43 protein-coding genes (2 of these 43 cut by a window edge) are annotated in these 57,671 nt (G+C 41.1%); 6 read left to right on the top strand and 37 right to left on the bottom strand.

The window, feature by feature from the left end; all coding sequences use genetic code 11:
• The 3 genes from Q8W26_RS04175 to Q8W26_RS04185 all read left to right on the top strand — a co-directional run.
• A protein-coding gene (locus Q8W26_RS04175; protein ID WP_101215114.1) for a prolyl oligopeptidase family serine peptidase crosses the window boundary here: on the top strand, window positions 1-1,497 show its 3' portion. 1,275 nt of this gene lie to the left of the window's left edge; the window shows 1,497 of its 2,772 coding nt (coding positions 1,276-2,772); its start codon lies off the left edge, out of view; the stop codon is at window positions 1,495-1,497.
• 168 nt (window positions 1,498-1,665) lie between these two features.
• Window positions 1,666-3,024 carry a M17 family metallopeptidase gene (locus tag Q8W26_RS04180; protein ID WP_101215115.1) on the top strand — a complete coding sequence of 453 codons (1,359 nt, stop codon included), beginning with the start codon at window positions 1,666-1,668 and terminating at the stop codon, window positions 3,022-3,024.
• Between the two features lie 189 nt (window positions 3,025-3,213).
• Window positions 3,214-4,707: a polysaccharide lyase gene (locus tag Q8W26_RS04185; protein ID WP_101215116.1), complete on the top strand. Its 1,494-nt coding sequence runs from the start codon at window positions 3,214-3,216 to the stop codon at window positions 4,705-4,707.
• A gap of 195 nt (window positions 4,708-4,902) precedes the next feature.
• Here the strand turns inward: Q8W26_RS04185 and Q8W26_RS04190 are convergent, their stop codons facing one another.
• Window positions 4,903-5,427, bottom strand: coding sequence for a redoxin domain-containing protein (locus Q8W26_RS04190; protein ID WP_101215117.1), 525 nt, complete (start codon window positions 5,425-5,427; stop codon window positions 4,903-4,905).
• Between the two features lie 11 nt (window positions 5,428-5,438).
• A complete protein-coding gene (gene hrpA, locus Q8W26_RS04195; RefSeq protein ID WP_305472400.1) occupies window positions 5,439-9,341 on the bottom strand; it encodes an ATP-dependent RNA helicase HrpA in 3,903 nt (1,300 codons plus the stop codon).
• 435 nt (window positions 9,342-9,776) lie between these two features.
• On the opposite strand from hrpA, the gene Q8W26_RS04200 reads away from it, so the two are divergent.
• Complete coding sequence (locus Q8W26_RS04200) at window positions 9,777-11,873, top strand: diguanylate cyclase domain-containing protein (protein ID WP_101215118.1); 2,097 nt, start codon at window positions 9,777-9,779, stop codon at window positions 11,871-11,873.
• Between the two features lie 168 nt (window positions 11,874-12,041).
• On the opposite strand, the gene Q8W26_RS04205 is transcribed toward Q8W26_RS04200, so the two are convergent.
• The gene (locus Q8W26_RS04205; RefSeq protein ID WP_370694259.1) at window positions 12,042-13,136 is read right to left on the bottom strand and encodes an isoaspartyl peptidase/L-asparaginase family protein; all 1,095 of its coding nucleotides are present in this window, start codon (window positions 13,134-13,136) and stop codon (window positions 12,042-12,044) included.
• 119 nt (window positions 13,137-13,255) lie between these two features.
• Here Q8W26_RS04205 and fghA point away from each other — a divergent pair, with 119 nt between their 5' ends.
• A complete protein-coding gene (gene fghA, locus Q8W26_RS04210; RefSeq protein ID WP_101215119.1) occupies window positions 13,256-14,107 on the top strand; it encodes an S-formylglutathione hydrolase in 852 nt (283 codons plus the stop codon).
• 94 nt (window positions 14,108-14,201) lie between these two features.
• Here the strand turns inward: fghA and rmf are convergent, their stop codons facing one another.
• From rmf to Q8W26_RS04365, 32 genes are all read right to left on the bottom strand, one after another.
• Complete coding sequence (gene rmf, locus Q8W26_RS04215) at window positions 14,202-14,378, bottom strand: ribosome modulation factor (RefSeq protein WP_101215120.1); 177 nt, start codon at window positions 14,376-14,378, stop codon at window positions 14,202-14,204.
• A gap of 362 nt (window positions 14,379-14,740) precedes the next feature.
• Window positions 14,741-16,612 (bottom strand): DUF3466 family protein, encoded by a 1,872-nt coding sequence (locus tag Q8W26_RS04220; RefSeq protein WP_101215121.1) that lies wholly within the window; start codon window positions 16,610-16,612, stop codon window positions 14,741-14,743.
• A 155-nt stretch (window positions 16,613-16,767) separates the two neighbouring features.
• Window positions 16,768-18,672 carry an ABC transporter ATP-binding protein gene (locus tag Q8W26_RS04225; protein WP_101215122.1) on the bottom strand — a complete coding sequence of 635 codons (1,905 nt, stop codon included), beginning with the start codon at window positions 18,670-18,672 and terminating at the stop codon, window positions 16,768-16,770.
• Window positions 18,673-18,676: 4 nt separating this feature from the next.
• Complete coding sequence (locus tag Q8W26_RS04230; protein ID WP_101215123.1) at window positions 18,677-18,892, bottom strand: glutaredoxin family protein; 216 nt, start codon at window positions 18,890-18,892, stop codon at window positions 18,677-18,679.
• A complete protein-coding gene (gene rlmKL, locus Q8W26_RS04235) occupies window positions 18,889-20,991 on the bottom strand; it encodes a bifunctional 23S rRNA (guanine(2069)-N(7))-methyltransferase RlmK/23S rRNA (guanine(2445)-N(2))-methyltransferase RlmL (protein WP_101215124.1) in 2,103 nt (700 codons plus the stop codon). Before rlmKL ends, Q8W26_RS04230 begins: the two co-directional genes overlap by 4 nt.
• A gap of 251 nt (window positions 20,992-21,242) precedes the next feature.
• Window positions 21,243-21,689: a GNAT family N-acetyltransferase gene (locus Q8W26_RS04240; RefSeq protein WP_101215125.1), complete on the bottom strand. Its 447-nt coding sequence runs from the start codon at window positions 21,687-21,689 to the stop codon at window positions 21,243-21,245.
• A 179-nt stretch (window positions 21,690-21,868) separates the two neighbouring features.
• Window positions 21,869-22,114, bottom strand: coding sequence for a DUF6868 family protein (locus tag Q8W26_RS17895; RefSeq protein ID WP_101215126.1), 246 nt, complete (start codon window positions 22,112-22,114; stop codon window positions 21,869-21,871).
• A 242-nt stretch (window positions 22,115-22,356) separates the two neighbouring features.
• Window positions 22,357-24,081: a Na(+)/H(+) antiporter subunit D gene (locus Q8W26_RS04245; protein WP_101215127.1), complete on the bottom strand. Its 1,725-nt coding sequence runs from the start codon at window positions 24,079-24,081 to the stop codon at window positions 22,357-22,359.
• Window positions 24,071-24,325, bottom strand: coding sequence for a hypothetical protein (locus tag Q8W26_RS04250; protein WP_101215128.1), 255 nt, complete (start codon window positions 24,323-24,325; stop codon window positions 24,071-24,073). The genes Q8W26_RS04245 and Q8W26_RS04250 overlap by 11 nt, the downstream gene beginning before the upstream one ends.
• Entirely contained in the window at window positions 24,326-25,840 is a 1,515-nt protein-coding gene (locus tag Q8W26_RS04255) for a monovalent cation/H+ antiporter subunit D family protein (protein WP_101215129.1), read from the bottom strand.
• Window positions 25,837-27,342, bottom strand: a complete 1,506-nt coding sequence (locus Q8W26_RS04260) for a monovalent cation/H+ antiporter subunit D family protein (RefSeq protein ID WP_101215130.1) — start codon at window positions 27,340-27,342, stop codon at window positions 25,837-25,839. The genes Q8W26_RS04255 and Q8W26_RS04260 overlap by 4 nt, the downstream gene beginning before the upstream one ends.
• A complete protein-coding gene (locus Q8W26_RS04265; protein ID WP_101215131.1) occupies window positions 27,342-27,698 on the bottom strand; it encodes a cation:proton antiporter subunit C in 357 nt (118 codons plus the stop codon). Before Q8W26_RS04265 ends, Q8W26_RS04260 begins: the two co-directional genes overlap by 1 nt.
• Entirely contained in the window at window positions 27,695-28,672 is a 978-nt protein-coding gene (locus Q8W26_RS04270; RefSeq protein WP_101215132.1) for a DUF4040 domain-containing protein, read from the bottom strand. Before Q8W26_RS04270 ends, Q8W26_RS04265 begins: the two co-directional genes overlap by 4 nt.
• Window positions 28,672-28,995: a monovalent cation/H(+) antiporter subunit G gene (gene mnhG / locus Q8W26_RS04275; protein WP_101215133.1), complete on the bottom strand. Its 324-nt coding sequence runs from the start codon at window positions 28,993-28,995 to the stop codon at window positions 28,672-28,674. The genes Q8W26_RS04270 and mnhG overlap by 1 nt, the downstream gene beginning before the upstream one ends.
• Before the next feature lie 5 nt (window positions 28,996-29,000).
• A complete protein-coding gene (locus Q8W26_RS04280) occupies window positions 29,001-29,285 on the bottom strand; it encodes a monovalent cation/H+ antiporter complex subunit F (RefSeq protein ID WP_101215134.1) in 285 nt (94 codons plus the stop codon).
• Entirely contained in the window at window positions 29,282-29,776 is a 495-nt protein-coding gene (locus Q8W26_RS04285) for a Na+/H+ antiporter subunit E (protein ID WP_101215135.1), read from the bottom strand. The genes Q8W26_RS04280 and Q8W26_RS04285 overlap by 4 nt, the downstream gene beginning before the upstream one ends.
• Window positions 29,777-29,837: 61 nt before the next feature.
• Window positions 29,838-30,701: a universal stress protein gene (locus Q8W26_RS04290; protein ID WP_101215136.1), complete on the bottom strand. Its 864-nt coding sequence runs from the start codon at window positions 30,699-30,701 to the stop codon at window positions 29,838-29,840.
• A 594-nt stretch (window positions 30,702-31,295) separates the two neighbouring features.
• Window positions 31,296-31,772, bottom strand: a complete 477-nt coding sequence (locus Q8W26_RS04295) for an energy transducer TonB (protein ID WP_101215137.1) — start codon at window positions 31,770-31,772, stop codon at window positions 31,296-31,298.
• A 551-nt stretch (window positions 31,773-32,323) separates the two neighbouring features.
• A complete protein-coding gene (locus tag Q8W26_RS04300; protein WP_305472384.1) occupies window positions 32,324-32,863 on the bottom strand; it encodes a cell division protein ZapC in 540 nt (179 codons plus the stop codon).
• Between the two features lie 218 nt (window positions 32,864-33,081).
• Window positions 33,082-34,092, bottom strand: coding sequence for a quinone-dependent dihydroorotate dehydrogenase (pyrD, locus tag Q8W26_RS04305; RefSeq protein WP_101215139.1), 1,011 nt, complete (start codon window positions 34,090-34,092; stop codon window positions 33,082-33,084).
• A 110-nt stretch (window positions 34,093-34,202) separates the two neighbouring features.
• Entirely contained in the window at window positions 34,203-39,050 is a 4,848-nt protein-coding gene (locus Q8W26_RS04310; RefSeq protein ID WP_101215140.1) for an NAD-glutamate dehydrogenase, read from the bottom strand.
• 348 nt (window positions 39,051-39,398) lie between these two features.
• Complete coding sequence (locus Q8W26_RS04315; protein ID WP_101215141.1) at window positions 39,399-41,702, bottom strand: RND family transporter; 2,304 nt, start codon at window positions 41,700-41,702, stop codon at window positions 39,399-39,401.
• Window positions 41,703-41,708: 6 nt separating this feature from the next.
• Window positions 41,709-42,746: a YCF48-related protein gene (locus tag Q8W26_RS04320; protein ID WP_101215142.1), complete on the bottom strand. Its 1,038-nt coding sequence runs from the start codon at window positions 42,744-42,746 to the stop codon at window positions 41,709-41,711.
• Between the two features lie 71 nt (window positions 42,747-42,817).
• Window positions 42,818-44,176 (bottom strand): DUF1329 domain-containing protein, encoded by a 1,359-nt coding sequence (locus tag Q8W26_RS04325; RefSeq protein WP_101215143.1) that lies wholly within the window; start codon window positions 44,174-44,176, stop codon window positions 42,818-42,820.
• A gap of 15 nt (window positions 44,177-44,191) precedes the next feature.
• Window positions 44,192-46,252, bottom strand: coding sequence for a DUF1302 domain-containing protein (locus Q8W26_RS04330; RefSeq protein ID WP_101215144.1), 2,061 nt, complete (start codon window positions 46,250-46,252; stop codon window positions 44,192-44,194).
• Between the two features lie 324 nt (window positions 46,253-46,576).
• A complete protein-coding gene (locus Q8W26_RS04335) occupies window positions 46,577-46,801 on the bottom strand; it encodes a DUF2835 domain-containing protein (RefSeq protein WP_101215145.1) in 225 nt (74 codons plus the stop codon).
• Between the two features lie 62 nt (window positions 46,802-46,863).
• Window positions 46,864-49,473: an aminopeptidase N gene (gene pepN, locus Q8W26_RS04340; RefSeq protein WP_101215146.1), complete on the bottom strand. Its 2,610-nt coding sequence runs from the start codon at window positions 49,471-49,473 to the stop codon at window positions 46,864-46,866.
• A gap of 140 nt (window positions 49,474-49,613) precedes the next feature.
• On the bottom strand, window positions 49,614-51,062 hold the full coding sequence (gene nhaC / locus Q8W26_RS04345) for a Na+/H+ antiporter NhaC (RefSeq protein WP_101215147.1): 1,449 nt from the start codon (window positions 51,060-51,062) through the stop codon (window positions 49,614-49,616).
• Window positions 51,063-51,277: 215 nt separating this feature from the next.
• Complete coding sequence (gene prc / locus Q8W26_RS04350) at window positions 51,278-53,305, bottom strand: carboxy terminal-processing peptidase (RefSeq protein WP_370694261.1); 2,028 nt, start codon at window positions 53,303-53,305, stop codon at window positions 51,278-51,280.
• 49 nt (window positions 53,306-53,354) lie between these two features.
• Window positions 53,355-53,990, bottom strand: coding sequence for an RNA chaperone ProQ (gene proQ / locus Q8W26_RS04355; protein WP_101215149.1), 636 nt, complete (start codon window positions 53,988-53,990; stop codon window positions 53,355-53,357).
• Entirely contained in the window at window positions 53,991-54,272 is a 282-nt protein-coding gene (locus Q8W26_RS04360) for a hypothetical protein (RefSeq protein ID WP_101215150.1), read from the bottom strand.
• 57 nt (window positions 54,273-54,329) lie between these two features.
• Entirely contained in the window at window positions 54,330-54,791 is a 462-nt protein-coding gene (locus Q8W26_RS04365) for a GAF domain-containing protein (RefSeq protein WP_305472389.1), read from the bottom strand.
• Window positions 54,792-55,036: 245 nt separating this feature from the next.
• Between Q8W26_RS04365 and rsmF the strand changes: the two genes are divergently transcribed.
• On the top strand, window positions 55,037-56,452 hold the full coding sequence (rsmF, locus tag Q8W26_RS04370) for a 16S rRNA (cytosine(1407)-C(5))-methyltransferase RsmF (RefSeq protein ID WP_305472391.1): 1,416 nt from the start codon (window positions 55,037-55,039) through the stop codon (window positions 56,450-56,452).
• A 161-nt stretch (window positions 56,453-56,613) separates the two neighbouring features.
• Here the strand turns inward: rsmF and Q8W26_RS04375 are convergent, their stop codons facing one another.
• Together Q8W26_RS04375 and Q8W26_RS04380 are read right to left on the bottom strand one after the other, a co-directional pair.
• Window positions 56,614-57,021 (bottom strand): YccF domain-containing protein, encoded by a 408-nt coding sequence (locus tag Q8W26_RS04375; protein WP_101215153.1) that lies wholly within the window; start codon window positions 57,019-57,021, stop codon window positions 56,614-56,616.
• Window positions 57,022-57,178: 157 nt separating this feature from the next.
• Window positions 57,179-57,671 carry the 3' end of a sulfotransferase gene (locus tag Q8W26_RS04380; protein ID WP_101215154.1) on the bottom strand. The gene runs 1,163 nt beyond the window's last position, so 493 of the gene's 1,656 nt are visible here — the last part of the coding sequence; the start codon falls outside the window, past its right edge — the gene reads right to left on this strand; its stop codon occupies window positions 57,179-57,181.

Genomic DNA, 57,671 nt, shown 5'->3' on the forward strand with positions numbered 1-57,671 from the left:
ATTGACTTAAATAATGGCAATAAGTCACTTATTGCAAAAAATATCCAACATGCTGGTGCACTTAAAATCAGTGAAGATGGGCGCTATATCAGTTTTATTAAAGAAGGTCATTTGTGGGCTTATGATAGCGTTAAACAAAAGAGTAAACAGCTATCAACCGCGCTAGGTCAGATATTCGTTGATGAAAACAATGACCGACCACAACCGGCAAGGCCTTATGGAATCAAAGGCTGGTTAAAGGGTACTGATAAATTAATCGCTTATGATAAATTTGATATTTGGCAGTTTGACTTTAGCTCTACCAAGGCACTAAAACTTACCAGTGGCTTTGGCCGCGAGCATCACCGCCGCTTACGCATCATCAATACTGACAAAGAGCAACCGTTCATCAGTGATAACGACTTGCTGTTATTATCTAGTTTTAACACAGACACCAAGCAATCAGGTTTTTTCACCTTAGTCGCCAAGTCGCGCCAATTATCAAAACTGCTTGAGGGTGATCACCGTTATCGCTTTATCGCTAAAGCGAAGAATAAACCATCGTATGTGTTTACGCGCGAGAGCTACCGCGAGTTCCCAGACCTTTGGTTAGCTCAGTCAAGCTTTAGCAACGCACAAAAGATCAGCCAGTTAGGAAAACAAACCACTCCGTATATTTGGGGCGATTCAGAATTAATCTCTTGGCAAACAAACGATGGTGATACTATCCAGGGTCGCTTAATCAAACCCGATAACTTTGATACGACAAAGCGCTACCCTGTGCTCGTTTATTTTTACGAGAACTACAGCGATCGTTTACACCACTTTACACCAATGGTGATTAACCACCGTCCAAACTTTCCATTTTACAACTCTCACGGCTATGTGATTTTTCAGCCAGACATTAAGCAAATCATCGGCCAACCCGGTGACGCCATGGTTAAATCTATTGTGCCTGGTGTGCAAAAAATTATTGAGCTTGGTATTGCAGATAAAAATGCAATAGGCCTACATGGTCACAGCTGGGGTGGTTATGGTACGGCTTACGCTGTGACTCAAACCGATATCTTTAAAGCCGCAGTTTCAGGAGCGCCCGTCTCGAACATGACGAGTGCCTATTCCGGTATACGCTTAAAATCAGGCTTAGCAAGACAATTTCAATATGAAACGGGTCAAAGCCGACTCGGTGCTAGTTTATGGGAGCAACGACAGCTATATATTGATAGCTCACCACTCTTTTTTGCCGATCGGGTGAACACTCCCCTGCTGATTCAGTTTGGCGACGTTGACGATGCTGTGCCTTGGCAGCAAGGGGTTGAGTTGTTTTTAGCCCTACGTCGCCTCGATAAAGACGCGATTATGTTGCAATATGAGGGTGAACCCCATCATTTGAAGAAGTACCCGAATAAATTAGATTACACTATCAAAATGAAAGAGTATTTTGACCACTATCTACTCAATAAACCTGCTCCACAATGGATCAATGAAGGCGAAGCTTTCCGCCCAGCGCCTGATTAAAATACATTGAGTCTTATCAGGGCATAAGTATTGACTATGCCCTTTTTACACCGCCCTTAATAATTCCACCAAAAAGTACTTAGATCGGGGTATACTCTATTTATCGGTATTTGCCATTTATTGGCTAATAACTTAATAATAAAAAACAAGAACAATATAGGAAGTCTTATGTTTCTTAATACTAATATAGCCTCTGGCACCCCATTGTATGTCCTCGATAAGAATGACTTTATCACTTGGGAAACAATGCAAGATTCAATGACTATCAATTGGCTAATCAATACTAAGTTCTCAGGCCATGGTGTGTCTATTATTCCTAATACCGATGGCTCATTACGGTGTGTTATTTTCGTCACTGACACCCCATCGGATCATTTCGCTTGTGGCGATTTAGCCACACAGTTACCAAGCGGACATTATGTGTTAAACACCAAACCTGAACTAATCAAAGCCTCTGCTTTTGGTTGGCTTGCCGGTTGTTATCGTTTTACTCGATATAAAGAGAGCACACAAGAGCTACCAACGTTAGCGATTAAGGACAGCGCACTAGTTAACGAAGTGACGATTGAAGCCACAGCTACTGCATTGGTTCGAGATTTAGTCAATACGCCTGCCGCAGATATGATGCCTCAGAACCTTGCCGAAACCGCCCACGAACTGACACGGCAATTTGGCGGTTCAGTCACACAAATCGTTGGTGATGAGTTATTGAGCCAAAACTACCCGACGATTCATGCTGTTGGGCGCGCTAGTGTTCATCAACCACAACTGATTGACTTAATATGGGGTGATGATGCTAACCCACAAATCACGCTAGTTGGTAAGGGGGTTTGTTTTGATAGCGGTGGCTTAGATCTAAAACCAACTGCTGGTATGCGCTATATGAAAAAAGACATGGGCGGTTCAGCTCACGTATTGGGTCTTGCTCATTTAATCATGGCGAACAATTTACCCGTGCGCTTGCGTGTATTAATTCCTGCTGTAGAAAATGCTGTTTCTGCTAATGCACTACGCCCAGGTGATGTTATTACAACGCGTAGTGGTCTTACAGTCGAGATTGATAACACAGATGCTGAAGGACGTTTGGTATTATGTGATGCTATCAGTGAAGCAATGAATGATTCACCGGAAATGCTTATCGATTTTGCGACACTAACAGGTGCAATGCGTGTCGCTTTAGGCACTGAGTTACCAGGCTTTTTCTCAAGTAATAAACAGACAGCCCTTGATTTAATGTCAATTGGTGAGAGCAATAGTGACCCTGTATGGAATATGCCATTACATTCACCTTACAAAAGCCTCTTAAAAAGTGAGATTGCTGATATGAGTAATTGCGCAGCAGGCCCATTTGGTGGCGCGATTACTGCGGCGCTTTACTTAAAAGAGTTCACCGCTAACCACCCTAATTGGCTTCACTTTGACATTATGGCTTGGAATAATCGTAAACTCTCAGGCCGCCCAATCGGTGGCGAAGCCTTTGGTGTACGTACTGTATACCATTACTTAGCCCAGAAATACGCTAAGTAGTCAGTCCTTTCTTAAATCAAACTGATTAACCAGGGCCTTTGATACCGCGTGACGCCCTGGTGATCTCTTTATCCAGGGCCTTTGCCACAGTGTGAGACCCTAATTAGTAACCCCTGAACTACACAGCGCCGTGCAAGTTACTAAAAGTAGATTAAGCTTAGATCATCACTAGTCAATGAGGTTAGTCTGATGCGTTTGCTTTTGCTTAGTTTGCTATTTCTTTCTCACTCACTCATCGCGCAGGTGTATTGGTCACAAGGCTCGCATCAATTAAAAGATGGCGCGACCAAAACTTATGCTGATCGTTCAGCAAAAATTCCGTGGCGAAAACCGTTTGGTGACTTCCTAGATAAAAATGGCACGCCCTACGGCAACACGCCTTTTTCATCAACCGTTATTAAAGACATTGATCGTAGCCGGGTCGAACGAATTGATATTTTACCTCTGCTCAAATATTGGGCAAGGCATGAAAATAGTTACCACGGCATCTATTTAAAAGGTATTTTAGGCGGTGAAGCATCTTTTTATAGCAGTGAACATCAAAACAAAAAACCCTATATTGAGATCACCACAAACTCGCAACGGCTTAAATTCGCCATTACGCGTGATACTAGCTTTCACCCAAGCACCAATAAATCCCTTGGACACTTCGATGTGTTTAGTGTATCTGGCTCAGCGGCGAGCTTATTAGCTATCGATCCAAGTTTTCAAGCATTATCACTTAAGAATATTTCACGAGCACAGCTGGTTTTGACCACAACAAACAAACAACACAGAGCGATTACATTAGGTACTTTTGCTGTTGCAGCAATCGACAATAAGCAACAAACAAAATTGGGGATCGCCAAAAATTTTCCACAAGACTTGAAAATCACATCACATCAAGCTGTAATTTTTAGTGAAGATTTTAGCGCTAAAACTTCACTATTTAATCGATATAAAACGCCCCGCTGGCGTAAGTTCCTCACTCAGATCCCAGATTATAGCCAGTATCAATTAGTTGGTACTCCAATAAATAAATCTAAATTTACCCCATTGCTCACTCAAGCCCTTGAGCTTACCTTCACTCCAAAAGGGTCTTTGGCACTAGGCGGTATGTATAAATTTAAGCAACTGCTGGGCTATGAGCCGGAGCAGATGTATTTTCGTTATTACTTGCGCCTTGGTGATAAATGGCAGCCACGAGATGGTGGAAAACTTCCAGGTTTTGCAGGAACTTATAATAAAGGTGGTTGGGGGGGGCGTAAATCTAATGGGTTTAATGGTTGGTCTACACGCGGGGCATATGGCCTTCCAGCTTCTGCTAATTCAAGTTTTTCAGGCGCAACCCCGATAGGAAACTACGTCTATCAAGCAAAAAGCGATGGAAACTACGGCTACGTCGATTTTTGGCACGGTACAGCGCCAAAACTTGAACGAAACAAGTGGTATTGCATAGAGCAGTTTGTAAAGTTAAATACTGTTGGCAAAGCAGATGGAGTTATCAGGGCATGGGTTAATGGTGTCGAGGCATTTAATAAAACAGACTATGAGTTTAGAAAAACACAGCAACTTAAAATAGAGTCTGTTTGGATGAACTTTTATCACGGCGGAACAACCAAACCAAATAAAACCTATCGTGTTTACATTGATAATATTGTTATTGCCCATGATTACATTGGGCCTATGGTGATTGGGCGGTAAACAGAGATCCTGAGTAAAACACCCTCAGGACGACGCTTAGGAGATGACGACTGGGTGGAGATGGCTGTGAGAAGAGGACAATGGTTGGCAACCCCAACACAACATCGTCTTCCCGACAGGGGTTTAGCCGGGATCTTTGTTTATTAACAAGCGAGGTCCAGAGATCCCCCTCAGGACCTCGCTTGCAAATTATTGCTAACGAACTACCATGCCCAACGCTTTCAAGTTATCTACCATGTTAAGTGCCGCATTTTTAGGTTCGATATCATCATCAATCTTTGCGATTCGACCTTCTTTATCGATGTAAAACGTCACGCGACTGGCAACACGAAACAGGTTGAGTACTTCATAAGCTTTCGCTGTCTCTTTAGTTGGATCGCTTAACATTGGAAAGTCGGCTTTGGTTTTTTTGGCAAAGTCGATATTGTCTTCAATAGGGTCAACACTGGCCATAAAATAGCTAACATCAAAGGCACGAATTTTTTCACCATGCTTAACTAATGATAAACACTCAATCGTACAGCCACGTGTATTGGCCATCGGGAACCAAGCAAGTACCACTGCTTGGCGGCCACGATAATGACTAAGCTTATAGGTCTTACCGTTGGTCGCCTGAAGCTCAAAGTCAGGTGCCATATCACCGACCTTTAGTTCATCAGCTTGGCTGCAGGTGCTTAGTGAAATCAACAACGCACTTAATAATGTAAATAAAATTTTCATAATTTTCTCTTTTATAATGATTTTTTATAATCGGCGATTTTCTGCTTAACTCGTTTTTCCGATATCGGGAATTTTGTACCCAGTGTTTGGGCAAATAAGGACACTCTCAGCTCCTCAATCATCCAACGAATCTCAACGAGTGAGGCTGGCATAATTGCGGTTTTACCGAGTTTATTAACCAACGCTTGGTATTCTTTATTGACCGAATCAATAGCAATGGTCACGATACGGTCTTTGTTGGGGTCTACGGGTAACTTTTCGAGACGGCGTTCAACTGCTTTTAAATAGCGATGCAAATCGTCTAAACGATGATGGCCAACTTCGGTCACAAACCCCTTAAAGACGAGCTTTTCAAGTTGTGATTTAATATCGCCATGAGCCATCACCATATCAAGTGAGACCTTACCTTTAAGTTTTTTGTTAATCGCATTAAGCAAACTCAGACATTGCTCAACTTTCTCGGCAATAACTACCCCTTGGTCAGCAAGCTCCGCTCGAACAATATCACGTAACTGATTAAACTTACTTTCATCATCAACCGTCGTATTATGTTTCTCAATGATACTATCAACAGCTGCAGCAATAATGTCATCAATTAACACATTAACTTGCCCAAAACCATGATAGTAGAGTCCCAATTTCGCTTTGTTGGGAAGCGCACGCTGCATATAGGCTATCGGTGAAGGGACATTAAGTAGCAGCAACTGCCTTAAACCAACCAAATTGCTTTGCTGAGCTAGTCCTTCGTCATCAAATAGCTTTATCTCGACACTTTGCTTATTCGCGACCAGCGCCGGATACGCTTTTATTTCAAACTGACCACGTTTTGAGGTGTAGCTCGCTGGTAACGAGCCAAAGTTCCATTGAGTAATATCTTGTTGTTCAATACCTTTATCAGCGACTTTAGCGAGCGACTGAGAAACTTGACCACTGAGCTCTTCTTGAAGCTTGGCTAAATCGCGGCCTTGTTTGATTAACTTGTATTTATTACGGCCAACGTTTTTCTCAATTTTATAATTGATAAATAAATGTGGGGTAAGTTGACTGCTATCCCAATTGTCTAATTCAATTCTCACGCCTGACATTCTGAGTAATTGTTTAGCCATGGCATCTACCATTCGACCCTGCATCACAGGCATCGTATCTAAACACGCACTGGCATAATTAGGTGCAGGAACGAAATTACGGCGCAACGATTTAGGTAATGACTTAATTAACGCAATCACTTTCTCTTCTCTGAGGCCATTGACTTGCCAATCAAAGCCATCTTGAGTGACTTGGTTTAATAACTCGATAGGGATATGGACACTGACCCCATCATCAATATCACCAGGTTCAAAATGATAGGATAGCTGGAAGGTTAAGTTTCCTTGCTGCCAAGTATCTGGGAAGTCATTTTTGCTAACCGTCTTTGCATCACTTCGCATTAAAGCTTCAATGTCAAAGTCGAGCAATTTTGGCTGCTGCTTTTGTGCCTTACGCCACCAGCGCGTTAAACTGCTTTCACTTGAGATATCTTGTGGGAGTTTCTCGTCATAAAAACGAAACAGATCTTCTTCATCAATCAAAATATCACGGCGACGTGACTTGTGTTCAAGTTCTTCAACTTGCTCTACAAGCTTTAGGTTATGGCGATAGAAGTTTAATTGACTATTTAGTTCTCCTTCGACAAGACCTTGGCGGATGAAAATTTCTCGAGCCTCTACTGGCTTAATCGGTGTATAGTCGACTTTGCGTTTCGTGACGATAATCACGCCGAATAAGCTCACTTGTTCAAAAGCAACAACACGAGCCGCCTTTTTTTCAAAGTGCGGTTCACTGTAGCTTTTCTTGACTAAATCACCCGCTAAGGGCTCGATCCATTCAGGCTCTATTTTTGCGGCAACGCGGCCAAATAAGCGAGAAGTTTCTACCAACTCCGAGACCATCGTCCACTTTGGCGGTTTTTTTGCTAATGCTGAACCGGGGAATATAAAGAACTTAGCATTGCGCGCGCCGCTAAATTCATTGTTATTTTCTTTAAACCCAATATGACTTAACAAACCCGATAGGATGGCCTGATGCACACTTTGCCAATTAGGCTCATTACTTTTTACACTGATGCCCTGCTCCGAAAGCACTTGCACTAGTTGCGCATATAAATCTTGCCACTCCCTTATTCGTAAGTAATTAAGGAATTGTTCGCGACACAGCTTGCGAAAACGAGAATTTGATAGTGCTTGTTGCTGTTCTTGCAGGTAATCCCACAAATTCACAAAGGCAATAAAATCTGAGGTTTTATCAATAAAACGTTGATGTGCCTGATCTGATTTCTGTTGATATTCTAGTGGCCGCTCGCGTGGATCTTGAATACTCAACGCTGAGGTAATAATTAATAGCTGTTCGAGCGAACCATTATTATTTGCTTCAATGACCATTCGTGCTAAACGAGGATCAATGGGTAATGAAGCGATTTTCTTACCAATTTCGGATAAGCTTAATTGCTCATTAGCAGAAAACTTACCTTTTTTATGTTCTTTAGATAAAGCACCGATCTCTTCAAGTAACCGAACACCATCATTAATATTTCGACTATCGGGTGGCTGAATGAACGGAAACGCTTCGATATCCCCTAACCCTAATGACACCATCTGTAAAATAACCGAGGCTAAATTGGTCCGCAAAATCTCAGGATCGGTAAATAGCGGGCGCGCGTCAAAATCAGCTTCGCTATATAAGCGAATACACACACCTTCAGCCACACGGCCACAACGTCCTTTTCGTTGATTAGCACTGGCCTGCGATACTTTTTCAATGGGTAGGCGCTGAACTTTAGTTCGATAGCTATAGCGACTAATACGTGCCGTCCCAGGGTCTATAACATAGCGAATTCCAGGCACCGTCAAGGATGTTTCTGCAACATTAGTGGCTAATACAATGCGCCTTTTATTACTCGACTTAAAGATTTTAGATTGTTCGGCATAACTTAATCGTGCATAAAGGGGTAAAATATCGGTATGAACTAAATTTCTTTTGGCTAACGCATCACTGGTATCACGAATTTCCCTTTCGCCATTCATGAAGATTAATATATCCCCCGGGCCATGCGCAACGAGTTCATCAACGGCATCAAAAATTGATTGCAATTGATCCTTGTCTTGGTTTTGTTCATCTATATGATAACGAACTTCTACGGGAAAGGTTCGCCCGCTCACTTCAATGACAGGGGCATCGTTAAAATGGGAAGAGAACCGTTTGGTATCAATGGTAGCAGATGTCACTATGACCTTTAAATCCGGACGTTTAGGTAATAAACGTTTAAGGTAGCCTAGAAGGAAATCAATATTTAAACTTCTTTCATGGGCTTCATCGATGATAATAGTGTCATAGCGATTTAAAAAAGGATCGTGTGCAATTTCCGCCAGTAAAATACCATCGGTCATTAGCTTAACATAAGTATTATCATTGAGTTTGTCAGCAAAACGTACTCTAAAACCGACAACTTGGCCGAGTTCGCTGTCTAGTTCACTGGCAATTCGTTCTGCAACGCTTCTTGCGGCTAATCGTCTAGGCTGAGTGTGACCAATTAGCCCCTTTTGCCCACGCCCTAGCTCGAGACAAATTTTAGGTAGCTGGGTTGTCTTTCCTGAACCCGTTTCCCCCGCGACAATTACCACTTGGTTATTGGCAATAGCGGTAGCAATGTCGTCTTTAAGCTGGCTTACAGGTAACTGTTGCGGGTAAGTAACCTTTGGCGCATTAGTCACACGGTGTTGGTATCGAGATAATGCGGCCTCGCAGTCACTGGCGATTTTTTCTAAACTTTTGGCTTTACGCTCTTGCTGCTTAATTTTATTTAAACCACGCAACCTTGCCCTAATCTTGATCCCATCTAAAAGCATACAGTCATGCGAACTTGCTTTAAGCTGCGAAATAAGTTGTTGTGGTGTTATTGTGCTATCTGTAGGAGGCGAGTTTTGGTCAGTCAAAATACGAGAAGTCTTTAAGAATATATTCCCTTATATTATCAAATATTAAAGATAAAGGGCAAACTTGATTGGTCAAGGTGCAAATAGATTCGACTGACAAACAATGGTGTTATTGAAAAGCGTTGAGTAAGCGCTTATAGTAAAATTATTGAACGAGTATTATGCAACTTTAGAGTCATGTCGTCAGTGAAAGCGCCATATTTTTAATCTGAGGCATGCTTCTTGCTTTATTTAGAGCCTGTAAATAATTTTTTTGTACCTCTTATTTCTTCGTGTCTCTTAATAGTATCAAAGAAACAGCACTACACTAGAACACTGACTCGGCACACGCACCATTAGTCGTTAATAGGCCACTTAAGTGTATATAGAAAGGAAAATAATTTGAATGTTGAAAGTTTTTTCCCTCGGTTTAGTACAGCGGTCATCCTCTTTGTAGCCTATATTGGTTCTGCGTTTTTGTTCGCCAGTTTTAGCCCTCAATCACAAATTGTCTCCTTTTGGCCACCCGCTGGTATAGCACTGGCCGGAGTACTTTTACTTGGTTGGCGCTTCATTCCTTTTATTATTCTTGGTTCCTTCACCTTTAACTCAATGATTCAATGGAGCCCATCGACAGATCTTGTCCCATTTACCATCATTGGTTTACTCATTGCCTGTAGTTCAGCATTTCAAGCACTTATTAACGCAAAAGTACTTGAAATGCTCAAGATCGACATATTAGATGCTCCCTCAGTCAAATGTTGTGTTATTTTTATCGCTGTCACTTTCATTAGCTGTTTGTTTAGTGCTCTGGTTGGGAATACAGTACTTAATGTCGCAACACAGCCTAATAATGTGTTTGATCTTCCTTGGCATAACGTGTCGGTGTGGTGGCTAGGCGACTTTATCGGTGCGATCACGTTGTGCCCAATAGTACTCAGCCTTTTAGTAAAACGTACGCAATATGACTTAATTAAAAGTATTACTTTGCCAATGATTTTTTTAGTTATTACCATTCAATTGTTTCAACAATATGTGGAGCAAGAAGTTGCTGATGACACTGTGGTGGATTTCAATACGAAAGCAAAAGTTGTTGAAAACAATCTGAGAAACAATATTAATCACTATGTTAATACACTGAACACACTCGCTAATCAAATATCATTAGACCCACAGCTCACTAGTAAAGAATTCAGCGAAAAAGCACTGTCTTTAATTGAGCAAAACTCTGGTATCAAAGCATTATCTTGGAATCCATTAATTCACCAGCGATACCTCGACGCATTCATCGAAAAAAATCAAAAAACCTTTCCCGGCTTTAATGTTAAAGGTGCGCCTTTACTCAGTACAGATCCGCTCGTTGTTGTCCAATACATCGAACCATTATCAGAGAACCTCGCCGCTCAAGGTTTTAACGTTTATTCTAACCAATCTCGCAAGAATGCTATGATTCAGGCTCAAATAAGCCATTCCGCTGTAGCAACAGATATAATTACTCTTGTTCAGTCAAAACAAAAAGAGCCTGGATTTCTACTTTTAAAGCCAATCTATGGCGATGAATCAGCAGATGTATATTCGCTTGATCGGCCGCAATCTATCGCAGGTTTTGCTGTAGGCGTGTTTTTAGTTAATGAAATAATAGAACAAAGCACCACTAATCAATTAATGGATGATATTTCTCTTTATATTTACGAGAATGGTGATCACAACAAGCCTGTTTATGGCGATGACTCTCTAGCCCGCCTAATGGATGACCAACAAGGTTACTTTCATCGTTTTGAATTAACATTCGCTAATCATCACTGGTCATTTATCTTACATATCGCACCGGACAGTTACGTCTCTAAACAAGTCGCTCTTTTGTTAAATTTTTTAATTTTTAGTATCATCATCGGTGCATTCTCGGTACTGCTGGTTTTAACCACATTTGGTCGACACCAAAGTATGCGAAGGGAAGTAACTGCGAGAACGAAACAACTGCATCAACTCAACATGCAACTTGAACACTTCGCATTTTATGATGCGCTGACAGAACTACCTAATCGACGCCTCTTTATTGACCGTGTTAGCCAAGCGATCAAAATTGCCAAACGTAATCACTCAAAATTTGCGATTCTTTTTCTCGACCTCAATAAGTTTAAACAAGTCAATGACAATCTAGGACATGAAGTCGGTGACCAACTGCTAGTTGAAGTGGCTAAACGTTTTGCATCTGCCTTAAGGAAAAGTGATACGTTGGCTCGCTTCGGTGGGGATGAGTTTACTGTACTGCTCGAAGAAGTAGAGGATTTGTCGATTGTGACTGAAATAGCCCATAAGCTCGCAGTGAGTTTAACGGATCAGTTTGAAATCGAGCAACATTCATTAGTGGCATCAACCAGTATTGGCATCGCTATGTACCCCGAAAATGGTCAAGAGATCCAAGCGTTGTTAAGCGCCGCTGATATCGCAATGTATCAATCTAAACAGGGGAATAAAGCATTTAGCTTTTATCAATAATACACCAAGACAGGGCCTCACTGATTTTGGCAACAACAAATCAAATGAGACCGTTTCATGGAATTGTCAGTAACGTTTGTATCTCAGCCTCATTTAGTCATCGACACATACTTATATTACACCCAATGTATGGTGTAGTGGATGATCACTAAAGTAACAGGCTTTGTGTTACTTACCAAAAATAGCCACGTTAGCTGGTTCGCCGGCTTTTCTATAGCCGCGATACATACCTTTTGTATTAAAGGTTAATGCAACATTCCCTTTAGGATCCACAACGATAACACCGCCTGTACCACCACTTGCTAGCATGGGGCCAAAAATAACCTCTTCGCTCGCTTGCTTAATATCTTTGCCTTGATAAAGGACACGAGCACAGATGTCAGAGGCGACATTATAACGGATAAAATACTCACCATGGCCGGTAGCAGAAACAGCACAAGATTGATTGTCAGCCCAAGTACCAGCACCAATAATTGGCGAGTCGCCAATTCGGCCGTAACGTTTTGCTGTCATTCCCCCCGTCGATGTGGCAGCTGCGATATTACCAGCTCTATCAACAGCAACTGCGCCAACTGTTCCCATCTTATATTTATCATCTAAGTGAATGTAATTTGCTTGGTACTCACCCGGTGTACTTGATTTTTGCTCAATAGCTTGTATTTTCTTCTTTGCGCGTTGAAGTGCTTTATAACGGCTTTGCGTATCAAAATGGTTATTAGCAACTAATGGGATCCCTTGCTCTAAAGCAAATTCCTCAGCGCCTTGCCCTGACAACATCACATGAACTGATTCTGTCATCACTAAACGAGCAAGGTTGATTGGGTTTTCAATATGGCGAATTCCTGATACTGCACCTGCTTGTTTGGTTTTTCCATCCATGATTGAAGCATCCAGCTCATGAGCACCATCATAAGTATAAACAGCCCCTTTACCCGCATTAAACAACGGAGAATTTTCTAAAATATTCACCGCAGCATTGATCGCATCAAGACTTGAACCACCACGGTGTAAAATATCGTAGCCTGCATTAGTCGCTTCTGTTAATTTTTGTCGGTATAGCGCCTCTTTCTCAGGGGTAAATTTTTTCTTATCAATTGTCCCTGCACCGCCGTGAATTGCGATTGCAAAATTATTCTCCGCGTCTTTTTCCAAAGGATGTGCTTGCGTTGTTACACTCAATCCAAGCGTTGCGAATGTAGCAACGCACAGCAAAGGTTTAACATGTTTTTTAAAAGAAAAATCAAAAGAGGATTGTCTAGTCACGGAATACTCACTATGTTGTTATTGTTATTTTCGGGTCATTTTATATCATCATTTTTCTGAGCCTAGCAATGAATTATTTGCTAGAATAGTCTTTTGTATTCAGAAAACTAGCAGTTACTATGTCAAATATTACTTTATTATCAAGTCAGAAACTCTTTAACGGTACTCACAACCAATATCAACATCAATCAGAGACAACAAACTGTCCGATGACTTTTTCTGTATATTTGCCTCCAGAGGCTAATAATGAGAATAAAGTACCGGCCTTGTATTTTTTATCAGGCTTGACTTGTACTGACGAAAACTTTTCAGTTAAAGCGGGAGCGCAGCAGTATGCTGCAAAACATGGCATCGCACTAATCATGCCTGATACCAGCCCTCGCGGCGAAGGTGTACCCGATGATTTAGAGGACGATTACGCTTTTGGTCAAGGGGCTGGTTTTTATGTCAATGCAACACAAAAGCCGTGGAATAAGCACTTTAAAATGTACGATTATGTCGTCGCTGAACTTCCTAAACTCATTGAATCAGAGTTACCTGTAAGTGAAGTAAAATCTATCTTTGGCCATTCGATGGGTGGGCATGGTGCATTAGTGATCGCCTTACGCAATGCAAAAAACTATCGTAGTGTCTCAGCGTTTAGCCCAATCACTAACCCAATTGAAACCCCTTGGGGACAAAAAGCGCTTTATAATTATTTAGGTGATCATCTCCCACAATGGTTGCAATATGACGCTTGTCATCTTGTGGCACAAGGGAATAATCAATTGCCAATGTTGATCGATCAAGGGTTAGACGATCAATTCCTTGAAGAGGAGTTATTACTAGATAACTTCATAAGCGCAACAGATGACGCTGGCTATGAAGTCACTATTAATCAGCATGAAGGCTATAACCACAGCTATTTCTTTATAACGACTTTCATTGAATCTCATTTAGATTTTCATGCGAAATACTTGTTAGCGGAATAAAATAGTAGTCATAAAACAACAAGGCACTAGCGTAAACTAGTGCCTTGTCTTAACTCCAATTAAATAAACAGGAACGGTGTTTTAATTAACGACGCTATCGGCTAAAAAAGCCCGAGGCTCGATCTTCGCAAGCCTCACGCCAACCGCCAAGCCATTGTTGTTTTTGTTCGACGGTGTTATACGGGCAATTATCTCGGCTTTGTTGCTGGACGCCAGCGTTATAGCCTTTAGAAAAAGCACGTTGATTCCGATCTCGTTTCTGTCTGTTCATCAAAATATCCTCTTTGATATCCAACTCAGCTATAATCGTACCGCTGGTTAAGCAGATTACCTGACCATGTCTACGGCATATACCAATTATACGTTGGGTACTTATTGTGTACTCTTGATTCAATCAAACACTTTGTATAGCGAATTTACAGCGTTGTCATCGTTTGCTGAATCGCCATCACTCGGGTAACCTTCAACCCGCTAAATATGATTAAACATAGAGTGTAAATTGGTCACTTGTAATAAATGACAGTATTATTTTTAACCAATTCTTAACAAAGAAGCAAGAAAAAAGGATCATAACCTTTCGCTATTTAGCTAAGATCATGATCCTAATATATTTAAATATTGTAATTACAGAGATTACTTACGCATCAACCTGCGAGTAACGAAACCAAAAAGGCCAAGCATCAATGCACCAAACCCAAGTCCTGCTCCACTTCTTGTGTGCTTATGTTCTTGTGAATCTTCATCAATCACACTACAAGCTTCACCCTCTGTTGGCTTTAAGATAACAGCACGTGGAATTTGTTCAGTAACCGGCTTACCATCAGCATCTGTATCAAACACTGGCTCACCATTTTCATCAACAACGATTTCTTCTTGGGCATCTTCAGTACCAGGATCGACAATATTGCCCTCCTCGTCAACCCATTGAGTTTTAATTCGAGGTAATGTAACTAAAGCCGTTGCCATGATCTCACCGTCATTACTGATACTATTGGCGCTAACCACGACAATATCGGCATCATAGCTGATTCGTTGACCGTCACCGCCACTTGCTTCAACCTGATACTTAGCCCACTCACCCTCTTGCTGAACATAACCTTTAGATTCACAGGTTAAAATATCATTAAGATCTGTAAATTTTTCTTCGTTATGCTCATAGAGGAAACCATGAGTACGACGCCCTGACGACGTTTTTACTGTATCGATTTCAACACTACCAACAACGACATTGTTATCATTGATATCATTTGGATTAGTTGCAAAATCAGTTTCGCCATCAGAGAAATCATTCGGGAAGCTTACAGCACTTTCTTCACCGTTAACGTCATAGATAAAGAATTTATCGCGTTTATACCCAGAGAAATACTTAGTGACGTAACCAACGACTAAATCGTTGTTATTAATCGCTGTTGCAGCAGAGCCAGGCCAATCATCTTGGCTGTGATCCATTAGATCAATAATCTCACCATCTTTAAAGACAGTAGCCACATTAAAGCGATACCTTATTTCTTCTTTTCCATCACGAAATGCAATTGAACGACCGACAGCAATATCATTATTATTCACATCTAATGCAATGCTATTGTATGAGTAGTTATCATCGTCATTGACAGGTTGAGCTAATATACCCAATGGCTTACGGTCTGTAAGCTTCCCATCTTCATATTGCCAGCTCACCGCTTCAAGATAGAATAACGCAGGTTCATTTCTACGCCCTTCGAAGCTGAAGCCACCAGTACACACAGCAAGAGGAATATGATCTTTATAACTGTCTAAACATCGTGAATCAATTCGCTCTTCGGTGAGTCGTTCAAGACCTACACTTTCATAGCCAACTACTCGACCTGAATCATTAATCCCAGTTAAGGCACTTTGACCACCATAGGTGTTAAACGACGGCTCAAATGTATGCAATGTACCATTATCAACAATCATTGCTCGCTGAGCATATTCATAGGCATAAAATGGAAATTCACGGTCGGCATTATCTTCATCTTGTACCGGATCAGCTATCGCAAAACTTGCTGAGCTGGTCGTGCCCACGATCACATTAGTATTATTAACATCAAATGCATGAGTATTTACTGATACATACTCATCAGGGTCAATACTATCGTCTGTAATTGACTCTTCAAAAATTCGTATAAAACTAGGCATATTATCTAGGTCATACTCAAAGATAATACTTTGTGCATTCGGAATAAATTTAGGTGAACGATAAACCGACGTTGATGTACTTTGCTGCGCTAAAGCAACGTCAACACGATTGTTAGTAATAAGGTTCTCATCATCATCAGATAATTGTGGTGCGAATTTTCCTGACGCACCTCCAATATACTTGCTGTTGTCATTTAACGTAGCACCAAAACCACTGCGACTGTTTTCAACAGTTCCATTAACTTTATAAAACTCGTCAATATTTTCTATTTTATAAACAGTTGCATTCGCACTAAAACTAGCAAGTAATGCAGCTGCAATTAAAGAAGGTTGTAACTTATTATTCATTATTATTCCTACTACTTATAAAGCGTCTATACCCTTTATAAAAATTTACTAACGGCGTTTAGTTAATTAAACGTCACTCATTGTGAAAGTATGGACAACAGATATTCACAAGGGTTCTCTGAAATTACACATAATAACAATTGAGTCCGCTTGTATTAACTATCGAGTAATTCCCAACGCTCAAAACAATATTCTAATTCTTGTTCAGCAGTTTTAAGCGCCTCAATCACGGGCTCTGTCACGCTGCCTGCTTGAGCAAAAAACTCTGGGTCACTCATTTGAGTTTGTAACTGTTCAATTTGTTGTTCAAGACTTTCCATTTTTTCTGGTAATAAGTCAAGTTCGCGTTGATCTTTATAGCTTAATTTCTTAGCTGCGGATTTAACTTTTTCTTCTACAACAGGTTCGACTTTGACTTCAGCTACCGAAGTTGCTTCCGGTTTATACGACTCAGGGTCAAATAAACTCGCCCCTTGAGCAGTTGCATCATCAAATCCACCAACGAACTCTTCAATGTGGCCATTGGCACCAAACCACCAACTTGAGGTCACTGTATTATTAATAAACTCACGGTCATGGCTGACTAACAATAATGTACCTTGATATGCATGTACTAAAGACTCAAGGAGCTCAAGAGTCTCAATGTCAAGGTCATTGGTTGGCTCATCGAGTACCAACATATTGTTTGGTTTTAAAAATAGTTTGGCTAACAATAGGCGGTTTTTCTCACCCCCCGATAAAGCGCGAACTGGTGTACGAGCACGTTTTGGGGAAAATAAGAAATCTTGTAAATAGCCTAATACGTGGCGAGAGCGACCATTATGCATCACATCATCTTTACCATCACCAACATTTTCTTGGACGGTTTTATCTAAATCTAACGCGGCGCGATGTTGATCAAAATAAGCGACATCAAGTAATGTCCCCGTTTTAATCTCACCTTGCTTAGGCTCTAACTGACTGAGTAATAATTTTAATAAAGTCGACTTACCACATCCATTGGGACCAATTAACGCAATCCGATCTCCTCGGATAACTCGTGTAGTAAAATCGGTCACAATTGGTTTAGCCTCATATTGATAACTAATGTTATCAACTTCAAAGACTAACTTGCCCGACTTTGAGGTACTTGCCAAAGACATCTTAGCCTTGCCGACTACTTCTCTACGTGCTGTGCGTTCACGCCTTAATTGCTCAAGCGCGCGAACTCGGCCTTCATTACGAGTTCGACGGGCCTTAATACCCTGTCGTACCCATGTTTCTTCTTGGGCGAGTTTCTTATCAAACAATGCATTCTGCTCAGCTTCTACTCGTAGCGATTCTTCTTTTGCTGTTAGATAGTCAGCGTAAGTACCCGGCCAAGAGCTAAGTTTACCGCGGTCAAGGTCGATAATGCGGGTTGCCATTTTACGGATAAACGCGCGGTCATGACTAATGAAGACGATAGCGCCTCTAAAGTCTAATAATACTTTTTCCAACCAACCGATGGCATTTAAATCTAAATGGTTGGTTGGTTCGTCGAGTAGTAATACATCAGGTTGCTGCACTAACGCTTTCGCTAGTGCCGCTTTACGCAGCCAACCACCAGAGAGTTCACTTAATTGCTTATCTGCTGGAAGAGATAACTGTTCTAGAACTTGATTGATTCGTGTTTCAAATAACCATGCTTCATTGTCATCCATTTTCGCTTGGAGTTTTTCAAGGCGAGCCATCACATCATCACTGTAGTTAGTTTCTAACTCAAGCACGACATGATGATAATCTTTAATTAATTCGCCAACGTGTGCCAAGCCTGAAGCGACGAAGTCAAACACAGACATTTGCGCTTTTTCAGGCGGATCCTGCTCCAAGCGAGCCACGACAATATCGGCGTTATAATGTAAATCGCCGCCATCAAGATCCATCTGTTTGGCAATCACCTTCATTAAGGTTGATTTACCTGTTCCGTTTTTACCTACTAGACACACGCGCTCATTTGCGTTTACCTGAATATCAGCGTGGTCTAAGATGACATGAGTACCAAACGCAAGCTGCGCGTTATTAAGACGTATTAACATAATTTTTTTAATCCAAAAAGCTGCGCAATTGTTCTAATGAAAATGGCCAGTTCAGTTCATTGCCCTGTGAGTCAGCGACCACAGGAATGGTTGTGCCGTAGCGCGCGACGAGTGTTTCATCGTCAATAATATCTGTCACTTGATAGCTAACAGCGACTTGGTCAAGCAAAGCTTGTGCATCTTCACACAAGTGACAACCGTCAGTTGAATAAAGAATGATCATGCGTGGCGAACTTCCCAACAGTTGTGAATTTTCTGATTACCTTTAAAGTCACGCGGTATTGTTTCTTTACTAATGTCTTTAGCCACTAGGCCAATCTTTGCCAAATGTTGATGATCCATTTTAAATTGACGTGAATTATTTGAGAAAATGATCAAGCCATCTTCACGTAAGATACGCTTTAAATTTTGTAATAACTGTGCATAGTCACGATTAATATCTAATGTTTGCGCCATCCGTTTTGAGTTAGAGAAGGTTGGAGGATCAATAAATATCAAATCGTATGTACTTTGACAGTATGCTAACCATGTTAAGCAGTCCATCTGTATAAACTGATGCGCAGGACCATTTAAACCATTTGCTCTAAAATTCTCTTTAGCCCATTCTAGATATGTTTTCGACATATCAACGCTCGTAGTAGACTCAGCGCCACCTAACGCAGCATGAACTGAAGCACTTCCGGTATAGCAAAATAGGTTTAAGAAATCTTTATCCTGTGCCAGTTTTTGAACTTTGTGACGCGTTAAACGATGATCTAAAAAGAGTCCATTATCAAGATAATCAGAAGTGTTAATTAAAAACTTAGCGTTGTATTCATTCACCACAAACTTATCGCGTTGTTCGTTAAGTTTTTCATATTGGTTTTCGCCTTTTTTAACTTCACGTACTTTGTATTTAAGCTTGTCAGTGTCTATCTCAAAAACATGGTCCAAAACAATAAAGGCTTCAATTAAACGGCGCATGGTTTTGCTCTTATCCATAAACTTCGGAGCAGCATATTCCTGCACAATCCAGTGTTCACCATAGCGATCAATCGCTAAATTATAATCGGGTAAGTCAGCGTCATATAAACGATAAGCATCGATGCCTTCGCTCTTAGCCCATTTTGACAGTGTTTTATTATTTTTAATTAAACGATTGGCAAAGGGTTCTGCCTGCTTCGAGACAGACTTTAATTCACCATCACCAATGTTGTAGTTGGCTAATAACGCTTCTAACTGACCGTTAAATAATTTGTATTTATGATCGGGCGCTAAGCGTATCGCTGTTAACAATTCAATTGAGGAACTAAAGACGCTTAAATTCCAACCAGAAAACTTAGCTTTGACCGCTTTGGCGAAGCCATGATAAACAAAGATAAGTGGTAACAATTCACCTAAACGCTCACCGTATGGCGGGTTCGTCACAATAAAGCCTTTTTGATTACCAAAAGGTGGCTTAATCGACAGAGCGTCACACACTTCAAAACTCACAAGATGTTCTACACCGGCGCGATGGGCGTTATCGCGAGCCACATTAAGTACGCGAGAATCCATATCAGAACCACGAATACATAACTGTTTACGATCGCGACTCTCATCAGCAATAGCCTGAGCACTGGCTTTAATTTCCTGCCACACTTCAGGCTTGAAGGCTTTTAACGACTCAAAGGCAAACGCATTACGCGTTAATGAAGGTGCAATATTAGCTGCCATTAGCGCGGCCTCGATGACCAAGGTACCACTACCACAAAATGGGTCTAACAGTGGTTTAGACACATCCCAACCACTGCGTAACAGCACTGCTGCGGCTAAGTTTTCACGAAGTGGCGCAGCACCTGCATTGGTCCGGTAACCACGTTGCTGTAATGAACGGCCTGAAAAGTTGATAGCAAGTGATAATTTGTTATTGACCATACGACATTCAATGCGTACAGCGGCTTGTTGTTTATCAACATTTGGACGATCAAAACCTTGGTCACGGAACTTATCTACGATAGCATCTTTGGCTTTCAATGCACCAAATTGGGTGTTATTAATAAACGCATTTGTGCCTGAGAATTCAACCGCGATTGATTTTGTACTATCAAAGTAGGCATTCCAGTTAACACGATAGACCACATCATACAAATCTTGTGGGCTATGTACCTCATCACTATGTACGGTTAATAAAATACGACTGGCTAAACGAGACCATAAACAAATGGTGTAAGCTGTCGCGTGGTCAGCCTTAAAACGAACTCCCGCTAACGACTCACGTACTTCTACCCCGCCCAGGTCTTCAATTTCTTTAACTAGTAAGTATTCAAGCCCTTTAGGGCATGCGGCAAAATATGGGAGCATAAAATCTACAATCTCGGTTGGAATGACTAAAACCGCTGATTATACGCTTATTCTGTGGTGCTTGCAGCAAACAATGAAACAAAGCGGTATGTTTTTATGATGAAGACAGTATTTAATCTAAGTTATTTTTTATATCAATCAGGGGAGTCACCACCACCCCACTCAAATGCCGAGTCAATTGTCATACAAGTAGTCTTTAACATACCTAACACTTCAACAGCGCTAATGCTTAATCAACAATGAGAATGTTATTAGCGTAACTGAGGATGTTTGATTACAAAGCCTTTCTCAATATCAGCGTTAAAGCCAACTGACTCATAAACAGCATGCGCTCCGCTGAGTTGAGCCCCTGAAAGTAGCATGACTTTACAACACCCTTTTTGCCAAGCAAGATCAATGGCGAATGATAACACCTTGGCACTTAACCCTTGTCGACGGAATTGGTTTGAGGTGATCACATGCTCAATTAGGGCATAGGGTCTAGCACCATTAGCAATGCTTTTATTTAACGTCAGAGCACAACTTGAAGCAAGTAGCCCATCAATTTCAGCAACGATTATAAACGTTTGCTCGTCATTGATAATCTCCGCCCATTTTTCTCTGGCGAAATCACCCTCTAATACTTCATCGTTTGGTCGAAGTTCTTTATAAAGACTCAAAACACCTAATAGATCATCAACAACTGCGACTCTAATCATCAAAACACCCCCAAGTTTAGTTTTATATTCTTTTTGATCTTATTGATTGAATGCCTGATACATTTAAAAAACACTCAACAAGACAGTGCCAGTTAAAATACCGAGAAAACCCTCTCACTTCAACTGATACACAATATATATCATAAACTTAACATCATTAAAGTGAATAACTCAGAGGCTTAAGCTATCATCTTTAGCGCTATATATGGGGTAATATTAAGCATTAGTATCGCAAGTTTATAGTTTGCTAGATAGGAAAAATATAAGGTAGGTAATGTTAAACTACTTACCCCTGTTATTTTTTCGTGCACCTTCATCACAAAATCTTTAAATACAAAAAGAAATAACGACGTTAACGATAATATGCCAATATTAATGACTGTACACCAGCCTAAAAAAACGGTCATTTGGTTGACATCGAGCATGGTGAATTCTCCTAAAGACGAGCATAAATAAAATACCAGCTAATACAGTGCCGAGCACCAAAGCTCAATGTACCACTGGTAACATGCCACTCCCTACTGAATGAAGTGACTTGCATTACAATTCTGGCTGACTTCGATTTGGCAATAACATCGACAATATTCAGTAATAGATGAAAAAGATAGCCAGTATTGCCCACAACCACATACATTTAGATCAAACAATGACAAACATTAAGCCCACTCTATATGTAGTAGAGTAGCAGAATACCCGCAAGTAATAGTGCAACCCAGAAAACCATGGTTTCGGTTGGCCATAATTGGGCAAAATAACCTTTGGGTTGCTCTTTGGCTTCATCGTACGAGCTATCAATCAGTCGTTTAATACCAGACTTTGCCATCGATTCCACCCTTGCCATCGACTCTATAATGGAATAATAAAGCGGAACCAGAAAACCCGGCGCTAACTTGCGATAAAGCCAGTCAGAGTCTAAATTGGTCGACGGCAGCTCTGGTGGATACATGCTTTGCTTGTTGAGCCAAACAAAGGCTAAAGCTGAAAAGAACAGCAACTGTAATTGTGTCAATATGTGCGTTAGATCATAAGGCTGGTAGCTCACTTGCCAAGGTAATAAAGCATAAACTGTTTGCGCTGGGAATGTGCCTATAACAACACACAAAGTCGCGGCAATCGTCATCGCAATAAGCATATTCTTTGGTGGCTCAGTTGTACGAATCCCTGAATCATGAGCAAAGAAGGCAAAATACGGGATTTTAATCCCTGCATGGTGAAATACACCCGCTGCTGCAAACAACAAGGCAAGCCAGACATAGTCATACCCTTGCTCAATGGCTGCACTCATGATCATTGACTTAGAAACAAAACCACTAAATAGTGGAAACGCAGAGATAGATGCAGCCCCGACAATACACAAGATCGTTGTTTTTGGCATAGTTTTGTAAAGGCCGCCCAGTTCTGAGCCGTTTATTTTCCCAGTCATGTGCAGAACAGCCCCCATGGTCATCATCAGCAACCCCTTAAATATGACATCATTAAAGGCGTGAGCCACTGCACCATTTAATGCCAGTGAAGTGCCGATGCCGACACCCACCACCATAAAACCAATCTGATTAATCATGCTGTAGGCCAGCACTCGGCGTAAATCATTTTCTATCACCGCATAAAAAATTGGGAAACATGCCATGGTGACACCAATCCAAACCAGCAGTTCAGTGCCTGCGAAGCCCCTTGCCAAAGCATACACGGCAACCTTGGTGGTAAATGACGCAAGGAAAATTGTCCCTGTGGGTGTCGCTTCAGGATAAGAATCGGTGAGCCAAGTATGGGCAAAAGGAAACGCGCACTTGATACCAAACGCCACGAAAATTAACCAAGCCCCCACATTTAAAAGGCCTTCATGCCCTAAACCAATATCTGAAAATTTCGCACTGCCCGTTTCATTGATCACAATGATTGCGCCTGCCAGCAAAAGCACACCCGATAATACCTTAATCACTATGTAGCGCATGCCTGCACTATAAGCCCTGTCGGTTCGTCTCGCCCAGATTAAAAACACCGATGTTAAGGCCAGTAACTCCCAACATACAAAAAGGGTTAACAAATCACCCGCAAACACTGCACCGACGGCACTAGCAGCATAACTTAAACCCGACACATGCTGCACGGTATCTTTAAGGTGTAATGCGTAAACAACAGCGATAAACGCGGCTAAATGGAATAAATAACCAAACATTAAACTCAACTTGTCTACTCGAACAGGCTCAAGTTGGTAACCTAGAAACTCAAATGCCCAGTAAAGACCAGGTTCAAGAGCCGCGAGTTGTAATGCTCCCCAAATTGGCGTCAATAACATCACAGCACTACGCAAATGACCACGTAAAAAAATCGCGGCTAAAGCGCCAATTAATAAGGGCAGAAAAGGTGGTAACAATGGCAAGCTACTTATCATAGTAGTCTTCCTCCCGCATTAATGCTTTGCGCATGAGCTTTGCAATAAGCACTAACACCACACAACCGATGAAACCGTATATGGCATAAAAAGCAGGTATGTTTTCCCAGTCGTGATAAATATGACGATGGACAATGAAATCGGCAACCACCAGCAGTGCACAAACCACATAGAACACCTTGATTATCTTGTCGACATTCTCTTTTTTATCAAAAAAATCAGATTTATTTTGCTCTTTACTCATTTAAGGCCGTCCTTTGAGCTCTGTCGACACATCAGGTATCAAGTTGATTAAATCAATCAGCGGTTGCGGATAAAAGAATAACCACAAACAGGCTGTAGTGGTGACAACAATTGCAATCAAACTTGGAAGGGGTGCTTCTTTAGTTTCTGACCATGACCAAGCTGGTTGATCGCCTGATGGCGTATTAAAAAAAGCTTTTATCGGAATAGGCAGCAAATAAGCGACATTGAGTAATGAGCTAATGGTCAGCACCACCACGATAATCATTTTATCCGCTTCTACTGCGCCAACCATTAAATACCATTTGCTCCACGTGCCAGCCATGGGCGGCAAGCCAATAATACTCAGAGCTGCTATCGCAAAAGCAATCATAGTAATCGGCATTTTACGCCCTAGCCCTACCATTTCGCTGATATTTTTCTTATGGGCAGCAACCATAATGGCACCAGCGCAAAAGAACAGTGTAATTTTTCCAACCGCATGAGTTGCAATATGCAAGCTTGCGCCAGCGGCAGCAACTGAGGAGGCAAGCAGTGCCCCCACCACAATATAACTTAATTGACTGACCGTTGAATAAGCCAATCGCGCTTTTAAGCTGTCTTTTGTCATCGCAACACAAGAGGAAAGGAGCACAGTCGCCGTCCCGATATAAAGCATCACATCGGTGGTTGCTATGTCACTTAAGTTGTCGATACCGAAGATGTAGATAACCACTTTTAGAATGCTAAAAACGCCCGCTTTAACCACGGCTACAGCGTGCAGCAGAGAGCTAGCAGGTGTAGGTGCGACCATAGCCGCAGGTAACCAACGGTGAAACGGCATAAGCGCTGCTTTACCAATCCCATAACAAAATAACACCAGTAATAATGCAACCAAGCTATCAGAGTGGGCCTGTGTGAATACGCCACCTGGTGTAAAGTTCAAGGTACCTGCGCTAACCCAAGTGCCAAGAATGGCAAGCAAAAATAGTACGATTGAGGTACTGAGCAACACGCCAAGATAAACTCGGCCACCGTGTTTGGCCTCTTTGGTTCCCGCGTGTGTCACTAAAGGGTACGTCGACAAGGTTAATAGTTCATAGAAAATAAAAAGCGTTAATAGGTTAGCGGAGAAACAAATCGCCATCACCGTGCTAATTGATAACGCAAAACAAAAGAAAAAACGTGTCTGATTCTCTTCGTTATGGCCTCGCATGTAGCCTATAGAATAGATAGTGGTAATTATCCAAAGAAAGCTCGCCACCAGCGCAAACAAAACCCCTAAAGGCTCCACTGAATAAGCAATCTCTAATCCTGGAAACAAGGCAACCCAAGTGGTCTCCATGCTTAGTTTGCTAAACGTATTGTCCGTCACCGCTAACACTAGTGTAAACAGCACAACCGCGGTAATAATCGAAACGCCTTCTCTGAGGTTTGGCTGCTGACTAAACAAAGCGATAAAAGCCGCGCCTATTAATGGCACTACAATAGTGAGGTTAATAAGTTGGGCTGGATCTAAGGTTGACCATATATTCATTGCGCCGCCTCTATCTCTGTCATTGACTGTGTTAACAATTGAGCAGCCGTATCCGCCGCGCTCAATGTCAATGACGTATCAATCCCGAAGTAGATATTTGCTATGACAAGCACCCACATCGGCACTAACATCAACATCGGCGCTTCTTTAATATCTTTGCCAGCGGTCAGTTCAGAAGGTTCCTTGAAGTAAGCGGCTTCCAAAATTCGACCTATATAAATAATGGCTAATAATGAACCAAGCAACACAAGCATCGCTATAACCCACTGCTGTTGCTCCAATGCCGCGGTAACCAAATACCATTTACTAACAAAACCAGCGGTCAGTGGCACGCCAATAATGCTTAAACCTGCGATGGTAAAGGCGGCCATCGTCAATGGCATCTGCTTACCTAGTCCTTGAAATGCTTTGATATCAACAGAGCCAGTGCGTAACAACACGGCACCAACCGCCATAAACAGTGCCCCTTTCATTAATGCGTGATTGAATATGTGTAATAAACCAGCCATCAGACCGACACTGCTCACCAAACTAATACCGAGGATCATATAGCCAATTTGTGCAACGCTACTGTAGGCCAGCACCGTTTTGACATTGCTTTGTACGGTGGCCATAAATGAGCACTTGAAAATTGCGACGATAGCCAAAGCCAGCAAAAGAATGTCCATACTCATGGTATGAAATACGAACTCGGCTCCATAAATAGTAAAAATAAAACGCACCATCACATACACAGCCACCTTAGTTGCGGTACTCGCCAAGAAAGCACTGACAGCCGACGGAGCATGTGTATAAGCAGGTGGTAGCCACATATGCAGAGGGAATAACGCTAACTTAATACTCACGCCTACCAAGATAAAGGCTAAACCAGTTTTCAAGGTACGATTGCCATTAAATTCAGCGATACGATCCGCTAGGTCAATCATGTTTAACGTGCCCGTTTTCATATACAACATACCGACACCAATAAGAATGAACGTCGCCCCTATGGTTCCCATCACCAGGTAACGGAAAGCAGCCGTTAGACAGCGCTTATCAGAGCCCAAACTAACCAAGGTGTATGTTGCTAAGGAAGATATCTCTAAAAAAACGAACAGGTTAAACGCATCACCGGTGCTTAAAATTCCTGACAGTCCAGTTAAACAGAGTAAATGTGCGGTATAAAAAAGCGTATGCTGGCTTGGGTCTACTTCCTTGGCGATACTCTCTTTTGCATACACCAAGACCAAGGTAGAAATGCCAGTGACGGCACTCAAAATCATCGCACTTGCGGTATCAATTCGAATCTCGATACCCCAAGGGGGCTGCCAACCACCAATGGCATAACTCAACACGCCTTGTTCAAGTGTTGTTAATAACACATCCACCGAGATAACGAAGCTCAACGCACTGACCAAAGTAGCAAGTAGCCACGCTAAATGACTTCTACCTAGCAATATGCATAAGGGAGCTGCCATTAGTGGAAGAATAATAGGTAAAACAGGCAGGTGCTGTGCAAACATCAAATGAGATCTTCCTTATCTTCAAATTCATTTTCTTCAACCGTGCCATAAGCTCGTTTAATTCTCACGACAAGCGCCAAACCGACGGCAGTTGTGGCAACACCGACAACAATTGCCGTAAGAATTAACACATGTGGCAACGGGTTAGAGTAAGTGGTGATACCTTCCGCCGCTATGGGCGCACTGCCGCCATTTACTTTACCAATGGAAATGTACATCATGAAAACGGAGGTTTGAAAAATATTCAACCCCACAATTTTTTTCACTAAATTATTAGCTGCAATAACGACGTAAAAGCCCATCATCATCAGCAGCACTACAATCCAATAGTTATAATGGTCTACAATAAAGCTCATTGAATATTCTTTCTTTCAGTTTGCCCTGCAAAGGCATAAAAAATACACAGCATTGCTGCAAAGACAGTAATACCGACCCCAAGCTCAATGGCGATAATGCCAATGTGTTGCCCCGCTACCGGATCTTCTGCCAGCACCGAGTAATCTAAAAAATTTGCGGATAAAAACAGACTAACTACACCCGTTCCAGCATAGATAAGCACACCCAATGCGGCGAGTGCTTTCAATACACGTGGCGGAACAACATGAGTTGCCATCGGCAAACCAAAGACCAAGGCGTATAAAATGAGCGCTGCAGCCGCGATGACACCAGCCTGAAAACCTCCACCGGGCCCATAATCACCATGAAACTGAACGTATAGCGCAAAGAGAACAATTAATGGAATGATCATCTTGGCGACAACACGAAGTACTAGATGAGACTTCAAGCCTGATTGAATGGTTGCCCTATCGCGTTTAGGTAACCCCAACAAGCTTAAGACACCGATGGCTGCTGCGAAGACTACTGCCGTTTCGCCTAATGTATCAAAGGCTCGATAGCTTGCTAGGACAGAGGTCACCATGTTCGGAATACCAATTTCTTGTGGTGAATCTTCAATATACCTTGGTGCCACGTGTTGATGCGCTGGATTGTCGGGATCACCAAATAGCGGCATATCCAAGGTGCCATATATCAATGCTGCACCCGTCACACACACCACCAATAGCGGCAGTATGGTTTTGTGGCTACTCGCTTTTTCTTTGCGACCAGTTAACGCCAGCGTACCCAACATTAGCACCGTTGAAATACCAGCGCCCACAGCCGCCTCGGTAAACGCGACATCAACCGCATCGAGATTGACAAAAATTAAAGCCGATAAAAAACTGTAGATACCAAAGAGCATCACAACAGTGAATAAGTCTTTGATAAAAATAATGTTAAATGCGGTTATTGCAAGCATCCCCAGTAAAACTAAGTCAATAATCTCTGCCATCAGTCATCACCTACTTTTTTGTCACTACGAGTTTCAGCAAGTGTTAATAGCCCACCGTGCCGTGCCGATTTGGCTAACGCATGTGAGGCGGTTGGGCTGGTTAGTAGCATAAAAATAAGAATAAATAGGAGTTTTACAGCGACCAAATCAAAGTCGGTACGTAAGATAAGACCAAATATTATTAAGATGGTAGAAATTGAATCAGTGACACTGGCCGCATGAACGCGGGTAAAAAAGTCAGGAAACTTAAATATGCCAACGGCTCCTGTTAGACTGAAAAAGGCACCTACAATAAGAAAAACTGAGCTGATTATCTCTATCATAGCGCTTATTTCTCCTGCTCTTGGTTTTCATCACCGGCGGTGTACTCAAAAAAGCGCAGCACGGCAATCATGCCTAAAAAGTTGATGAGCGCGTACACTATCGCAATATCAAGAAAATCAGGACGACCACTCAAAAAGCCCATTAAAGCAATAAATAGCGCTGTTTTGGTACCAAACATATTCACGCCCAATATGCGGTCGTATACAGTATCAGCTTTTAGCGCTCGTGCTAAAGCTAGTGCCATCACCGAAAGTATTGCTATACAAGTTGCTGAGAGGACAAGCATCATGACACTCCTTTGTTCTCGCCAGGGACTTTATCCGCCATGTCACCTCGCTTAAGTGAATGTAGCGATTCCTCGTTTAACGCATGGATGGTGACATTTTCATTATCGATATCAATACACAAGGTCCCTGGGGTTAAGGTAATCGAATTGGCGTATAAGACTCGACTTTTTTTTGGCACTTTGTTCACTGGCAGTTTGCCGATGGTGGGCTTAAGTTCTTTCCTGCTCCCCCAAACCAGCCGGGTAACAGTTAAACTAGATAAGACAACTTGACCTAATAACCACATGGTGTAACGAATAAAAGAGAGATTTAAGGCAAGCTTTTGAATTTCTGCGTCCGTGTTGTTCATCCGATGAAGTAACCAAAGCACTAAAGCAACAGATATAATGCCGAAAGCCAGTAATAACACCCCGAAAAACCCTGATAAAAGTAGCCAAAACCCAGAGAGTATTATTGCCCAAACTGATAAATAACGTATATTTTTTCTATTCATCACCAACCCAGCTATGCCCTTACTCAATTAAGTATACAACTTTCACCAGCTCAAATATAAATCACACGTTAAGCTCAATCACCAAAGAGTCTGTTCGTAAGTTGTGCATTGTTTTTTCGGCCACATTACCGAGGAGTTTGCCCGTGATGCCTGTTCGGCCTGTACTGCCCATGATCACTAACTCGGCTTTGAGTTCATTGGCACAATGAGGAATGCTCCGCTCTGGCGTGCCAGCAGTAACAAGAGTCTTAACATTAGGTAGGTCATACTCATTGAGTAAGGTAGCTAGTTTGGCTTCACCTTCAGCCCGATGCTCATCGGCATACTCTTTGACATCGATAATGTCGAGCTCTCTTAGAATGTTGGAGACAGGCAGGCAATAGACAATATGAATTTCACAATCGAAGGTTTCAGCCCATCTTTTAGTCCATTTTAAGATGCCGTCGTTTAACTTTCTGTGTTCATCATCTTTAGCGTTCGGATCAAGAGCAGCCAAAACAGCGTGTTTTTTTCGCCAGTGCTTCTCACTCGCGATAAGAACTGGGATGTTGAGTTGTCGGATTAATTCCCAGTCACAAGGGGTATGGAATAAGGTTTCTGAGCGGTGACCTGCTTTTAGGACTATATCAAAGTCTTTGTCTTGGCAGTAATCTACAACCCACTTTGCAATATCACTGGCTACCACGACTTGTGTACGTATAGTGTCCTTCTGCTGGTAGTCTTTGAACACACTTGCAACATAATCTGATAAATGAGCAGATTCCTTTTCGAGTTCGGCCTCACTCAGCACCTCCTCTTCATTGCAACGGATAAACCGAACGACATCAATTTCGTCTCCCAAAGGAGCCGCAATATCATGCGCTTTCTTAATTGAGCAATTCTCAGTATCGTGTACATCTGTGATTACCAGAATAGACTTAGTCATAACCTTCCCCGTAGTTGAACACTCTATCTAACTTATCGGCTAAAAATTAGATAGTCAAGCGGTGTTCCACGAGTTAAATTTTGCAAGGGTAATTAAAATTTTATCGACACAGCAATGAGATACTTAGCAGCAGAGCTAATGACTTCTACTATGATAAGCTACTGAAGAGGTTTTAACAGGCAAGAAAACTCTCTGTAAGTGCAACCATAAACTCATATCAACAGCGTAAATAATCAGATTGGCTTGCCATACTTAGACGCTAGATTATCTTATAACAAGAACGAACAGTAAAAGAGCAAGGAATAAACCAAAATACACTAATGAGATCATTAGCTGTTAGATGGACTAAAGTGTACTGTAGCGGTCCAGCTCAAGACTTGTGGACATTAGTGAATAGTAAATATGTAATACCTAAATAAAGCAGCACAACTCGTGATTTTACTCCCTGCTTATTAATTAGTTGCATCATTAGTTTTAATGGTGCGAACAAGGATACCCGATAAATGTCTTGTGTCCCTGTTGTGTAAACAGGGACTGGTGAAACCGGCCGTAGTAAAACCACAAAAAGTGCGCTTCAATTCGTATTAGAGAGGGTTAGCTGCCACGTTTAATTACATAGCCTGTTGCATAAATAATATCGTCCCCTGTACACTGATTGTTTGCAATAGGCTTTCTTTTCGAGCAATGCCCATCCCCAGTTTCTAAGCAAAATTGAAATTGAGAATTGGTTTTAATAGGTACTTGAGTAATGCCTTTAGCTAATTCAGACCACTTCCATCTTTTTACATTGAGCTTTGCTTGTTTGGCAAAATATTTACTCGTTGATGAAACTACTTTGATATCTTTAATTTCGTTATCAGGCGTAATAACATACTCAACGGATGCACAACCTTCTTTTCTTGCTCTTGCCTCTTCAATTGGGTATAGCGGAGGAAAGCGCTCTAAATTCGCCCATTTCTTTGAAAGCAATTCAGCTTCGGTTAATTGTAAACTTTGAAACTGTTCAGTGGGTGTCGTGTTACAACCCGCTAAAGTAAGTGCCCCTACAATCCCTAAAATATATCGATTCATACCAAATTCCTTTTCATTCACCTAACAACATGTTAGCTGTTGATTTTAAATACAAAGTACTTAAATAGTCAAGCGCCATCTCATGTTATAAACCAAGCACAATAAGTTCGATTAACTGCAACTCCAGCTAAACTCCCTACAAGAGAGTTATTTTTAACAGTTAACGCGTATTAATCGGCCCCTTACCAAACACGATTAAACTGAATAATTCAAACAGTCAATTTAGCATAAAAACTCAGTGCCAAAGAAACCGATAGCGCTATAAACCCTATTGAAAACGTACCTACGAAACATTAATAAGGTAAGCGTTACTTAACCATCGCTTAAAGAAGCGTGATAATATTTTGCGACTACAACGACAAATATGAAAGAAGGCAGTGTTGTGGGTGTGTATAAAGGTTTTGTTAAATAGGTATCTATGCTGTGGTAACGCTGCTTGTGTTATGATTTTGTATCGAAAACAGACAAGCCATTGCGAGTGGCTAGTTGACTATCAAACTGATAAAGCAATGAGCTAAATACTCGTACCCTCGATACGACTACTTAAGCAATTAAGCAGCGCTTTCTTTAGCTAGTTGTTGTATTTTAATTGGCATCAAGCGATCATTCATCACTCGAATCAAATCAAATTGATTGAGAACTTTCCGCTCGTCCAATTGATGCTCACGTTCAATGAGTAATAACGTTGACGCACTACTATTACTCTCAACAATCACATAATGGCGAGTTTCATGAGCACTCTGTAAATGAACAACTTTTCCAGGTTGGGCACTTGATACACCTGCGGCAATCGAAAAGAACCAACTTTTGGGCATTAAGGGCTTATAAAAAGCTTTAGCTGTCAATGCATTAAGGGCGATTTGATAGATAAAATCGCTAGGAATTTCTAATTGTTGTTCAATTTTCTCGACAAACAAATAAAAATCTTCAGTATGGTCAATTGAAAATCCTTGGGTCATGAAAGCATCGTTCACTAACTCATTCTTTTTGAATGCAGAAACAAAAAGCATTTCTGAACCCATATCAAGGGTTAGCCGATTCTTGTCTTGGCAAAAGTTCCATTGCCAGTCTCTACTAGGTTTAATTAGCACGGGATGACCTATTTAAGCTGTTTATTTAAGGTTAATCAAAGTCTTTTAACAACCTTAATCGCAGCTTTTAGTTAATTGCTGTTATATAACATTTAATTATAAAGAATAATACCTCCTAAAATAAGAGGTATTTGTAAAAATATCAACCAATTTGTTCAATTAATTATCATTTAACAACAATTAGTTAGCGATCGATTAAAGGATCATAACGATCCTTTTTAGCGAGATAGTACGATCTCTTTGATCAATTCTGGGCCTTTGTAGATAAAGCCAGTATAAACCTGAACCAACGAAGCGCCTGCATCAAACTTTTGTTGTGCTTGTGCTGCTGAGTCAATACCACCGACACCGATAATTGGGCATTGCCCTTTTAGTTCATCGTTGAGCAATTGAACCACTTGTGTAGATTTTTGTGCGACAGGGCGTCCACTTAACCCACCAGCCTGACTACCATAAGTTGAGTTTTCAACACCTTCGCGCGACAATGTCGTATTAGTAGCAATTACACCTTCCATTTTATGGCGTAATAAACTATCACTGATCTGAACAACTTCTTCAGCAGTCAAGTCCGGCGCAATTTTTAATAACACTGGTACATGCTTTTGATGGATTTTGGCTAATGCGGCTTGCTTTTCTTTTAACGAACCCAGTAGGTCGTCTAACGCTTCTCCATATTGCAGTGATCGCAGGCCCGGGGTGTTTGGAGAAGAAATGTTAACCGTGATGTATGAAGCGTGCTGATAAACTTTATCCATACATAATAAGTAATCGTCTTTACCCTGCTCTACTGGCGTATCAAAGTTTTTACCAATGTTAATACCCAAAATACCATTAGACTGACGGTTTTTCACTTGCTCAACTAAGTAATCAACGCCCTTGTTATTAAAACCCATACGATTAATGATCGCTTGCTCTTCTTTCAAACGGAAAATTCGTGGTTTCTCATTACCTGGTTGTGCGCGAGGTGTAATCGTGCCTACTTCGACAAAACCAAAGCCCATCGCATCGAATGCATCCACACACTCGCCATTTTTATCTAACCCCGCAGCAAGACCCACAGGGTTTTTAAAATCAATCCCAAAAACATTCACAGGTTTATTGATCAGTTGTTGCTTATACGCACAAGCTAATGGTGTGTTTGCTGACTTTTTCAAAAATGAGATCGCCATTTCATGTGCGCGTTCGGCATCAAGTTGAAACATTAATTTTTGTGACAATGAAAAAAACATTAGCTCTCCAAGCAATAAACAATGATAAATGACGGTCATAACACGGTCATTTATCAAATAATAGGTAAAAAAAACCCCGGTCAATGCCGGGGTTCTTTCAGGCGCGGCTATTATACAGCTAAAGTCGCGTGATGGCTCAATAAATTTAACTCTCGTAATGCAACAGAGAATTTAGCAAACTCATGAGTTTTAGTCGCTTTAAAGTCAGTTAACATATGTACCCAGCGATTAAGCAGCTTTTCGTTATCATTAACCCACTTTTCAACAATCACATCAGCCGTACATTCCGATGTACAACCTTTAAGTACTGTTGAAGTCAAGATACGTTGTTGCCAATCCAATTCTTCACGGAACGACGCACGGGCTAATGCTTGCCAGTGGTTTGCAACTGGCTGAGCTGAAATCTGATCCAAGAACCAATGTAACTCAACTTGAGCCCCTAACTTGAAGTAAGTTTCAGCCACTAAGCATAAATCTTTACCAGACTCTTCAGCAACTTGTGCGATATCCATTGCAGAGAACATTGTTGATGCTTTACCAACCATGTCTGCAATGTGTTGAGGTACACCTTTAGCTACCAAATCATCGATTTCAGCTTTGATGCTCTGTGCGTCTTCATCTTCTAAGAAGTCAAACATGGTCGAGTCAATGCGATCAAACTTTGGCTTGTAGAATGCAATTGTCTCTTCAATGCTCATACTAACGTCACGGTTACGTAAGAACCAACGAGTCACTCGTCGCACACTACGGCGTGTTTGATAAAGCATTTCCGTTTGAATGTCAGCAGATAACTTATTATTTAACTCATCAACTTCATTAAATAACGTTTCAAGACCAAAGACTTCACTCGCAATTGAATAACAATGTGCAATTTCATCAACCGTTGCACCAGTTTCATCGGTCATACGGTGAACAAAGTTCAGGCCCATATCATCAACTAGACGATTAGCCAATTGGGTTGCGATGATTTCTGAACGAAGTGGATGGTTTTCCATATCAGCTGCATACCGCTCTTGCAATACCTTAGGGAATGCAGACACTAATAAACGGCTGTGGTAACTATTGTTAGTGATCTCATCAATCACTAATTGCTCTTTAAGCACCATTTTTCCATAAGCCAGTAATACCGCTAACTCAGGACGAGTAAAACCATTGCCTTGAACCTGACGCTCAGCCAATTCTTCATCTGACGGTAAGTATTCCAATGCTCGATCAAGGCTGCCACTCTTTTCAAGCCCATGCATGAAACGAATCTGCTCTTTAAGCATTTTCACGCCGCCATGACGACTGATTGACAGAGATTGAGTTTGACGGTTGTGATTATCGATTACAATATCACCTACTTCATCCGTCATTGAGTAAAGCAATTCATTACGTTGTTTAACAGTTAAGTCACCGTTAGCCACTAAGCTATTAAGGAGAATCTTAATATTAACTTCGTTATCAGAACAATCTACCCCACCAACGTTATCAATAAAGTCAGTATTCATACGGCCGCCGTTTGCAGCATATTCAATACGACCTAACTGAGTACAACCTAAGTTGCCGCCCTCACCGATAATTTTAGCGCGCATCTCGCTACCGTTAATACGTAGAGAGTCATTTGCACGATCGCCAACATCAGCGTCGGTTTCACTTTGACCTTTAAGGTAAGTACCGATGCCACCGTTCCAGAATAAATCAACTTTCATCATTAAGATGGCCTTGATTAATTCAGTAGGTGTCATTGACGCTTTCTTAACACCCAACATTTTCTTAATTTCAGGGGTTAAGCTAATAGATTTAGCACTACGCGAGAAGATGCCACCGCCTTGTGAAATAAGGTCGCGGTTATAATCATCCCACGACGAGCGTGGAAGGTTAAACAAGCGGTCACGCTCTACCCAGCTCGTTGCTGAATCAGGCGTTGGGTCAATAAAGATATGCAAGTGGTTAAATGCCGCCTGTAGACAGGTATGCTTTGACAATAACATACCATTACCAAATACATCGCCCGCCATATCACCAACAGCAATACAGGTAAAATCACTATTTTGACAATCTACGCCAATTTCACGGAAGTGACGTTTAACAGATTCCCAACCACCACGAGCCGTAATACCCATTTTCTTATGGTCATAACCAACACTACCACCTGAAGCGAACGCATCGCCCATCCAGAAGTTGTACTCATCAGAAATACCGTTAGCAATGTCAGAGAACGTTGCCGTCCCTTTATCTGCCGCAACTACTAGGTATGGATCATCTTCATCATGACGAACAACAGCTGTTGGCGGCACTAACTCACCTTCAACAATATTATCAGTGATGTCTAGTAATGCGCGGATGAAGATCTTGTAACACTCTTGACCTTCAGTAAAGAATGCATCACGACCGCCAGTTGTTGGCAGTTGTTTACAGACAAAACCACCTTTTGCACCCACAGGTACAATCACAGTGTTTTTAACCTGCTGTGCTTTTACAAGACCTAAAACTTCAGTACGGAAGTCTTCACGACGGTCAGACCAACGTAAACCACCACGAGCTACTTTACCACCACGAAGGTGGACACCTTCGACACGAGGTGAGTAAACAAAGATTTCAAACTTTGGTAATGGCAGCGGGATCTCAGGAATTTCTTCAGGGCGTATCTTAAATGAAATATAAGATTTATCGCTGCCGGTTTCACTTGGCTGATAGAAGTTCGTACGAATTGTTGCTAATACCATATCAAGGTAACGGCGAATGATACGGTCATCATCAAGGTTGGCCACTAAGTCTAAGCGATCAATGATCTGGCTTTGAACATTATCAAGCTTTTTCTGACTGAATTTGTTGTTAGGGTTAAACTTGAGTGTAAATAACTCAATAATTAACTTAGCAATCTCTGGGTAACGTGCCATTGTTTCTTCAATGTACGTTTGGTTAAACGTGCTACCGATCTGACGCATATATTTAGCATATGCACGTAAAACCGTAATGTCACGACCCGTTGCGCCAGAAGCTAATAGTAGACGGTTAAATCCATCATCCTCGAGTTCATTAGCCCATACTTGCGCAAATGCATTTTGGAAAGTATCTTGCACTTCATCGATGTTAAAATCATTATCACCGGTATGTAGCATTTGGAAGTCTAATACCCATGCTGAATGACCTTCTTCAAGGATTAATTCATAAGGACGCTCACCAACAATACGTAAACCAAAGTTTTCAAGCATTGGTAGCACGTCTGACAGATGAAGTGGCTCATCAAGACTAAATAGTTTCAAACGAACCTGTTTACTGCCCTTCTTCTCTTCTTGTGGACGATAAAAGATCATACCCAGATTATTATCGTCATTTAGTGACTCTAATTTTGCAATATCAACAACTGCTAACCCCGGTAACACATCAGACTTATAGCTTTGACTAAACGCTTTATTATATTTGTTACTAAGCGCCTTCGCCGTCGACTCACCGTGATGGGCAATTAATGCATTTTCAAGTTTGTCTTCCCACGAACGTGCCGCTTCGATTAAGTCATTTTCAATTGCTTTCACGCTAATTTCCGGTTTTTTGTTATCAGATAGCTGCACGATGTAATGAGTTCGCGCTAGACTAGACTCTGAGAAGAACGTAGTAAACTCAACGTCCTCTTTTGATTCAAAGTGACGTGCTAACACTTGTTGTGTTTTTTCACGTAACTGAGTGTTGTAACGTTCTTTACTAACATAAACAACGCATGAGAAGAAGCGCCCAAAGTTGTCTTCACGTACGATTAATTTTACAGCGTCACGTTCTTCAAGTTTCAAAACTGACAAACAAGTTGTTAGTAATTCTTTCTCAGAGGCTTGAATCAACTCATCTCGCGGATACGTTTCAAGGAAATGTTGCATCGCCTTAAAATCGTGGCTGCCTGGGCTAAAGTTTGAAGAGTCTGTAATACGCGTTAACTTATCTCCTAAGTAAGGGATTTGAAATACGCTGTTGTTATAAATACTTGAGCTATATAAGCCAATGAAACGATCTTCACCAATAACTCGGCCATTTTCATCGAAGCGTTTGATGCCAATGTAGTCAGTTTTTGTTGGACGGTGAACACGACAAATGCTGTTACTCTTTGTAAGAAGCATTAGTTTTTGTGACGTCGCTTCTCGACGAGCCCCATCTGTTAAGCTCGATAACAGTTTAGGTTCAGACTCTGATGAATTAACCATCATGCCCAAGCTTGACTCGACATCGGCTACTAACTCAACATCGCCAGCAACACCATTTAAATCATAAGAGCGATAGCCTAATAGCGTGAAGTTACCTTCAAAGATCCACTGTAAGAAGCTTAGTGCTTCATCACGCTCTATTTGAGGTCCCGGGAAATTTGCTTGTGGCAATTCACTAATGATTGTTTTAAGTTTAGCGCGCATCGGTTTCCAGTCGTGAACAGACAGGCTAACTTCTTCAAGCACTGATACAAGTTCTTGTTTTACTTGATCCAATACTTCTTGTGATTCTAAATGATCGACTTCTAGCAAAAATACCGTCACATCTTCTGTTTGTTCGGTTTTATTTTTAAGACTTGCTAAGGAAGCTACATTACCTTTGTCGTCTCGGCTTACACTAATCGGGTAATGTAACGACAAATGGCTAGTAATACTCAGGCGTTTAAGGGCCATATTAACCGAGTCAACCAAAAACGGCATATCTTCATGCACAATCTCGATGATCGTTTTTGTCGGTTGCCAGCCATGGCGAGATAAAATTGGGTTGTATACTTTGACGATTTGTTCATAAGGTTTACGTTCATTTAACGTCCCCCATAAACTCAGTGCTGCGCCGTATAAATCGCTGTCACTTCGTGTTGCAATATCTTCTTCGGAGATGTCGCCATAAATAATACTTGCAAAAGAATTAACCAGCGGGGCTAAATCTTCGCTTACATTATCGTTGATCATGTGTGCCACGTTTTCCAAAAGTACAGAGGAGTTTGCATCTTTTAATGCCATAGTCTCGTTTCCTAGGTTAACCATTGATAGGTTTATTGTTGTCTCTGAACTAATACTAAAATTTTTGACCCTGGTGAAATTCGGTTAAAAATAAAACACTTCGGCTCGAAAGTTATCAGTATTGTAGCCATGCATCCTGCACTGGCCCGTTTTTTATTTTAATAGCCTTTAGTCTATTATTAAAACCAGATAATTTCGAGAAATAATTTCGATAAAAGCACATGTAAAACCAGTTAATTAGCGGCGTCTGTAATTTCAATCAACTTTTTTGAATGGTTATGCAAGCCATAAAAAAAGAGGCTATTAAATAGCCTCTTTAAATCATTTTGGTTATATTTAATTAACCTTTTATTTACCTTGCTTATACCACAATAAATTCGCTAACGCTGGTAGCACTATAATCGCACCTAGCATGTTAACTAAGAACATAAAGGTGAGTAAAATTCCCATATCCATCTGGAATTTAAGCGCAGAGAAGAACCAAGTACTCACACCAATGGCAAGCGTCACACCAGTGAAAATAACCGCGGTTCCACGCTCTTTTAGAGCAGCTAAATAAGCTTGTTGTACCGTATGGCCTTGATTAAGGTATAACGACATCGTTGCTAAGATATAAATGCCATAATCGACACCAATACCGACCCCTAATGCTATAACAGGTAATGTCGAAACCGTGAGACCAATATTTAAGTACGTCATTAAGGCTTGCGCCAATGTAGATACAATAAATAGAGGAATAACAACAGACAAAGTCGCTTTAACGGATCTAAAACTAATTAAACAGAGTAAGATAACCGCACCATAGACATAGATCAGCATCGGCGTTTGCGCAGCCTCGACCGCTTCGTTTGTCGCTGCCATAACACCTACAGGTCCAGAGGCTAATTTAAACGCGACTTTATCTGTCGACAGTAATTGAGATTGTTGTTTAACTTCAGCAACCACACGTTCAATTGTTTCAGCCTTATGATCGCTCATAAACAAATAAACAGGCATCACACTACAGTTGGTATTTAACAGACCACTTGTCGTTGGAATTTGTGACACTGATTGAACCAGTGTTGCTTGAGTTCGTGCCAGTACACGCCACTTCGGGTTACCTTCATTAAAACCACCGTTAACCGTTTGCACAACACTGGCAAGGCTGATCGTCGATTGTACCCCTTCGACATTATTTAAACGCCATTGAAACTTGTCAATTAGAGCTAAAGTGTCATAGTCCGTACAAGAGTCTGCACCTGCTTCAACAATCACTGACATCACATCAGTAGTAATTGAGAAACGCTCAGTAATCAATGCCGTATCCTGATTATAACGAGACCATTCATGAAGAGCAGCTGCCCCTGAGTCTAAGTCACCAATCTTAATTTTTTGTGACTGAATATGACCAAAGGCAAACAGGCCTGTAGCAATAATGACAACAACGATAGCCACTTTTCGACTAGCAAACAACGCTAACGTTGACCAGATCCCTGCCAGCTTATCTTCACTGTCTCTTGGTGAGATCTTGATATTACAATAGGAAATGATCACTGGTAACAGAACGAGGTTAGTTAAGATGATCACACCCACACCAAGGCTCGCTGAGATTGCAAGCTCACGAATAATGCCAATATCAATCGAAAGCAAGGTGATAAAACCGATGGTGTCAGATAACAGGGCGATACCGCCAGGTATAAGTAAGGCGCGAAAAGTCACTGCTGCCGAGTCTTTGACCGATAAACCGCCACTGAGTTTTTGCTTAACGCCGTTAATAACCTGAACACTGTGACTAACCGCAACCGCGAATACTAAAAACGGGACTAGAATCGACATAGGGTCAAGTCCAAAACCCATTACCGTTAAGAGGCCCATTTGCCATACAACCGCCATTAAAGAACAAGCTAATGGCAAAATAGTTAAGATAAGCGAGCGTGAAAACAACAACACCATAATGGCTGTAAAAGCGATAGCTAGTAAGAAGAACTGCACCACCCCTTTGGCACCATCAGCAACATCACCAGCCATTTTTGCAAAACCAATAATGTGAATGTCGATATGCTCGTTAACAAATTGACCTCGAACTTGTTCTTCAAGTTGCTCAGCAAATGCTAACGTATCTAATGGCTCCCCCGTGTCAGGGTTAAAGTCCATGAGTCGCGCAGTCACCATAGCTGCAGAGTAATCGTTTGCGACTAAGCGACCAACAATCCCTGCTTTCTCCACGTTTCCACGCACAATATTTAAACCAACTCCATCACTGACAAAGTCTGCAGGAATAACGGGGCCGCCGGCAAAGCCATCTTCAACAACTTCAGTAAAACGTGTAGAAGGAGAGTAAAGCGAGGTTACCGAGGTTCTATCAACACCGGGAATAAAATACAGTTGATCGTGAACACTCTTTAAGCCGTCAAAAAACTGTGGGGTGAAAATGTCCCCCTGCTTCGCACGGACCGCAACCATGATACTGTTTGCCCCACCAAAGTCTTTGGCATGTTTGGTATAGGTTTGCATGTATTCATGTTGTAAAGGAATATTTTTACTAAAAGCGGCATCCATTTTTAATTGCGTGGCTTGATAAAGTAACGTTGCCGTCACAATGGCAAAAACCGCAATTACAAATGCACGTTGGCGGAAAATAAATAACTCAATTTTATCTACAATATTATTCATAACACCCTACCGGTTTACCTCGAGTAAACTAATTCCCTTACTGCCAACGAACCATGTTTGTTCAGCCAGTTCAGCAAGGTCAACAATATCTTGTCCTTTATAAAGACCAATCTGATAAAATGTTTGCCCATCATCATCTGACGATAAAATAATGCCATTATTCAGCGCTAAAACAATAGTGTGGTCTTTAAGCTGTTTAATCTGGTTAACACTAAAATTGTTAGGTAAAGTGATTCGTTGCCATGTTGTCGATTCAGGCGCTAAACGAAACAAGTTACCGCGCAAACCAGCGACAAGTAACGTTTGTTTATTGGTTTCGATTGCACTGAAAAAAGACCCCTCATAAATATCGTCTTGGCGCTGCCAAGTTTTACCTTGATCACTTGATGTAGCAATCAACCCTAACTCACCCACTAGTAACAGACGATCCCCAGAGATTGCAGTAATTCGATTAAAGTGTGGCAAGATTGATGCGATTTCAAACTGATAGTCTTCTTCACTATCAGCACGAACCTCTTCCAAATACTCAATATCTTCAGCAGGTAACAACGAGCCTAAAAACTGGTTAGTCCAAGTCTCCCCGCCATCAGCAGTCACCGAGAACAAACCATAAGCACCAACCACAAACCCGTTAAGCTCGTCAGTGAAATAAACATCCAACAAGGGTTTATCCAATTCTGGTAACTGTTGTTTTAACGTCCACGTTTGACCACCATCAGTAGTTTTTAAAATAGTCGCATCATGGCCTACTGCCCAGCCCAACAACGGATTATGAAAATAAACATTGGTGAGCAGTGCCTCTGTTGGGACTGCAACTTGCTGCCACATTTCGTTGGCACCAATTAAGATTTGACCTCGGCTGCCCACTGCAACTAACGACTTACCGGTATTAACTAGCGCCATCATCGGTGCTTTACTAGCTAAGGGAGCCATGTAAGCTTTGTTGGCAGAAATTAACGGCTGACTACTTCCCGCTAACGCCGCACTGGACACAGAGCATAGCGAAAGCACTGTGTAAATGAGTAACAACTTTGTCTTAAACAAAATTTAATCCTCGGTAAAGTAAGGCCGGCAAATGCCGGCCTAAACTGAATTGTTAATCAAGTTATAATGAACTATCTTCCGGCACGGCGTAGTGCTGAAGAAGTAAATTCTTTGTCTTTTAACTTCGCATCAAAATTATACATTTTACTGTGATTATCAAGCCCTTGAACTAAATAGCGTCTTGCTTGTAAATCATGGAAGACTTCCAGCGTTGACCAAGATGCTGGTAACTCATAATAGTTTAGCTCATGCGCCATTGCGACACGGTAAAGTTCATCACGGTTATCATAGATATCCGCAATTGATACTTGCCAGTTATCTTCATCAATAAAGAACACACGCTTTTTGTAAGTATGACGCATCCCTTCTTTTAACGTTGCTTCAACTTGCCATACACGATGTTTTTCATAACGCACATATTCTTGGTTAATATGACCAGGCTTAATCAGATCGTCATAATCAAGACCTTTAGCATGTAATTTGTACGAGTTATAAGGGATCAAAACTTCTTTCTTACCAACTAGTTTCCAGTTATAACGTGATGGTGAGCCGTTATACATATCAAAGTCATCGGTAGTACGCAGACCATCAGTAGCTGTTCCAGGGGCATCAAATGCAACGTTTGGCGCACGACGAACACGTCGCTGACCCGTATTATAGGTCCACGCTTTACGTGCTTCATCATCTTGATTTAACGTTTCATGGACCAATAAAGAAGTGCCTGCTAATCGAGCTGGTTGAGTGATGATCTGTTTATATTTAAAGATAACATTATCTTTTGTTAACTTTTCTGCCGTCATACCTTCTTCAGTATATTTGAAGTGAATGCTGTTCTTCATTTCCATCAACGTATAATCACCAGACGCTGTTGGTGCTGCTTGAGAGGCTGTAATATTAGCGCTCACACCACGGTAGCGTGTAATGTGATTCCAAATAACTTCTAACCCGCTTTTTGGAATTGGAAATGGGATACCCATCACCGCGTTTGCGATGCCGTTACCACCCAACACTAACTCAGCTTTCGTTGCATTTTCAGCAATAGCTGTGTACACATGAGAAGGCAATGATGCGCTTCGACGTGTCGGATAAACATTCATTTTGAATGTATCAGGGTATGTTTCAAATAGCTTCACTTGGCCTGGCGTTAAGTTATCTTTGTATTGAGCGACATTGTCTTTAGTGATGGTATAAAGCACTTGATCATCACTAAAAGGATCTAGGTGGTGTTGGCCTTTTTTAAAGCCAGCCACTGGACCTGTAATCCCGCCCGTCCATGCAGGAATAGAACCGTCAGCGTTTGCGCCACGTTCAGCACCCACTGGGGTGAGTTCTTTAGTTAGTTTCGCAGCTTCTTCTGGTGACACAGCGGCCATCGCGCCCTGCGTAGCAAAAGCTAAAGACAACGCTGAAATAAGGGTTAATTTTTTCATATTGTTATGCACCCGTTAGATAGAATATTTAATGTTGAATGAAACAAAGTCTTTATCTGACATTGTATTGATCGAACCTGTACCGCCCCAAAACGCGTTATAGCCTACTGACGCTGACCATCGGTTTTGGTAGTCGAAATCTACAGATGCACCAATTGACTTGGCGCCTTCAGTAAATAAGAAGATTGGATCAGGTGTAATACCTTCAACATCATGAGAGAACACCACTTTAGCCGAGGCATTAACGCCCGAGAAAAGGTTGTTATGATCTGTTTTTGCGACTACACGGTAACCCCAGGCAAAATCCGTTGGGAACGGGTTAGTTTCTGGACCATTATGAACAACGTTAATAATCGCTTCCATCCCTTCCATGCCGCCAGAACGACCTGTATTAGGACCATTTAAGCGAAGAACATCTTGGTCAGGCATGTCGTGAATCCAGATACCACCGACTTCCGCGAAGACAGTTAGGTTATCAGCACCTAATGTCGGACCAAATAAGTGAGCTAAGTTAAACTGAGCTTGTGTCGTATCTAATAAAACAAAGCCGTTAGCTAAAATACCAGGTTCAACAGTAGAGCCCTCAGGATACGGGTAGGTCGCCCCTTTAACTTGCGAGATACCGTCAAGTTCAGGTTTCCAACCAGCGTTAGCCAATTGTTGCGGCATAGCAGCGAATAACAATTCAACATCATCAATTTGTAACGCTTCATCTTGGCGGTGAGAGACTTCACCAGCGAACGAAGTGTCACCTAACGTCGTATTCCAACTTAAGCCATAAAGTTTGATATCTTCTGGAAACACAATTTTAGCTTTAGTAAAGCTTTCTAATTGGTTCATCACATCATGATCAATTGAACCGATGTTATTTTCTAACACTGCCAAATCACGCAGTAACGCTGGTGCAGTAAAGTCTGATGCTTGACCAGAAATTAACGGACGGCGACTATGATAGTTCATGTGGTATATAGCCACTTCTGTATCATCAAAGAAGTAACTCAATTTTAAGCCGTATTGACCACCATCTTCAGGCTCAATATCTTCGGTTCTTAGTGCAACCTTCGTTGGATACGCTAACATTGCATTTAACATTTGCTCTGTACTAAATGCACCAGATTTGTTCATTGCTGCCACTTTCTCTAATTCTGAAATTAGGAAGTCGCCATCAATATCAGGGTTACCATTAAAGCCTAATTGGATTGCGTTATATTGTCCGCCGTGACTAACAAAGTCGTTTGACGCGAAATAAGTACCGCCAACAGGAACTACAGTACCCTGCCATTCGTATTGGTAGTATGCTTCTACCGCTAAGTTTTCAGTCAGACCCGCTGACACCCAAGCCATCCCTTGTGGTATAAATGCTTCTTTTAACTCGGCACCTGGAGAGCGTAATCTCCCTAGATCAACGGCGTTAGTCGTCGCAATACCGTGAGAGATCAACGCGCTTTCACCCCAACTGATCACTTGCTGACCAACACGGAAAGAAACTGGCACTTCACCAAAGTCCCAATCAGCTGTAAAGTAAGCATCGAGTAAACGGATATCAGAACAGAATAAATCGCTCGCTTCTTTATCACGGCAAACGTCGATGCCACGAGCGTCATTTTCGCCGATAGCTAACTCATAGTTGTAATCTAAATCACCGTCTAATGCGAAATCTTTAAAGTACATTCCGCGCACAAAAATACCATAGTTTTCATAACGCAAGTCTAATTCGTGTAACCCCTTAACTACTTGGCTAAACGCATCACCCTTTGACCAAGCCAGATTAGCTAAATCACCATTACTTGAATATGAGCCATTCATAGCGAACAACTCGTTTGATGTATATCTTGTATCAGTTAGTGCAGAATATCCGCGCCAATCTAGACCATTATTTGGATTATTGACTTTACCAACCTGATTATTGAAATCTCGTCCTTCTACACGCCATGATGAACCGACTGAGAAAGTAGAGTTAAAGCTACCTTCAATGTCTCCCCAGTTAAAACCTATGGCGTGCGCATTTGGAATCATCGCAGCACTTAATGCTGTACCTACACCGATGGCTAACACAGACTTTTTGAATGCGCTCATGTAGTTTCTCTCCACTTCCCATTTTAAGGATTATTGTTATTGTTTGTTTCCTATTTTGCTAAATAAGCAAAATAGCCAGTGTTTTTTATTTTTTACAGCAATTAACTCTATGCTGCAACTGATGTTTTGAGCAAAAAATTGATTCCTTTTACAAAAATAGAGTAAAAAATCTAACTTTTGATTTAATCCATATTCGCCTAAAGTATAGCCTTGTAACCAAATCATTATAAGTAACTGAAATAGTGTAGCTATATTTTATCAAAACACATAAATTTTGCGTACATTACCTTCAAATAAATAGAACCACCGTTTGGAGTAATTACTCTAATTAATTCTATTTAAACTAATAAATTTACCTTGTCCGCTAGTCACTAACTCAAAATTTCCGTAAATTCCATCTCGAGTTAAAAAGGGTTTAAAATGCTCTGCGGGCAATTCTATCTTCAAGCCTTGACGATCCGTAACTTGAACTTTGTTAACGGCCCCTTGGTAAACAGGTAAAAAGCGATCGTAACTGAGCGCCATATTAAAATAGTATTTCTTCATCATAAATGTTCAATAATGATTACACAAACAACCGGAGATTCTATTGAGCCCCCGGCTAATATCCTTTATTTCCCTAGGCTCAGGGAAACTTTTTCAACTAAATCTTTCGATAAGTTAGGTAATGCAGCAAGACGTTCAAGCTGCTCTCTCATTAATGCACTGCGTTGACCTGAGATTTTTTCCCAAGGCAATAACGGAGTGATTAAGCGAGCGGCTATTTGTGGATTGATCTCATTCAGACGAATCAACTGTTCTGTTAAAAACTGATAACCACTACCATCAACAGAATGAAAACGACTTGGATTATTCACCGCAAAAGCACCAATCAAACTGCGGACACGATTTGGGTTTTGCCAACTAAAGCTTGGGTGTTCAAATGCTTCAACTATCAGATCAGTAACCTGCTCACTTGGGTTTGATCCAACGGTAGCAAACCATTTATCCATGACTAAGCCATTTGTTTTCCAGCGCTGTTCAAATGCAGCTGATAGGTCCTTTAAACAAAGCTGGTTGTTTACATTAGCTATTTGCAGAGCACTGATTGAATCGGTCATGTTGGTGGCTTGTTCAAATTGAGTTGCAATCAGCGTATTAATATCGTCACTAGCAATCGTACCTAACAAACCAAGCAGAGAATTCTTAAGTGCTCTAAGAGCGACTTTGTCTGCGGATTGCGATGCCTCTTCAATTGCTAAAATAGCCTCTAGATAGCGTTGTTTAAGTTCTACTTTAAGCGTTGTAGCTAAGGTCTGTTTAACAAAGTTTCTTGCTGTGATAATAGCATCGACATCAACAGAGTCTACCAGTTCAAATAATTCCATTACGGCTGGTAACTCAATCATCAAACCGATAAGCGCAGGGTCTGTTGCTTGATCACAAACCACGGTTCGCACACTCTCAATCAATGTAGAACTTAAGCTCATTGATTCTTTAGCGACACTACTGTTATTAAGGATTGCTTGAGTGAATAACTTTTGAGCACTATCCCAACGTGAATAAGCATTAGCACTATGTGCTAAAATTGTTGCAAGTTGTTCTTCACTATAATCAAAGCCTAATTTAACCGGTGCAGAAAAATCACCTAGCAGGCACGGAATCACTGACTGATTAATATTATCAAAGGCAAATTTTTGTTTGACTTGGGTTAACTCTAGTAACGACTCTTGTTCACCGTTGTCGAGTGTTACCACTTCACCTGCCTCGGTGAGCAACTCTAATTTAACCGGAATATGGAATGGTTGTTTTTGTTGCTCTTCCCCACTAACAGGGCAAGATTGCTCAAGTGTGAGAGTCAGTTTTTTACTGTCTTGATCGTAGTCCTGAGTAACATCAACTGTCGGTGTTCCTGCTTGGCTATACCACAACCTAAATTGGCTAAGGTCTATATTCCCCCCCTGCTCCATCGCATCGACAAAATCATCACAAGTAACAGCCATACCATCAAAACGTTCGATGTAATTCGCCATCCCTTGTTGGAAGCGCTCCTCACCTAGTAACGTATGAATCATTCGAATAACTTCGGCACCTTTATTATAGACAGTCACGGTGTAGAAGTTATTCATTTCCATAACAGCTTCCGGTCGAATCGGGTGTGACATAGGACCCGCATCTTCGCTAAATTGATGAGAACGAATAATTTTGACGGCATCGATTCGATTAACTGCACGTGAACCAACATCAGAGCTAAACTCCTGATCGCGAAAAACAGTTAACCCCTCTTTCAGGCTAAGCTGGAACCAGTCACGACAGGTAATACGATTACCCGTCCAGTTATGAAAATATTCATGACCAATCACGGATTCAATGCCATGATAATCGACATCAGTAGCGCTATCGTTATCAGCTAACACATACTTACTGTTAAAAACATTGAGTCCTTTATTTTCCATTGCGCCCATATTGAAGAAATCGACGGCGACAACCATATAAATATCAAGATCGTATTCCAAATTAAAACGTTCTTCATCCCACTTCATCGCACGTTGCAAAGACTCAAGTGCATGTTGGGCTTTCGCTTTATTGCCTTTATCAACAAAGAACTCTAGTTGTACTGTCCGTCCAGAGCGAGTTACGTACTGACCTTCTAATAAGTCAAAGTCGCCTGCAACAAGTGCAAATAAGTAAGCAGGTTTTTTATGTGGGTCATGCCAGGTAGCAAAGTGCTTGCCGTTGGCTAACTCTCCACTGTCCACTTTATTACCGTTAGACAATAAGTACGGGTACTTCTCTTTATCAGCAATCACTTTGGTTGTGAACACCGCCATAACGTCAGGACGATCGAGATAATAAGTAATTCGTCTAAAACCTTGGGCTTCACACTGGGTACAAAATGCGTCGCCAGACACATATAACCCTTCAAGATTTGTGTTTTCTGTAGGGTTAAGTTCAGTGACCACTGTTAGTTCAAAGCGTTCCGGTAAGTCATCAATAATTAACTGGTTGTCAGTACACTGATATTGGTTTGCCGTAAGTGCTTGTTGGTTGACTGCAACAGAGACTAGTTGAATGTTTTCTCCATCCAATACTAGCGGTTGGCCTTGCACTAATTGTTTAACTTGGGAGGTTGCAATAACCTGAGTTAACGTTTCATCTAAATTGAATTCTAGATTAAGTGTGGTAATGGTGTAATTTGGCGCTTGATAGTCTTTAAGGTATTGGGTTGTATTGTTGCTCATGAAAATCCTTACAAGAAAGCAAGTATCTGTTGACGAAGTGCCATTTGGATAACAATTGCTCTAAATGATGAGTATGACGGTATAAATTAAAGATACAAAAAAAGCCTGATAAAATCAGGCTTTTTTTTCATAACATCGACTTATACGGCTCTAGTTGCTAATTTTTTAATCTTGAAGCCGATAATGGCAAAGATAATTCCGAAGATTGGGCTTGCCCAGTTAAACACACAAAACAATGCATACTCTAACGGACTTACTAGTAACACCGACTGCATATAAGCACCACAGGTATTCCAAGGTACTAAAACAGAAGTCACAGTGCCACCATCTTCAAGTGCACGAGATAAGTTTTCTGGCGCCAATTTACGTTTCTCATACTCATCTTTAAACATACGACCAGGCATCACAATTGAAATGTACTGATCGGCAGTTAGTACGTTACTACCAAAGGCGGTCACTATTGTTGTAATAATTAAAGACGAAGTTGAACGCGCAAAGCCCACTAACAATTCGACAACTTTACTTAATAAGCCAACCTTTTCCATTACGGCACCGAAAGTCATCGCTGTTACAATCAACCAAATCGTTGTCAGCATCGATGACATACCACCACCAGATAATAAGTCATTAAGATCAGCATCACCCGTATCAACAGAAATACCATCAAATAATGCAGTCCAAACAACGGTGACATTTGCGCCAAAGGTGTTTAAATCTGTTGCAGCTAAACTAACAATCAACTCTTGCTGAAAAAGAACAGCCCATAAACCACCTACTAATGCCCCGATGAATACAGCTGGAAATGCTGCAACTTTTTTTACTGCTAGTGTCAGCGTTACCACTAATGGGATCAGTAAATACCAACCTAAATGAAACTTATCACTTAACCCTTGGCTTAATTGACTAATGCGATCAGCTTCTACATTTGAGCCTTCCGAGAAGCCCAACACTGCGAAGACTATTAACGCGAAAATAAAGCTTGGAAACGATGTCCACGCCATATGTTTAATATGCGTAAACAAATCAGTACCGGCGACAGCAGGTGCTAGGTTTGTCGTATCTGATAATGGCGACATTTTATCACCGAAGTATGCACCACTAATGATTGCACCAGCGGTAATGGGTAATGAAACCCCCAAACCAGTCGCCACCCCCATCAACGCCACACCGATAGTTGCAGCTACAGTCCAACTACTACCTATACTAATCGCGACAATAGCACAAATCAGACAGCTAGCTGCGTAGAAAAAACTCGGTGAGAGGATTTGCAGTCCAAAATAGATCATGGTTGGCACAGTCCCCGACAGTAACCAAGTACCGATCAGTGAGCCAACCGCCAGTAGAATAAGCACTGCTGTTAGGGAAAGGCTAATTCCTTTGATTATTCCTTGCTCAATATCATTCCAGCAAAAGCCATTCTTGATACCAATAATGGCGGCTAAACCAGCACTCAAAAGAAGTGCTATTTGGTTAGCCCCTGATGACGATGAATCGCCAAAATAAAATACGGCAGAGCCGAGTAAGCCGATTAAAAAAATTACTGGAGCAAGAGCATCCAGTAACGAGGGTTGTTTATGCTGTTGTGTCATAAAAAATCCGATTTGTTATTATTATATTGTTGGTGGTTAGGCCAAGTGGCAAATCAGTGCTACTGATTGACGTAATTGACACTATTCTTTTATACATTGATACTACCATTTGAATCAATTAGATAGAATCATTTATCTAACGACCACTAATGGAGTATTGTAATAAAGAAAGCCGCATAAATGCGGCCAATTATAAACGATAGGAGAGATTATCGTTAATTTTTTACTAATCGATCTTGGTCGATATAGTTAAATGTGACATAAGATGCTTCATCAAGATATGGGTCTAAATCAAGCCCTTTCTTGGGTAGGTCATCTAATGATTTAACCTGCTCTAATCCTTGCGCTTTGCGACGCAAGTTTGCGCGAAGTAAAGCTGTTTGTTCTTTCTTATCGCGCTCAGCAATTCGCACACTTTCAACAAGGCTTATCGATTTCTTATCTTTTTCAGCGTGGTACTTTTCAATATCAGTTGCCATAAATTGAAACTCTTGCTCAGCAGCGATACGTTGCAAGTGTTTTTGCTTCAGCGGCTCAAACATCTGTTTAGAAATATCACTTAATGGCTGATATTTAGCTTTTGCTACACTGTCCCATGGCAAAGTATTATCTGCCACTACTTCACCAAATTCATCGGCCACAATAGGTGTAGGGAATGAAATATCAGGAATAACCCCTTTATTTTGTGTACTGCCACCGTTGATTCGATAGAATTTCTGTATAGTGTATTGAATGAAACCAATCGGCTTTTCATAAAAATCGAAGATTTTACTCAACGAGCGATGTTGTTGTACTGTCCCTTTACCGAAGGTTTGTTCCCCTAAAACAATCGCACGGCCATAATCTTGTAAGGCAGCAGCGAAAATTTCTGAAGCTGAAGCACTATAACGATTAACAAGGACCGATACTGGACCATCATAAAAGGTTGTAGTGTCTGGGTCATATTTTACATCAACACGGCTATTGCCACTTTTAATTTGAACAATTGGGCCTTCATCAATGAATAACCCACTTAAAGCAGCGGCTTCAGTTAGTGCACCACCACCGTTGTTTCTTAAGTCAACGACAATGCCTTCGACTTGTTGTTCTTTTAATTCAGTGATCAATTTTTTAACATCTTGAGTTAAATTAACGTAGAAACTAGGAATTGATATGACCCCTAATTTACGCCCTTTAAACTCTGGTAATTGAGACTCAAACACTTCAGATTTAGCTTGACGATCTTCGAGTTTGATTTTATCACGAACAATAGATACAACTTGGGGTTTACTTGCGCCACCGGCGGTACCTGAAATTATTTCTAATTTAACTGTCGAACCTTTTGGCCCTTTAATTAAATCAACAACATCATCTAATCGCCAGCCAATCACATCGACAATTTCGCCATTACCCTGGCCCACTCCGATAATTTTATCATCAGGAGAAAGCTGTTCACTTTTATCCGCAGGACCACCTGCCACTAGATTTGTAATGGTTGTGTAATCATCACGAGATTGCAGCATTGCACCAATGCCTTCAAGAGACAAACTCATCTCAACCTGAAAACGTTCAGCATTTCTTGGTGATAAGTAACTTGTATGCGGGTCGATAGCGCGAGCGAACGAATTCATGAAGACTTGATAAACATCTTCACTTTGTGTCTGAGTAATTCGCTTTAATGCATTATTGTATCGTTTAGCCAATACTTTACTAATTTCTGGCCATTCTTTACCAGCCAGCTTGAGGTTTAACGCATCATACTTAACACGTTGACGCCATAGCTCTTGCAACTCAGCTTTAGTTAGCACCCATTGCGCATCTTCTCGGTCATATTGATACTCATCGTCAATGGTAAAGTCCATTGGCTTATCAAGTAACGATAAAGCATATGTAAAACGTTCAAAACTACGTTGTAGTTGTAGTTGGAAGATTTCGTAAACTGGGGCAACTTGCCCAGTCTTTAACATGTCATCGTATTGCTTATCGTATTGAGCAAAAGACTCGATGTCACCTTTGGTGAATAAGCTCTTGTTAAAATCAAGACTCTCAAAGTAGCGTTTAGCAATCTTAGATGAGAACTGATCATTAAGATCAATTGACTTAAAATGGGTGCGTGTAAATAAGCCAGTCATCCGAGTCGTGGATACTTTATGTTGTGGCTCTGGATGTAGCTGAGGTATTTTATCTACTGTCAATTTTGCATCGAGTGCAAAAGCACTTGCTGACAAGCAAAAAGGTAAAATACCCAACGTTATACGATTCAACATAAAAGTCTCCTATGACTCGTTTTTTATTAAGCTAGCTAAGCCAAGGTTATGCCTTGGCTAAAATCTGGTCTAGCTTGACTTTTACAACCATACCCGAAGTAAGCTGTACTTTTACATCAGACTTCGCAATATCAACGATAGTTCCGTTCATCGGTGTTTTTGCAACAGTAACTAACACTTTTTGGTCAATTTTTAACGCTGACACATCTTCAACTTTAACACCAGTTTCCACTTTTGTCGCTTTAGCAGGCTTGCTAGAACGCGCTTTTGTAGCAACTTTAGCACGTGCAGGCTTAGCTTTACGTGGTTTATCAGTCGACTCCGCCGGCTTTTTAGCGGCTTCACGCTGCTTCGCTTTAGCTTGGCTTTCAGCCAATGTTTGCTGGGCGTGCTCAATATGCTCTTGTGTTAATTCATCACCTAGGTTGCCATCTAAGTCAACACGCTTAGCGCCTGCCTTAATGCAACGTAAGTAACGCCAGCTAGTGGTATAGTGACGAATCGCACCACGTAGTTGGGTTTTACTCACTCGCTCATCTTCAGCAAGGCGTTCACTTAATTCTTGGAATAAGCCAATTTTAAGTGGTTTCGCTTCGCCTTTAAGGCTGAAACATTGTGGGAACTGCTCGGCTAATAAAGCGATGATCGCTTTGTTATCAGTAAGTTTAGCTGTACTATTCATTTATTCTTCCGAGTTTACTTCAAATTCTTCAATTAAAAATGTTACAAAATGTTCGATGAGATCGTCATCGAGCTCTAGTAGCCCTGGTTGATACTGCCAATAGGGCCAAATGGCTTCAAGCATTTCACGAAACAGATTGACATCTATATTCGGGTCAATAACTTGATAGAGTTTATGATAAATTCTATTAATATTATCTGCGGCTAGGGCCTCTTCACCTTCCCACTCACCAACTTCATTGGCTTCAAATAGAAATTCATGAATATCTACAACATCATACATAGCGCATTATTTTCCTAAAACAAACTAACATCAAGTGCTATTAATTATACATTATGGCTAATGACACTCGACTAGATGATGATTTAATACATCAACTATCATTTCAAGTCCTTGCTGATCAGCAGCATCAAAGCGATCTTTAACCGGACTATCAATATCAAGGACACCGATTATTTCATCGTTAACGACCAACGGGATGACAATCTCGGACTCAGAAGCAGCATCGCAAGCAATATGGCCAGGGAACTGATGAACATCGGCAACACGTTGGGTCATGCCAGTAGTAACAGCTGCTCCGCAAACGCCTTTGTTTAAAGGGATACGATAGCAGGCAACATTACCTTGGAACGGTCCTAAAACTAACTGCTCATCTTTTAAAAAATAAAAGCCAACCCAATTAATGGTTGAAAGCGATTGATTTAGCAATGCACCGACATTAGAAAGAACAGCGACAGCATCAAACTCATTGTCGATAAGCGCGTTAACTTGGCGTGAAAGTAATGGGTAATCTATACTCAATGATCTACTCAATTCTTTAGGCGAACTAATAATAATGGCTGGCTACTATACCTGACTTGGATTAAATGAAAAGAGTAATTGTCAGGCAAAACAGCCTCATTGTTCACATTTGCTACAATTATGTCCTTTAACATTGTGAAGGAGCCGATAATTGTCGGTTATTTATCGTATCAACAGCAACTATATTACCGTAATAACTAAAGCTTGTTATAATCCACTTATTCCCTAGCAATAAGCAATTTTCGATGAATAAGCACCTGCCACAATCTTTTCTGGATCTCATTTCAGTCGATCTCCCTGACCACTTAATACTTGAAGACTTAGTTGAAGCCTGTCATCGCTCTCTTCGTTTTAGTATACGTGTTAATACATTAAAAATTTCAACGGACGCCTTTATTGAACTAATGCAACCTTTTGGTTGGACATTTGAGTCGATCCCATGGTGTAGTGAAGGTTTTTGGGTCGAATTAAACACCTCAACTGTTGCTCCAGGACGATTACCCGAACATTTTTCAGGCTTGTTCTATATTCAAGAAGCCAGCTCTATGTTGCCGCCTGTGGCGCTATTTAATGCCATGAATCAACGTGATGAATTTAACACTGTGCTTGATCTAGCAGCAGCACCGGGTTCAAAAACAACACAAATTGCTGCCCTTATGAATAATCAAGGCTTATTGGTCGCTAATGAATTTTCCTCAAGTCGTATAAAAGCATTGCACAGCAATCTAACTCGCCTTGGTATTACCAACACGCTAATTAGCCACTTCGACGGTTCCGTGCATGGTGACTATTTAGAGAATTCATTTGACGCTATCTTACTTGACGCCCCCTGTAGTGGTGAAGGTACCGTCCGGAAGGACCCCGATGCATTCAAAAACTGGACCAGAGCGCACATTGATGAAGTGTCGACGCTGCAAAAACAGCTAATAAAGTCAGCATTTATGGCGTTAAAGCCAGGTGGTCAATTGGTTTACTCAACATGCGCACTGAACTGTATTGAAAATCAAGGAGTATGCCAATACCTACTAGATGAATTTCCCGAGCAAGTTGACGTCGTTAGCCTACATGAGTTATTTCCCAATGCCCTAGCGAGCTGCACCGAGCAAGGTTATTTACATATTTGGCCACAAATTTATGATAGTGAAGGCTTTTTTATCGCAAAATTCATCAAAAAAGGTTCAACTGAACTCAGCTCTCAACCAGCGTTTAAAAGCAAACTTCCTTATAAGGAGCTCACAGAAAAACAACTTAAGGATTTGACGCCTCCCCTGATGGCTCACTTAAAGATGGATTTCCTTGAACATGGCCAGCTTTACCAACGTGATAAAGAAATCTGGTTTTTCCCAAAGAACAGTCAGCTGTTGCTAAGCAATATGCGGTTTGTGAGACATGGCGTTAAGCTACTCGATATAAAACCAAAGCAATTTGTGATCTGTCACGATGCACTTACAGCCTTTGGACTGGATGGCTTACCCCTGACACGAGATCAGGTTGTACAGTTTTACAGGGGGCAAGACTTAGCCATTGAAAACTCAAATAAAGCCAAGGGAGAAGTTAGATTAACCTATCAAGGTCAATGTATTGGCTTAGGGAAGTGGGTCGGAAATAAAGTTAAAAACAAATTACCAAGGCAGTTAGTCAACGACAACGTTGCAATTTAAACGCAATAAAACGGGGGAAGTTAAATATTTCAACTACACTAAACAGAGTAGAGCAAAGGCTCTGACTGGTTTAGACACGATTCTTTAACCCTTCCCCTAAGCTCGGAACAACTGGAATAGTTCCGGGCTCTTTTTATTGCTATACAAACTTAAATTTGTATTTAACGCGCATCAACTACAGTTTGACCGATAGGTGCGAAACTTAGCATAGCTAGTTTTAAATGTTGAATACCAAAAGGAATACCAATAATCGTAACAAAACAAGCAACAGCATGTAATATATGGCCTATAGCCAACCAGATACCAAATAGTAAGAACCAAATTATGTTACCCACTGTTCCTAAGCTTCCAGTACCAATATCACGACGCTTTGTAACATATTGACGATCATCAATGTCTCGACCGAATGGCCAGAATGAAAGCTGAGCGATAACGAAACAAGAGCGCGCAAATGGGATGCCGACAATTGTAATACAGGCAATAATACCAGCGAGGACCCACATCAGTCCCATCACTAAACCACCACAAATAAACCAAGCTACATTAAATAATAATCGTAAAACACTCATAGTTACCTCATAATCATAAATTCACTATTTATAAAGCAACCTTCAAGCCAATAATTAAAGAGGCTATAAAACAACAATTTAAACTAAAACAAGATAAACAACCTCACACCCATCTGGTTAATAAAACCATTTTATAATTTATTTGGCCAACTTAACTTTAGTTATACTTATACCCTGCGACTGAGAGACGCTCACGCAATGGACTAAGTTGTGTTTCATAATGCTTCCAGCGCTTTGATGAACTCTGATACATCGGTTGTCTCACTTGCCAACGGCTAGGTGTATTAACCGCTCTTTGCGTTGTATGATACTGCATACATTGCGAATCCCACTCAAGTCCGACAAATTCAAGTAAGCCCCGTGTAACTCCTTCTTGATCTGAGATTAACGATTCGTACCTTAATTCAAAGATATCAAGTGGTAGCACACGTTGCCAATGACTCATCATTCGATCATGATCTAAAAAGTAATCGCCAAATGCATTAAGATCAACTGAGAAATCATTGACTAAGCTAAACATTTCAATGTAACAAGAGAGTCCTATATCAAGAGGATCGCGCTTACAATAAACAATTTTTGCTTTAGGAAAAATTGCAGCGATGAGGCCTAAATACATAAAATTCATTGGAAGTTTGTCAGTAAAAAAAGTT

It is taken from the genome of Psychrobium sp. 1_MG-2023, from assembly GCF_030689115.1.
Classification (GTDB): domain Bacteria; phylum Pseudomonadota; class Gammaproteobacteria; order Enterobacterales; family Psychrobiaceae; genus Psychrobium.

Bases quoted from the DNA above. Each gene is read 5' to 3' on its own strand.
- pyrD (WP_101215139.1), bottom strand. From the start codon at position 34,092: ATGTTTTTTTCATTGTCACAAAAATTAATGTTTCAACTTGATGCCGAA.
- Q8W26_RS04280 (WP_101215134.1), bottom strand. From the start codon at position 29,285: ATGATGCTTGTCCTCTCAGCAACTTGTATAGCAATACTTTCGGTGATG.
- Q8W26_RS04230 (WP_101215123.1), bottom strand. From the start codon at position 18,892: ATGATCATTCTTTATTCAACTGACGGTTGTCACTTGTGTGAAGATGCA.
- mnhG (WP_101215133.1), bottom strand. From the start codon at position 28,995: ATGATAGAGATAATCAGCTCAGTTTTTCTTATTGTAGGTGCCTTTTTC.
- Q8W26_RS04285 (WP_101215135.1), bottom strand. From the start codon at position 29,776: ATGAATAGAAAAAATATACGTTATTTATCAGTTTGGGCAATAATACTC.
- rmf (WP_101215120.1), bottom strand. From the start codon at position 14,378: ATGAACAGACAGAAACGAGATCGGAATCAACGTGCTTTTTCTAAAGGC.
- rsmF (WP_305472391.1), top strand. From the start codon at position 55,037: ATGAATAAGCACCTGCCACAATCTTTTCTGGATCTCATTTCAGTCGAT.
- Q8W26_RS04220 (WP_101215121.1), bottom strand. From the start codon at position 16,612: ATGAATAATAAGTTACAACCTTCTTTAATTGCAGCTGCATTACTTGCT.
- Q8W26_RS04375 (WP_101215153.1), bottom strand. From the start codon at position 57,021: ATGAGTGTTTTACGATTATTATTTAATGTAGCTTGGTTTATTTGTGGT.
- Q8W26_RS04265 (WP_101215131.1), bottom strand. From the start codon at position 27,698: ATGAGCTTTATTGTAGACCATTATAACTATTGGATTGTAGTGCTGCTG.
- Q8W26_RS04330 (WP_101215144.1), bottom strand. From the start codon at position 46,252: ATGAGCGCATTCAAAAAGTCTGTGTTAGCCATCGGTGTAGGTACAGCA.
- Q8W26_RS04245 (WP_101215127.1), bottom strand. From the start codon at position 24,081: ATGATAAGTAGCTTGCCATTGTTACCACCTTTTCTGCCCTTATTAATT.
- Q8W26_RS04190 (WP_101215117.1), bottom strand. From the start codon at position 5,427: ATGAAAATTTTATTTACATTATTAAGTGCGTTGTTGATTTCACTAAGC.
- Q8W26_RS04325 (WP_101215143.1), bottom strand. From the start codon at position 44,176: ATGAAAAAATTAACCCTTATTTCAGCGTTGTCTTTAGCTTTTGCTACG.
- Q8W26_RS04185 (WP_101215116.1), top strand. From the start codon at position 3,214: ATGCGTTTGCTTTTGCTTAGTTTGCTATTTCTTTCTCACTCACTCATC.
- Q8W26_RS04250 (WP_101215128.1), bottom strand. From the start codon at position 24,325: ATGAGTAAAGAGCAAAATAAATCTGATTTTTTTGATAAAAAAGAGAAT.
- fghA (WP_101215119.1), top strand. From the start codon at position 13,256: ATGTCAAATATTACTTTATTATCAAGTCAGAAACTCTTTAACGGTACT.
- rlmKL (WP_101215124.1), bottom strand. From the start codon at position 20,991: ATGCTCCCATATTTTGCCGCATGCCCTAAAGGGCTTGAATACTTACTA.
- proQ (WP_101215149.1), bottom strand. From the start codon at position 53,990: ATGAATAGTACAGCTAAACTTACTGATAACAAAGCGATCATCGCTTTA.
- Q8W26_RS04240 (WP_101215125.1), bottom strand. From the start codon at position 21,689: ATGATTAGAGTCGCAGTTGTTGATGATCTATTAGGTGTTTTGAGTCTT.
- Q8W26_RS04360 (WP_101215150.1), bottom strand. From the start codon at position 54,272: ATGTATGATGTTGTAGATATTCATGAATTTCTATTTGAAGCCAATGAA.
- pepN (WP_101215146.1), bottom strand. From the start codon at position 49,473: ATGAGCAACAATACAACCCAATACCTTAAAGACTATCAAGCGCCAAAT.
- Q8W26_RS04290 (WP_101215136.1), bottom strand. From the start codon at position 30,701: ATGACTAAGTCTATTCTGGTAATCACAGATGTACACGATACTGAGAAT.
- Q8W26_RS04270 (WP_101215132.1), bottom strand. From the start codon at position 28,672: ATGGCAGAGATTATTGACTTAGTTTTACTGGGGATGCTTGCAATAACC.
- Q8W26_RS04310 (WP_101215140.1), bottom strand. From the start codon at position 39,050: ATGGCATTAAAAGATGCAAACTCCTCTGTACTTTTGGAAAACGTGGCA.
- nhaC (WP_101215147.1), bottom strand. From the start codon at position 51,062: ATGACACAACAGCATAAACAACCCTCGTTACTGGATGCTCTTGCTCCA.
- Q8W26_RS04335 (WP_101215145.1), bottom strand. From the start codon at position 46,801: ATGATGAAGAAATACTATTTTAATATGGCGCTCAGTTACGATCGCTTT.
- Q8W26_RS04260 (WP_101215130.1), bottom strand. From the start codon at position 27,342: ATGTTTGCACAGCACCTGCCTGTTTTACCTATTATTCTTCCACTAATG.
- Q8W26_RS04180 (WP_101215115.1), top strand. From the start codon at position 1,666: ATGTTTCTTAATACTAATATAGCCTCTGGCACCCCATTGTATGTCCTC.
- Q8W26_RS04255 (WP_101215129.1), bottom strand. From the start codon at position 25,840: ATGAATATATGGTCAACCTTAGATCCAGCCCAACTTATTAACCTCACT.
- Q8W26_RS17895 (WP_101215126.1), bottom strand. From the start codon at position 22,114: ATGCTCGATGTCAACCAAATGACCGTTTTTTTAGGCTGGTGTACAGTC.
- Q8W26_RS04315 (WP_101215141.1), bottom strand. From the start codon at position 41,702: ATGAATAATATTGTAGATAAAATTGAGTTATTTATTTTCCGCCAACGT.
- Q8W26_RS04295 (WP_101215137.1), bottom strand. From the start codon at position 31,772: ATGAATCGATATATTTTAGGGATTGTAGGGGCACTTACTTTAGCGGGT.